Here is a 45,334-nt window from a genome sequence, read left to right on the forward strand (position 1 = left end):
AACCCCACCCCACCATCAAAACCCCCCCCCCAAACCCCCCCCCCAACCCCCCCCCGCTTCAGTGCCGCCAGGCGGCGAGAGACTTCGTTGCGCGTGGCCCGCTCGTGCTCGGTGCCGAAGTGGCGACCTTCCACCGTCAACGAGATCACGCGGCCGCGTGCCGTACCGCCGTGACCTGCCATGGCCCGGTCCCTGGCGTCCGCCGGCGGGTACTAGGCCGCGCCCGTGGACGGCGCACCCAGGTAGTCGCGCACGTCACAGGGCCGGGTGCCGGCGTCGGCGACGGCGCGGCGAAGTGCTTCTTCCGTCACGCCGAGCGTGTTCATCCAGTAGCGGACTTCGTCGTCCTCGGTCACTGTCACTTCGTCGTGAAGCCGCACGTCGGCCTGTCTGTCGGGCATCTGAATCTCCTTGAGGTGCGCGCGGAAAGTTACCGGTGCCGGGGGGCGCCGAATGTAGGAAGCGGCCCCGGGTGTGGCGTCGTGCTGTCCGGCGTCTCAGGCGTCGCGTTCCTCGAGCCAGTGCGTCGTGAGGCCGAACAGGCGCTGTCCTTCGGCAACGGACAGGAGGAGCAGCAGCCGGTTGTATTCGGTGTCCGGATGCCAGAGGCCGCCGCTGCACGGCGAGCCGTCGCCGCCCGTGAGCAGGCCTTCGCACCAGCCGATGCGGATCTCGCGCGCATGGAGGTACGGCCGCACGGTCCAGCTCGGCGGATCGGCCGACGGTGAGATGTTGTCGAAGCCCCCCCGGCCCTTGGGGCGGACTTCGCAGGCCGCGGCCGACGACTTCATCGCCGTCAGCGCGCGTTCCAGGAAGGTCTGCGGATCTCTGCGGGTCATGGGGTGGCTCGGCGAGTGGGGGCTCGATGGCGGATGGCCGATTCGGAAACGCGAACCTTCTGCCTGGGTGCCCCATGGCGACGTAGGAATCTTTCTCGCGCAGGTGGCGGAAGACGGCTGTTTCAGGGCAGTTTCATATCCGGCAAGAGAAGGCTTACAGCCGCCGGCTGTGCGGGACGACATGGCGCGCGAGCCGGCGCGCGAACATGGGGCCACCCTGTGTTCAACCCTGTCTTTCTGGAGTCCACATGCAGACTGCTACTTCTTCCACATCTGTTTCGAACAAGAACGTCGTCGACGTGCTCAACGACCTGCTGGAGACCTCGCGCGACGGCGAATACGGCTTCCGTGCCTGCGCCGACGAGGTCGATTCGCAGCAGCTCAAGACCGTGTTCCGCGAGCGCGCGGCAAGCTGTGCAACGGCCGCGAACGAACTCATGGAAGCGATCCGCGCTTGCGGCGGCAAGGCCGACGAGGGCGGCTCGGTGGCCGGCGCGCTCCATCGCGGCTGGGTGCACGTCAAGGGCTCGCTCGGTGCCGACAGTGCCTTGTCGATGCTGGAGGAGTGCGAGCGCGGCGAGGACACCGCGGTCGCCAGCTATCGGAAGGCGCTGAAGCAGGACCTTCCTGCGCAGGTGCGGGAACTGGTCCAGCGCCAGGCCGACGGCGCGCAGAGAAACCACGATCAGATCAAGGCGCTGCGCGACGAGATGCGCAGCCGCAAGTCCTGAGGCACCCGTGCGGTCAGTGCAATCCACAGCAAGTCCGGCGTGAAGACTCGCGCAGCGCTCACGGCGCTGGAAGCCCGCCTCAAGCGCACCCTGCGCGATGCGTTCGGGCTGCAAGCGCTGCGTCCGGGCCAGCAGCAGGTGATCGAGCGGGTGCTCGGCGGCCGCTCCGTGCTCGCGGTGATGCCGACCGGCGCGGGCAAGTCGCTGTGCTATCAGCTTCCGGCGCTGATGCTGCCGGGTCGCACCGTCGTGATCTCGCCGCTCATCGCGCTGATGAAGGACCAGCAGGAAAAGCTCGAAGCCCTCGGCATTCAGGCGGTGCAGTTCAACAGCCACGTGCCGGCCGACGAGATCCGCGCCGGCGAGGCGGCGCTGCGCGACGGCACCGCGCGAGTCGTCTTCACCACGCCCGAGCGCCTGTCGGACGCCGGCTTCCTCGATCTGCTCACCGAGCGGCCCACGTCGCTGCTGGTGGTCGACGAAGCGCATTGCATCTCGCAGTGGGGGCACGACTTCCGTCCGGCTTTCCTCGACATCGACATGGCGCTGGAGAAGCTCGGCCGGCCGCCGGTGCTCGCGCTCACCGCGACCGCCAGCGAAGAGGTCGCAGCGGACATCATGAAGCGGCTTCGCATCGCGAAGAGCGGCTGGATCGACACCGGCACCTACCGGCCCAACCTGCACTATGCGGTGGAGCAACTCACGCACGAGGACGAGAAGCTGCGCCGTGCGATCGAACTGGTACGTGGCACCGAAGGCAGCGGCATCGTCTACGCCGCGACGGTCAGGGCCGCGGTGGCGGTGCACGACGCGCTGCGCGATGCGGGCGAATCGGTGGGGCTCTATCACGGGCGCCGCGCGGCGGCCGACAGGCGGCAGGCGCAGGATGTCTTCATGGCCGGCGAAACGCGCGTGATGATCGCGACCAATGCCTTCGGCATGGGCATCGACAAGCCGGACATCCGCTTCGTGCTGCACTACCAGATGCCACCGGCGCTGGATGCCTACTACCAGGAATCCGGCCGCGCGGGTCGCGACGGCGCGCCGTCGTCGTGCACGCTGCTCTTCCGGCGGCGGGACAAGGCGGTGCAGCAGTTCTTCCTCGGCGGGCGCTATCCGGCGGAAGAAGAGCTCGACGCGGTGTATCGCGCCATGCAGGCGCATGCGGACGATGCCTCGGAAATGACGCTCGCACAATTGCGCGAGGGGCTGCCGATTCCGCGCAACAAGCTGCGCGTCGCGCTGAGCCTGCTGCGTGGCAGCCGTGTATTCACGACCCTGCTGGACGGGCGCATCCGCCTGCAGCGCCGCGACCTGACGGCCGAGACGCTGCATGAGCTCGCTGCCGGCTATCGGCAGAAGCGGGTGCAGGACCACGAGGCGCTCGACCGCATGGTGTTCTACGCGCAGACCGGCCAGTGCCGTTGGCAGGTGCTGCTGGCCTACCTCGAAGGCGAGGCGCCCGCCCAGCGGTGCGGCACCTGCGACAACTGCCTGCGCATCGCGCACCACCAGGCAGCGCTTGCCGCTGCGTCGGCGGCCCGTATCGAACGTGCGCCACTGCGGCGCCCGGCGACGCGCCGCATGCGCGCCCCCGCCTTCGCGCTGCAGCAGCCGGTGAAGGTGGGACGGTTTGGAGAAGGCCAGGTGGTGAGCGCCGATACGGCGTCGATCACCGTCGAGTTCGCGGACGGAAGCCGGCGCTGCTTCCTGCCGGCCTATGTCGAGGCGATCCGCAGCCCTACTGCGCGAACGCCTTGACCATGCGGTACATGAACTCGCGGCCGTCATAGAGGCGCGGGATCGCCACGCGCTCGTCGAGACCGTGCGCACGCGCATCGCTGGGTTCCGAGAAGATGCCCGAGACGCCGTACATCGGGATGCCGAGGTTGCGCATGAAGCGGCTGTCGGTCGCGCCGGTGCTCATCGTCGGCACCACCGGGATGCCCGGCCACATCTGCTGCGTGAGCGACTCCACCACCTGCACCACGTCGGGACGCAGCGGCGAGGGCGGGCTCTTCAGCGGCGGGTTGCTCTGCTCGATCTTCATGCGCGGGGTCTCGAGCACCTTGCGCAGCGCGGCATCGACTTCGGCCGGGTCGTCGTGCGGCAGGATGCGGCAGTTGACCGTGGCCTTCGCCGATTGCGGCAGCGCGTTCTCCGCATGGCCGGCGGTGACCTGCGTGGCGACGCAGGTGGTGCGCAGCGTCGCGTTGTAGAGCGCCGACTTCGACAGCCGGTCGGTCGCTGCTTCGTCGGGCTTGCCGGAAGCGACCGCGCGCATGTCCTCGGCCATCTGGCCGGTCTCGAACTGCGCGCTGCGCTCGAAGTACTTCTGCGTGACTTCGGCGAGCTTCACCGGGAAGCGGTATTTGCCCAGGCGGTCCAGCGCGGTGCCGAGCTCGTAGACGGGATTGTTCGGCGTCGGCAGCGAACTGTGGCCGCCGACGTCACGCACCTCCAGCTTGTAGGTGGTGTACATCTTCTCGGCCACCTGCACGCGGTGCAGCACCGGCTTGCCGTTGTTGAGCTGGCCGCCGCCGCCTTCGTTGATGCCGAACTCGGCATCGAGCAGCGCGCGCTGGTTGTTCACCAGCCAGAAGGCGCCGTTGGTGGGCACGTCGCCGAGTTCCTCGTCGGCCGTGAGCGCGAGCACGATGTCGCGGTTCGGCTTGAAGCCTTCGCGCTTGAGCTGCGACAGGATCGAGACGAACGAGGCGGCCATGGCCTTGTCGTCCGACGAGCCGCGCGCGGTGAAGTAGCCGTCGTCTTCCTTCAGCTTGAAGGGGTCGGTCTTCCAGTCGGAGCGCCGGGCCTCGACCACGTCGATGTGCGCCAGCAGCAGGAGCGGCTTCTTCGCGCCCGTGCCCTTGTAGCGCACGACGAGGTTGCCCTTGTTCGGGTACGGCTCGAAGAGCTGGATCTCGTCGGCCTTGAAGCCTGCGTCGAGCAGGTGCTTGCGCATGGCCTGCGCGGCCTCGGTGTTGTTGCCGCTCAGGTGCGTGGTGTTGATCTCGACCAGCTCCTTGTAGATGTCATGGAAGCGTTGCTGCTCGGGCGTGAGCGGCGGCATCGGCGCCGGTGCAGGCTGGGCGCCGGCCCAGGTGGCGGCGCATAGCAGGGCGGCTGCGGCGGCGCAATGTCGTACCTTGTCATTCATCTGTCTGTGGTCTCCTTTGTTGAATGCTGGACAGGGCCGTGCCTCCTGTCGGCACAGGCCCGGGCCAGTATAGGAGCGAGACTGCGCGGCCCTCGTTCAGAGTGGCGCAGAGGCGACTGCGAAGCGGCGTGTCGGCTTCACGCCCGGTGCAGCGTCGCCTGCCTGGAGCAGCTTCTCGTAGTTGCGCCGCAGGATGATCCCGGCGTAGTACACATGCTCGCGCATCAGTTGCTCGGCGCGGATGCTGTCGCGCGCGATGACGGCTTCGACGATGCGGTGATGGTCGCCGTGCGAACGCAGGATGATCGCGTGGTCGTCCCACAGCACGATGCGGTCCGATGCGAAAGGGATGTTCTGCGCCTGCTCGGCGAACCGTGTGACCCACGGGTTGCCCGAAGCCGTCAGCAGCGTGTCGTGGATGGTCACGTTCATGAGCTGGTAGGGCTCGTGGTCCTCCGGCCGCAGCACGCCGGACGAGAGGATGCGGTCGCCGTCCGCCAGGCTTGCCCTGAGCCGGCGGGTCTGGTCTTCGGTGAGGCCGCGCGTCGCTGCATTGCGGCATGCCAGCCCTTCGAGCACCGATCGCACCTCGTACGCCGCGACGATCTCTTCCATATCGAAGCCGCGCACCAGGTATCCGCGCTTGGGCTGGTGGTCGATCAGCCCCTCGGTGGCGAGCGTGCCGAGCGCCGCGCGCACGGGCGTGCGCGACACGCCCAGTTGCTCCGCCAGGGGCACCTCCTCCAACCGCGCACCGGGTCGCACCTGGCCATGAAGGATCCAGTCGCGAAGGGTGTCGGTGACGTTCTGAGCCAGCGTTTTCATAGGCCGTTTCCGCCTTTCGGATTTCCGCGTCAAGTATACGTATTCGCTTTCACGTATACATGATGAGTTGAAAATACGCTGATTCGGGGAAAACCCTCGCATTCAGTCCATTTCATGTATACATAATGCTCTGAATTCATTTGATATCGGCGAACTAGGAGCTTGGGTATGACGCGCGTGGTCAAGGACTTCGGAACCAGTTGGCTGGGACTCGGCGAACGGGTCTGCGTGGTGACGGGAGCGGGCGGCGGCATCGGCGCGGAGATTGCGCGCCAGCTCCTGGATGCCGGGGCGCGTGTGGCGCTACTCGACCGCAACACCGACACGCTGCGCGATGTCGTCGAGAGCGTCGGCGATGCCGGCGGGCGCGTGATGCAGCTCGCCTGTGACGTGACCCGCACGGAAAGCGTGCAGGCTGCCGCCGACCAGGTCCGGGCGGCGTGGGGCCCCGCGACGCTGCTGGTCAACAACGCTGCCGCGCTGTATGCGGATGCCGTCATGGACATCGCGCTGGACAAGTGGAACCAGCTGCTGTCGGTCAACCTCTCGGGCTACCTGCTGTGCGCGCAGGTGTTCGGCCGCCAGATGATGGCGGCGGGCGGCGGCTCGATGGTGCACATCGCCTCCATCTCCGGAAGCATCCCGCAGCCTTACAGCGGCGCCTACAGCGTGAGCAAGGCGGGCGTGAAGATGCTGTCGCAACTGCTGGCCGTCGAGCTGGGCGAAAAGGGCATCCGCAGCAATGTGGTCAGCCCCGCGATGATCCGCACTCCGATGAGCGACGGGATCTACCAGAACCCCGAGGTCCGCCAGCGCCGCGAGCAGATCGTCCCGGCCGGCCGCATCAGCACGCCGGACGACATCGCGGCGGCGGTCCTGTTCCTGGCCAGCGAGCGTGCGAGCTACATCAGCGGCCAGGAGATCCTGGTCGACGGCGGCCTCACGCAGGCCTGGCTGGGCCTCATCCCGCGTCCGGGCTTCGAGAAGGCCGACGCGGCGCGTTCCATGGCCTGAGGCGATCGGTCGCCCGCCAACCCCTCACCCCAAACTCCACAGGAGACAAGCATGAAGTTGAGCAAGTCCTTTGTCGTGGCGCTCGCGGCCACGGTCGTCGCCTTCGGCGCCAGCGCGCAGAGCGAGCCCGGTCTGACGGACAAGACCATCAAGATCGGCATGTTCGGCCCGCTGTCGGGCAACTCGATGGCCTACGGTTTCGACGTCATCAACGCGGCGAAGATGTACTACGACAAGGTCAACAAGGAAGGCGGCATCAACGGCCGCAAGATCGAGCTGGTCGTCGAGGACGACCGCTGCAACGCCAACGACCTGCTCGCCGCGGTGAAGAAACTGACGGAGCAGGACAAGGTCTTCCTGCTGAACGGCGGCTCGTGCTCGGGCCCGGTCGTCGGCGCTCGCGAATACGTCGAGCGCGTGCAGGTGCCGCTGGTGATGCTCAACGCCTCCGGCGACGGCGCGCTGTATCCGCCGTCGAAGTACATCTACGGCGCGTTCTCGATCTCGCAGCGCGCGGTCGGCGGTTCGATGGTGCAGTTCGCCGTCGAGCACCTCAAGGCCAAGAAGATCGGCTACATCAACCACGACGACGCCTACGGCGGCTGGAACCTCGAGGCGGCCGAGTTCCAGGCCAAGAAGGTCGGCGCGGACCTGCAGGTGCAGTCGATCAATCCGAACATCACCGACGTGACCGCGCCGATGCTCAAGATCCGAGCGGCCAACCCCGACGTGCTGGTCATCACCACCTATGCGCGGCCGGTGAGCCTGCTGGTGAAGAAGGCGCAGGAGCTCGGGTGGAACAAGCCGATCGTGATCGCGGTCAACGGCACGGCCGACCTGAAGCAGCTGGTGGAGAACGTCGGCAACAAGGACGCGTTCAAGAGCGTGTACCTGCAGGAAGTGATGCTCGACGTGCCCGGTGGCGCCAAGCTGCAGTGGGTGTACGACATGTACAAGGACTACTACCCCGAACTGGCCGCCAAGCCCGGCTATCCGCAGACCTACATGCCCTACGGCATTCCGTCGGCGATGGCAGTGGTCAACGCGCTCAAGGCCGCGGGCCCGCAATTGACCCGCGAGAAGTTCCTCGATGCGATGTCGAAGACCAAGTTCGACTCCAAGGTGATGGCCGGCCCCATCGAGCTGACGCCGACGGACCATGCAGGCCAGAAGTCCGCCATCTACCTGAAGTTCGATGGCGAGAACAAGACGACGGTGCCGGGCTCGTACCGCAGCGCCTGGGTCTACCAGCCCAAGTGACGTTCTCCGCGCCGGCTCCAGACCATGACTTTCAGTGACTTCTGGCTGTTCCTGCAGCAAGGCCTGTTGTCCGGCCTCGTGACGGGCAGCGTGTATGCCTTGCTGGCACTGGCCGTCGTGGCGGTGTTCAAGACGACCGACGTGCCCAACTTCGCGCAGGGCGAGATGATGATGATCGGCGGCTACGTGGCGCTGAGCCTGCTGCTGCTCGCGAAGCTGCCCTACGCCGCGGTGATTCCGCTGACGCTGGTCATCGTGGCGCTGGGCGGTGCGCTGTTCCAGCGCGTCGTGATGGAGCGGGTCACGGGCTCGCGCGGGGTCGGCGTGCAACTGGTCATCGCCACGCTGGGGCTCGCCTACCTGCTCAAGGGGCTGGTGCGGCAGACCGGGCTGGGCGACACGCCGCGCTCGTTGCCCGCGCTGGTCTCCAGCGACGCGGTGCTGATCGGCGATGCGGCGCTGACGCGGCTGGACATTGCGATCTTCGTCGTGGCGGTGGTCGTGATGGTGCTGATCTACCTCATGTTCACCTACACCCGCATCGGCAAGGCGATGCGCGCGGTCGGCATGAACCCGCGCGCGGCGCAGATCGTCGGCATCCGGCTGTCGCGCATCCGCATGCTGGTGTGGGCGATGTCGGGGCTGATCTCCGCGATCGCGGCATTGCTCATCACGCCCAAGGTGTTGGTGACGCCGGACATCGCGCACATCGCGATCCTCGCGTACGCCGCGGCCATCGTCGGCGGCTTCACCAGCCTGCCGGGCGCGGTGCTGGGCGGACTCATCATCGGCGTGGTGGAGAACCTCGTCGGACTGTTCGTGTCGACGAACGCCATCGTCGTCGCGCCGTTCCTGGCGATCCTCGTCACGCTGATCGTGCGGCCGCAGGGCCTGCTCGGCGGCAAGGTACAGGTGAAGAAGGTATGAAGAAACCGAACCTCGATCACGCGGCGCTGCTGGTGCTGCTCGCGGTGATCTGCGCGCTCCCCTTCGTGGCCACCGGCTATGTGCTGTATGTGGTGAACCTGCTGATGGTGTTCGTGGTGCTGGCCCTCGGCATGCACGTCGTCATCGGCGAGGCCGGGCAGTTCGCGCTGTCGCACACCGCGTTCTACGGCATCGGCATCTACACGGCCGGCATCATCAATGCGACCTGGCATCCGCCCTTCGTGGTGTCGATCCTCGCGGGCGGCTTGCTCTCGGCGGTGCTCGGCTACCTGATCGGCTTCCTGGCGCTGCGGATGCGGGACATCTATCTGGCGCTGGCGACCTTCGCGTTCGGCGAAGCGATGCAGTGGGTCTTCCTCAACTGGGACGGCGTCACGGGCGGATCCAACGGCATGCGCCTGCAGCCCGCGGAGCTGTTCGGCCTCAAGCTCACCAACGACCTGCAGGCCTATCCCTTCGTGATCGGCCTCACGGCGCTCATGCTGTGGGCGACGGTGGCGATCTCCCGCTCGCAGTTCGGCTCCGCGCTGCGCGCGGTGCGCGAGAGCGATGTGGCCGCGACGGCGATGGGCATCAATGCGCGCGCCATGAAGCAGTCCGCGTTCGCGATCTCGGGCGCCTTCGCAGGGGTCGCCGGCGGGATGTACACGCTGTTCGTGTCGTTCATCCATCCGGAAAGCCTGGGCTTCCAGACCACCATCCTGGTGCTGACGATGGTGGTCGTCGGCGGCATCGGCTCGGTGCGCGGCGCGGTCGCCGGTGCGATCACCTTCGGGATCATCTCGGAACTGCTGCGGCAGGCACTGTCGGTGCAGGAGATCATCTACGGCGCGATCCTGATGGGCTTCATGATGTTCAAGCCGCGCGGCCTGTTCGCCGACCGCAAGAGCCGCGCGGCGCGTCCCGCCGCGCAGGACGGCCTGGGCGGCAGCGCGGTGCGTCCGGGCGTCGCCGAAAGGAGCCACGCATGAGCGCCGTTCCGTTCCTCGACGTGCAGGGCATCACCGTGCGCTTCGGTGGCCTGACGGCGGTCAACGACCTGTCGTTCCAGGTGCAGAAGGGCACGATCCACGCGCTGATCGGCCCGAACGGCGCGGGCAAGTCCACGACTTTCAACTGCATCTCGCGCTACTACCAGCCGACCGCCGGCCGCATCGTGCTCGATGGCCAGGACGTGAGCCACGCGCGCGCCGACCGCATGGCGGGCTTTGGCGTCGCACGCACCTTCCAGAACCTGGAGCTGTTCGGTGAACTGAGCGTGTACGAGAACGTGCTGCTGGGCTGCTATTCGCACAGCGCCAGCACCGTGCGGCGCCTGCTGCGCCGGCCCGACGGCGAGACGCGCGACCTGGTGGACAGCCTGATCGAGCGCGTGGGCCTCACGCACGACCGCAACACCACGGCGCGCGAGCTGGACTTCGGGCACCAGAAGCTGCTCGAACTGGCGCGGGCGCTGGCGCTCAAGCCGCAACTGCTCCTGCTCGACGAACCGGCGGCCGGGCTGCGCAACAGGGACATCGAAAGCCTCGACCAACTGCTGAGCGAGCTTGCATCGCGCGACGGCATCACCGTGTTGCTGGTGGAGCATGTCATGCAACTGGTGATGTCGATCTCCGATCGGATCACCGTGATGTCCTTCGGCGAGAAGATCGCCGAAGGCACGCCCGCCGAAGTGGGGCAGGACCCGCGCGTCATCGAAGCCTATCTCGGCAAGGGAGCCGCCAATGACTGACATGATGCTGGAACTGCGCGGCGTCAGCGCTTCCTATGGCGCGATCCAGGCGCTGCAGAACGTTTCGCTGCAGGTGCCACGGGGTTCGATCGTGGCGCTGCTGGGCAGCAACGGCGCGGGCAAGAGCACGACGCTCAACGCCATCTCGCACCTGATCGAGCCTTCGGCGGGAGAGATCCGCTTCGACGGGCAGTCGATCGGGCGCCTCCATTCCGACGAGATCGTGCGGCGCGGGCTGGTGCAGGTGCCGGAGGGCCGCGAGGTCTTCAAGGACATGAGCGTGCGCGAGAACCTCGAACTCGGTGCCTTCCTGCGCAAGTCCTCGCGCAAGGAGATCGCCGAGGACTTCGAGCGCGTCTACCAGATGTTCCCGCGCCTCAAGGAACGCATCGAGCAGCGCGCCTCGACGCTGTCGGGCGGTGAGCAGCAGATGCTGGCGATCGGGCGCGCGCTCATGGCGCGGCCGCGGATGATCCTGCTGGACGAGCCTTCCATGGGCCTTTCGCCGCTGCTGGTGGAACAGATCTTCGAGATCATCCAGCGCCTCAATCGCGAGCAGGGCCTGACCATCCTCGTGGTGGAGCAGGACGTGCGGCTTGCGCTGCGCATTTCGAGCTACGCCTACATCCTCGAGAACGGGGAGCTGAATCTCCACGGCCCGTCGAAGCAGCTACTCAACGACCCGGCCGTGCGCCGGGCGTATCTCGGCGTCTGAATGACGCCCAACGCAAGGAGACTTCCCGATGAATCTGGTGAAGGACAAGCTGGTCCTCGTGACGGGCGGCGGCGGCGGACTGGGCGCGGCGATGGCCCACGGCTTCGTGAAGGAAGGCGCCCGCGTGATCGTGCTCGACGTGCAGCGCGACAAGGCGGAAGCCGTTGTCAGCGCCATCCGCGAGCAGGGCGGCGAGGCCTGGGCGGAAGCGCTGGACGTGACCGATCGCGAAGCGACGCAGAAGATGGCGCAGTCGCTGACCGAGCGGCTCGGGCCAATCGACGTGCTGGTGAACAACGCCGGCATTTCCGGCAAGGCGCGCATCGACGATCCGAACGCGGCGGAAGTGTGGGACCGGCTGATCCAGGTGAACCTGCAAGGGCTCTTCAATGTCACGCATGCGTTCGTTCCGGCCTTGAAGGCGTCCAAGGGCTGCATCATCAACCTGTCGTCCATCGTCGCCTTCGTGAGCGGCATCTCGTCCGCGGGCTACATCGCATCGAAGGGCGCGGTGCGCTCCTTCACGCAGGCGCTGGCACGCGACCTTGCGCCCTTCGGCGTCCGCGCGAATGCGGTCGCGCCCGGCCTGATGCTCACCGAGATGGTGACGCCGCAGTTGCAGGTGCCCGGCGGCACCGACTGGTACATGAACCGCGTGCCGGTCAAGCGCGGCGGCAAGCCGGAGGAAATCGTCGGACCGGTCGTGTTCCTCGCCTCCGAGATGGCCAGCTATGTCAACGGTGTCGTGCTGCCCGTGGATGGCGGCTTTCTTTCTGCTTGAAATGAAACACCCCCCAAGCCGCTTCGCGGCTCCCCCCTCTCTCGCCTTCGGCGGGAGGGGGTCGCACCCGGCGGCCCGGCAAAGCCGGTTCCGCGGGTGCCCTGGACTGGGCCACGCCAGTTTCATGTGTCAGGGGCGACCTGATCGCGCGGTGGAAAACTGAGGTGCATATGGAAATGAACAAACCCCTCGCGCTCGTCACCGGTGGTGCGAGCGGCATGGGTCTCGCGACGGTGGAGCGCCTCGCGCGCGACGGTTTCGCGGTCGTGATGGTCGACCGCGTCGAAGCGCTGGCCGTCGAGGAGACCGGGCGTCTGCAAGGACTGGGCCTGGACGTGCAGTCGCGCATCGTCGATCTCACCGACGAGGCGGCGGTCCGCAGGATGGTGCAGGAGCTGCCGCCCATCACGGCGCTGGTCAACAACGCCGGCGTGTTCGACGAACGAAAGTTCATGGAAGTGACCAGCGACGACTTCCGCCGTGCCTACGAGATCAACATGATCGCGGCCGCGACGCTCACGCAGGAGGCGGTTCGCCGCATGCCCGATGGCGGCCGCATCGTGAACATCGCCTCTCGTGCCTACGTCGGCGCGCGCAATCATCCGCACTACGTGGCTTCGAAGGCGGCGATCGTCGGCTACACGCGGGCCAGCGCCATGGAACTGGCCCCGCGCGGCATCCTGGTCAACGCGATCGCACCGGGGCTGATCGACACGCCGCTCCTGCGCGCCCTCACGCCCGAGCGGATGGCGGCCCAGCTGGCGCTGCAGCCCACGGGCAAGGCCGGCCGGCCGGAGGACATCGCGCGGGCCGTGTCGTTCCTCGTGTCGCCGGACATGGGCTTCATCACCGGCCAGGTGCTGTTCGTCGATGGCGGAAAGTCGCTCGGAGGTACCACCTCATGAAGGCGCCGCAGTGGGACAAGGAAGTCGATGTGCTGGTCGTCGGCGCTGGCGCCGGTGGCATGGCGGCGGCGATCACCGCGCATTTCCACGGCAGTTCGGTGCTGCTGGTGGAGAAGACGGACCGCATCGGCGGCTCGACCGCGATTTCGGGCGGTGCCGTCTGGGCGCCGCTCAATTCGCAGAGCGCCGCGGTGGGGCACCCCGACACCTTCGAGAACGCGTGGACCTACATGCGCAACACGGTGGGCGATGCCGCGCCGGAGGCCATGCAGCGCGCCTTCCTGAATTCGAGCGCCGAAGCGGTGGACTTCCTGGAGAAGAACACCGAGGTCAAGCTGGCCGCGCGCAAGTACTCGCCGGACTACTACCCCGACCGCGAAGGCGCCGCGTTCGGCGGGCGTTCGCTGGACCCGGTCATGTTCGACGGCCGCCTGCTCGGCGAGCATTTCCGAGAACTGCGTGATCCGCTCCCGGAGTTCATGGTGCTCGGCGGGATGATGATCACGATGACCGACGCGAATCACCTGCTCGCGGTCACGCGTTCCTTCACCTCATGGAAGGAGGGCATGAAGCTGGTGCTGCGCTTCTTCGGCGACCGCCTTCGCGGCTACCACCGCGGCACGCGGCTGGTGCTCGGCAATGCGCTCGCTGCGCGACTCTTCAAGACCGTGCTGGATCGGCGCATCGAGTATTGGCTCGGCGCACCGCTCAAGTCGCTGATCACCGAAGAAGGCAGCGTGATGGGTGCCGAGATCGAGCGCGATGGCCGGGTGCAGCGGATTCGTGCGAAGCGCGGCGTGGTGGTCGCGACGGGTGGCTTCCCCTGGAGCCCGGAGATGCGCGGCAGGCTCTATCCGCAACCCACCGGCCCCTGGTCGATGTCGCCGCAGGGCAATGCAGGCGAGGGCATCGAGATCGCGCGCGCGGCGGGGGCGTCGATGGGCAGCGGCTACTTCTCGCCGGCCTTCTGGGCGCCGGTCTCCATCCTCGAGAAGCCGGACGGCTCGTACGTGCGCTATCCGCATCTCGTGTGGGACCGCGCCAAGCCCGGGCTGATGGCGGTCAACGCGGCCGGCAAGCGCTTCGTCAACGAATCGACCTCCTACCACGAGTTCGTGATCGGCATGTATCGATCGCACCAGACGGTGCCGACGCTGCCCGCCTTCCTCATCTGCGACAGCGACTTCATGGAACGCTGGGGCCTGGGCCTCGCGCTGCCAGGCGGCCGTCCGCGCGAGCATCTGGTGCGCGCGGGCTACCTGTATCGCGCCAGCTCGCTGGACGAACTCGCCGCCAGGCTGGGCGTCGATGCGAAGGGGCTCGGCGAATCGGCGGAGCGATTCAATCGCCACGCACGGGCGGGCGAGGATGCGGAGTTCGGAAAAGGCAGCACCGCGTACAACCGCTATCTGGGCGACGCGGGCCACAAGCCGAACGAATGCCTGGGCCCGTTGCAGAAGGGGCCGTTCTACGCAGTGAAAGTCTATGCAGGCGACATCGGCACCGCCTGCGGCATCCGCTGCAACGAGAATGCGCAGGCGCTCGACACCGATGGCCGTCCGATCCCGGGCCTGTACGCCGCGGGCAACGACATGCAGTCCGTCATGGGCGGGCAGTACCCGGCACCGGGCATCACGCTGGGCCCTGCGCTCACCTTCGGGTGGATCGCGGGCCGGCATGTCGCGCAGAACACTACGCATTCACAAGCCGAACTGGAGACCGCGTGAAGATCCTTTTTTCTCCCTTTTCACCCTATGTGCGCAAGTGCCTCGTGACGGCGCATGAACTGGGGCTCGACCAGCGCATTCAGTTGCTGCCCTCGAACGCGAACCCGGTGCAGCGCGACCAGCAGATCATTCGCGACAACCCGCTGGGCAAGGTGCCGACCTTCTACACCGACGACGGGCAGGTGCTGTACGACAGCCGCGTGATCTGCGAATACCTCAACGATCTCGCCGGCGGGACGCTGTTCCCCGCGTCGGGCGCGAAGCGGTGGGAGACGCTCACGCTCCAGTCCTTGGGAGACGGCATCCTGGACGGGGCGCTCATCGCGCGCTACGAAGACGTGGCGCGACCCGAGCCGCTGCGCTGGCCCGAATGGCGCGCCGCGCAGCTGGACAAGGCGGAAACCTCGCTGGCGCACCTGAACGCGCGCCCCGAACTGCTCGAAGGACGGGTGGACATCGGCGCGATCGCGGTCGGCTGCGCGCTCTGGTATCTGGACCTGCGGTTCGCGGATTTTGGATGGCGCGATCGGCATCCTGCAGTGGCCCGTTGGTTCGCCGCCTTCGGCGAACGTCCCAGCATGCAGGCGAACTGGTCCCTCTGACTCAGCCGGCGAGCAACGGACTGCGCGTCGCGCTGTACTTCGACGCGAGTTCGTACGCATGGCCGATCTGCAGCACCGCGAGATCGGCCTGCGCGCGGCCGATCACCTGCATCCCGATCGGCAGGCCGCCGGGCCCGAAGCCGGCCGGCACGTTGAGCACCGGCAAGCCTGAAAGCGTGCCACCGACCACCACCTCCATCCAGCGGTGGTAGGTGTCCATCGGCTTGCCGTTGACGCTCTTGGGCCAGTCCAGCTTCGCATCGAAGGGGAAGATCTGCGCCGATGGCAGCACGAGATAGTCGTAGCGCTGGAACAGCGCGTTGAGCGCCTGATACCACGCGCTGCGGTCGATGGACGCGCGATAGACATCACCGCCCGTGACCTTGAGGCCGTTCTCGACTTCCCACACCGCCTCGGGCTTCATCATGGCGCGCGTCTTCGGATCGGCATAGAGGCCGCCCGCGATGCCCGCGACGATGAAGCCGCGCATCGTGAGCCAGGTCTTCCACAGCCGCTCCATCGAGAAGTCGGGCTGCACCGCGTCGACCGTGCAGCCGATGGTCTCGAAGTGCTTCAGCGCTTTCGTGCAGGTGTCGAGCACGCCGGCCTCCATCGGGAGGTAGCCGTTGTAGTCGCCCATCCAGCCGATGCGCGCGCCCTTGAAGTCCTTGTCGAGCGGCCGGGTGAAGATCGCCGGGTCCTGGTCGATCGACAGCGGCACGCGCGCATCGAAGCCGGCCTGCACCGACAGCAGCATCGCGACGTCCGGCACGCTGCGGCCCATCGGGCCTTCGTAGCCGAGCTGCTGGATGAAGACCTCGTTGGTCGGCCCGTACGGCACGCGGCCGAAAGAGGGCCGGAAGCCGAAGACGTTGTTCCACGCGGCCGGGTTGCGCAGCGATCCCATCATGTCGCTGCCGTCGGCCACCGGCAGCATGTCGAGCGCCAGCGCGACCGCGGCGCCGCCGCTGCTGCCGCCCGCGCTCTTCGTCGGATCGAAGGCATTCACCGTGGTGCCGAACACCGTGTTGTAGGTGTGCGAGCCGAGGCCGAACTCCGGCGTGTTGGTCTTCCCGATCAGGACCGCGCCGGACTTGCGCGCGCGCTCGACCACGATCGCATCGGTCTTCGGCACGTAGCTCTTCATGATCGGCGAGCCCTGCGTGGTGACGATGCCCGCAGTGGCCGCGAGGTCCTTCGGCGCCTGCGGAAAGCCGTGCATCCAGCCGACCGCGCGGCCGGCGCTCTTCGCGGCAGCGAGTTGCGCGTCGCGCTCTTTCGCCTGCGCCAGAAGCCCATCGCGCGGCTGCAGTGAAACGATCGCATTGACCTTGGGGTTGAGCTTGTCCACCTGCGCGAGGTACGCGTTCATCACCTCCACGCACGAGACGCTGCGCGACTGGATCGCGCGGGACAGCTCGATCGCCGACCAGCCGGTGATCTCGCTCGCGGCCCTGGCCGACGCGCCCTGCGCAAGCGCACCCAACGGTGCCGCGGCGAGCAGCGCGGCGCCGGTCTTGAGGAATTCGCGGCGGCCGGTGTCCGTGCCGTGAGCGGAAGTCGAAGTGTCGATGTCAGTCATGGTGGATGCTCTCGTGGTCTTGCGTGTTGGAATTCGAGGCGGGGCCGGTCAGTTGCCGGGGTTGGCCGCATTGGCCGCACTGGCGGCACTGGCGGCACTGGCCGGACGGTTCAGCCCCAGCGTGGGCGTTTCGTCGAAGTAGTTCCAGGGCTTCAGCAGTGCGTGCACCCATTCGGTGGGCATGATCGGCCACTCCTCGGCGCGCGCGACGTGCGTGGTGCCGGTGGTCAGCCACACCACGTTGTCGGTGTTGACGATCGGCTGGTCGTCGGCTGTGAACTGGCCGAGGCCGGTGTCCTTGCCCGAGCGGTTCGGATACTTGCCTTCGGGGAACTTCTCTTCCGGGTCGTAGCGCGTGACCCAGATCTGGCGGTCCATGAAGCTCAGGCGGTGGTTGATCCACTCGTCCTTCGCGAAGTTGGCGCCCTTGGCGATCGGGTGCGTGCCGCCCGCATACGGAATGAGCTGGTAGGAGACCGGGTTGCCGACCTTGTTGAGCTTGTTCGCGTTGCTCAGGAGGCGGATCGTCGATGCGTCGAACTTCTGCGCCGCGGCCTTCTCGGTTGCGACGGTGCGCTGCACCGTCTGCATGGTGCTGGTGCGCGGGCCGCCGCGCGTGTTCTTCTCCACGACCGGGTCGATCTCGGTGAGCGAGTTGGCCTCGCCGTCCACGTCGAGATCGAGCCGGAAGTTGTAGATGTGCTGGTGCGTGGTGCCGACGATGTTGTGGTCGAGCAGCGTGCCGTAGCGCGTGTCCTCGGCGGCCGTCGCGTCCTGCATGGTGCGCGAGCGCACGCCCTTGACCGCCTCGATGCCGGTCGCGCCGGCGTTGATGCCGATGGTGCCGTTCTCGGCGAAGACCCAGTCGAACATGTAGTCGTAGTTGCCCACGGTGCTGATCCAGCGCACCACCAGCTCGCGCCGCTCGGTGCTGACGTTGGGCTTGCCCATTTCCTGGTGCTTGAACTCGGGGTCCGCGTAGCGCTCGAAGACCGCGATCGCGTTCGGCACCTTGGCCGGCGCGCCGGTGTAGTCGGCGAGCGTGGCGTCGAGCAGCACAGCGTTCTGCGGCGCATCGGTGCCGCGCTCGATCGGCGAGGTGAGCGTGCCCATGCCGTACTCGCCTGAATCGAGGTAGGCCTTGAAGTACCAGCCCACGTCCGGGTCGCCGTAGGGCACGATCATCCCGCCGAGCGAGCCTTCGTACATCACCTTGCGGCGCGTGCCGCGGTCGTTGTAAGTGACTGTCGAGAGCACGAGCCCCACGCGCGAGTCGAGCCGCACATGGAAGTCCCAGTTGCGCCAGTGCAGCGTGTTGCCGCTGATGGTGTAGTTCTTGCCCTCGGGCTCGATGATCTCCAGCGGCTTCGGCGGCGGCGTGAGCTTGCGGTCGCGGCCGTCGTAGGCGGTCGGCTTGAGCGGCACCGGGATCACGCCCTCGTCCTCGATCTTCACGACCTGCTTCTTTTCGAGGTCGACCACCGCGACGAGGTTCTCGATCGGGTGCGCCCAGTAGTTGCCGTCGCCCACGTCGAGGTAGCTCACCACCTTGAGCAGCCGGTCTTCCTGCTTCAGCGAATCCTTGCCGTCGAAGTAGCCGACGGTCAGCGGCGTCGCGACCACCTTCTTCACGTCCTGGATGTCGCGCTTCTTCAGCGCCTGGGCGTACTCGGGGCTGGCCTCGATGGCCGCCTGCACGGTCGCGAAGTCGTCGATCAGAACCATGCCGTGTGCGCCTTCGACGGGCTCCCAGCGCGTCACGCTGCGGGCCGCGAGGTCGACCGTACCCTCGATCAGCTTCTTGCCGTCGAGCACCACCACCGAGGCCCGGCGCGGCGCCCGCGCCGCCTGTCCGCTGAGGGCGAAGTTCCACACCTCGTCCTTGGGCGGCGTCTTCAGCGTGATCTCGGTGAAGCGGTAGCCCGGCTGGTAGCGGCCCGAGGCCTTGAGGATCGAGACGACCGCGTTGATTTCATCGGCGGTCAGCGGGTTGAGCGGGCTCGGCGTGCGCTCGATCGCGAAGGTCTTGTCCAGGCCCGACTGGAACACCTGGTTGATGAATTCGTGCGAGACGAAAGCCGTGTTGCCGCGCATCGTCACCGGCACGTCGAGCTTCACCTCCTGGCCGTTCACCAGCGCGGTGCGCGAACCCGCCTTGACCCGCACCAGCGTGCTGTTTCGTGCGATGGTGAAGACGTTGGCGAAGCTGTCGTAGCGCACGGTCGCGCCGAAGTCCTCGAGCGTCTTCTTCAGCGGCACCATGTGCGCCGCACCGCCATGTGCGTGCGCAGGGGCGGTGAAGGTCGATAGGGCTGCGCATGCGGTGATCGCTGCGATGGCGGTCAGCGCGGCTGCGCGCTGGCGAAGGGGCCGGGAGGCCGTGGGCTTGGATTGCATCGTCGTCCTGCGTCGCTGTAGGAGTGGTTTCGACGAAGCGTACGAGCCGGTGCCATCGGGCCGTTATCCCGATTTGGCAAGACTTGGCGGGAAAGGCGAATCAGTGCGCGAGCGACACCAGCCGCGCCGCGCCGCGCGCGCGGGTCGCCGAGGGCAGCTCGCCGAAGTGCTGCCGGTAGTCGGCTGCGAAGCGCGAAAGATGCCAGAAGCCCCAGCGCGCCGCGATGTCGCCCACGGTGTCTTCGCAGCGCGCGATCAGTTCGCCGCGCACATGGTTGAGCCGCATCACGCGCAGGTAGGTCACGGGGCTCAGGTGCAGGATCTCTTCGAAGGCGTATTGCAAGGCGCGGCGCGACGCGCAGGTCGCCTGGCAGAGGTCGGGCACGCTGATCGGTTCGTCGGCATGCGCGCGCATGTAGTCGCGCGCGGCGTTGAGGATTCTCCGGCGCGCCGCGGCGCTGGGCCGCACGCTGGCCTCGCGCCGATCGCCGGCGATGCCTTCCAGTACGGCCTCGGAGAGCGACAGCGCCAGCATGCGCTGCGCCGCCGGCTGCTGCAGCATGGCCGGCTGCTGGCGCGCAAGGGCGAGCGCGGTGTCGACGAGGCTCCTGAGGCCGGCCTGCACCGCATCGGAGGCATCGAGCACGCACGGCCCACGTGCCGGGAACACCGCATGCTCGCCGCCGCGAAGCTGCGTGGCCAGCGCGGCCAGGTGTGCGGTGTCGATCGAGATGCCGGTCACGCACATGCCGGCGCCGGCGGTCAGGTCGAACTCGGAGTCCGACGCGATCATGATCATGTTCTCGGCATCCAGCCGATGACCGCAGAACCAGCCGCCTTCTTCCTTGGACTGCATGAGCCCGATCGTGTGCGAGCCCGCGCGCGGCATGCCGCACTGGAACACGGCACGGCTCGCGGTCTCGACGAAGATCTGCACCGGCCCGACGCGCAGGTCTTCGACATGGCCGTCGAAGCGGCCGGCGGAGATCTGTTCGTAGCGCTGGTCCCAGGCGCTCAGGCCCGCAGCATGTTCATCCGCGTCGCGGGTTTCCTGAGTGGTGTAGCAGACGTCTTCCATGGGCGAAACCTTCGGCGTGTTCGCGCAAGAAGCGTGCCCCCAATAGACCGTACGCGCAATCCAAGAAACCCCGCGGAACCGGCTTTGCCGGGCCGCTGCAGGTGTTACTTCTTGACGCTGATGACCTGCGGCTGCGTCACGGATTTGAGGCCGTCGACGCCGAACTCCACGCCCCAGCCCGAGCTCTTCACGCCGCCGAACGGCACCATCGGGTGGATGGTGCCGTGCTGGTTGATCCACACCGTGCCGGCCTGGATGCGCGAGGCGATCGCCCGGGCCTTGCCGATGTCGGCGGACCAGACCGAAGCGCCGAGCCCCACGTCGAGCCGGTTCGCGCTCGCGATCGCGGACTCCACGTCGCGATAGCGGATGATCGGCAGCACCGGGCCGAACTGCTCCTCGTCGACCAGCCGGCTGCCGTCCGCGATGCCGGTGACCAGCGTCACCGGATAGAAATTGCCGGGGCCGCCAGTTTCCTTGCCGCCGCACACGACGGTCGCGCCGTGCGCCTTCGCGTCCTCCACCAGCGACACCACCTTGTCGAACTGCATGCGGTTCTGGATGGGGCCGATCGCGATGCCGGGCTCCATGCCGTTGCCCATCGGCATCGCCTCCGCGAGCGCCTTGAGTTCGGCGACCACCGCGTCGTGCAGGTTGTCGGGCACGTAGAGCCGCTTCGCGGCGGCGCAGGTCTGGCCCATGTTGAGGAAGGCGCCCCAGAAGAGGCCCATCGCGATCGCCTTCGGGTCGGCGTCGGGCAGCACGATCGCCGCGTCGTTGCCGCCGAGTTCCATCGTGGTCGGCGTGAGATTGCGCGCGGCGGCAGCCGCGATGCGTGCGCCGGTCGCGGTCGAGCCGGTGAACATGATCTTGTCGATGCCGGTGTTCTCCACCAGCGCGGCCCCCACGTCGCCGCCGCCGCTCACCGTGTTGAGCACGCCCGGCGGCAGCACCTCGGCAATGATGCGGACCATCTCCAGGGTGCCGATGCTGGTGTATTCGGACGGCTTGAGCACCACCGTGTTGCCCGCGCGCAGCGACGGGACGATCTGCCAGATGGCGATCAGCAGCGGCCAGTTCCAGGGCGCGATCGCGGCCACCACGCCGAAGGGCTTGCGGTGCACTTCGTCGCGGCGGGTGTCGTCCTCGAAGGCCACTTCCACCGGCAGTTCGAGGCTCGCGGGCACCTGCGTCCAGACCTCGCAGCCCCAGATCTCGAAGCGCGCGCCGGGCACCTGGTCGGGGCCGACGCCGCCGAGCGGCTTGCCCTGCTCGCGCGTGACCCATTCGGCGAGGTATTCGTCGTTGGCCTTGATGGCCTCGGCCACTGTCATGAGCAGAGCCTGGCGCTCGGCGTCGGGGCGCGCGGCCCAGGCGGGCTGCGCGGCGCGCGCGGCGGCAACGGCCTCCGCGACCTGTTCGGGTGTGGAATGCGGGACGAGGCCGAGCGTCTCGCCGGTGGCGGGGTTCTTCGATTCGAAGCTGCGCGCAGAGCCGACGCGGCGGCCGTTCACGGTGTTCTCAAAGGTCTTCACGGGATGTCTCCGGACTGTGGATTTGGGGCCGGAGTCTAGGGAGCGTGCGCGCGCGGCTCCATCGCGAAGATTCGCGATAGGGTTCGCCCGGGGTGGGCCAATCAGTGATGCGGATGGGCGGCCAGCACCCGCGCGAGCCGTGCGGTGGAGCTCACGCCCAGCTTGTCGCGCACGCTGCGCAGCTGGTGGTCGACGGTGGAAAACGAACGGTCCAGTTCACGCGCGATTTCCTTGTAGCTCATGCCGGTCGCGGCCATGCGCGCGACCTTCAGTTCGGCCGGCGTCAGCCCCGCGATGGCGGTTTGCGCCGGCGCATCGTCGTGGACTTCGACGAGGGAACGCGCGGCGGTGAGCACAGGCGTCAGCACCGAACGCGCAAGCAGCGGCAGATGCTCGCGGGCCTCCGAATGCCAGTGGGCGCGGGGCTCCATCCAGTCCGCGCACAGAAGGCCCAGCGGCCGGTTGCCGTCGTGCAGCGCGACAGCGAGCTTGGTGCGCGTACCGATGGAGGAAAGCTGCGCACGCATCGACGCGCCGAAGCGCGCATCGTTCGCGACGTCGCCGAACATCACCACGTCGTGGGTGGACCAGACCTCGGCGAGGCTCGAATCGCGCGCATCCATCATGGCGCCGACCACCGAAGGCACTGCGCGATCGGGCCGCAGCGATTCGACCAGCGGCGAATAGAGCGCCTGCCCGGGTTGTGCGAAGCCGCCGTCGACGCGATCGGCGTCGAGCAGCTCGCGCAGGCACTCCACGCCGATGCGCCAGCACTGGAGCGGATCCTCGACGTAGAGCAGCATCTGCGCCGCGAACTCGCGCGCCGGCCGCCACGGCAGCGCGCAGCGGTCGTCGAGCAGGCTGCCGCGCAGCCTGCGTTGGGCCTGGAGCACGTCGTCGCTGTGGGTCATGTCGGGGTTCCAGCGTGGGGCATGCCGCGCATGCCGGAAGCGCATTTTCCACGCGTGCGGGCCCACGTGGCTCAGCGCGTGCGCGGCCGGACGTAGGCGACGTCGGTGAATTCGTCGAAGCTCGGCAGCTTCCAGTCGACGTCGCGGGCGAAGCGATAGCTGTCCAGCCAGGCGCGCCAGCATTCGAACTGCGGGGGCGAGGGCGACACCTGCGGACGCTGCCGTTTCAGGAGCTTCAGCGCCTCCAGCGGCGGCATGCCGCGATGCACGAGCACGCACAGCGCGAGCGTGGCCGAGCGGCCGATGCCGTATTCGCAATGGATGAGCACGCGCCGGTCCGCGTCGAGGAACTCGTTGGCGAAGCGGATGCCGTATTCGAGGTCCGGTGTTTCCACCGCGCACATGTCGGCGGTCGGAAGATGAAGCAGCGAGATGCCGTGACGGCGCATCACCACCGCGTCGGGCTTGGCCTCGCCGCGCAGATCGACCACCGCGGCGACGCGATGTTCGCGCGCAAGCGCATCCACCCGTTCGGGCGGAAAGCTTCCGCCCACGGCGAGCTGATCGGTGATCCAGCTGAGGTTCGGCTGCCAGAGACTCATTCGAAAACTCTATGTCCTTTCCTGGGTGGAGGCGTGCATCGGCCCCGCCGACGACGGGGAAAAGCGTGTCTGCTTGCGACCCCGGAATCAGATGTGTCCGGATGCGCGATGCGCCTCGTAAAGGCGCTGGCAGGGCACGCAGCGCTCGCTGGAGGGCTGCACCTCCAGTCTCTCGCGCGGGATCTGTGCGTCGCAGTCGATACACCGGCCGTAACGCCCGTTACGCATGCGTTCGCGGGCATCGGCGATCCGGCGCAGTTCGAGTGCATCGCGCTGCGCCTCGCCGTCGCGGACCGTCTCGTGGGTGCGCGCTTCGGCCAGGTCGACGGTGTCGCCGGGCTCCAGCGGCGGCAGCCGCGACGAATCCTCCATCGCTTCGTTGTTGATGGTCGCAAGTTCGGCCGCGAGCTCGGCCTCCCGCCTGTCGAGCTTCTTCCGCAAGGAAGCCAGTTGCTTTTCGCTGAGCCCGGTCATGCCGCCCTCCGTGTTTCGAGTCCGCCATGAGGCCCGAAGCGTGGGGGCGCCGCCTTCGGAGGGGTTCCCGAGCGCGGGTCAGTCCAAGCCGACAGAAAATCCCCGGATTCCGCCGGCTCCGTTGCGTCCCTGCAAAATCGGTCCATGACGACTCCGCTCGATTTCCACAACCCGTACCGCCACGGCTTTGCCCGCGTCGCGGTCGCGGTGCCGCGCAATCGCGTCGCCGATCCCGTGTTCAACGCCGCCGAGACGGTGCGGATGTACCGCGAAGCCGCCGCCAACGGGGCGGTGCTGGTGGCATTCCCGGAACTGGGACTCTCCGCTTACACCTGTGACGACCTGTTCCACCAGGCCGCATTGCTCGATGCCTGCGAGACGGCCCTGCAGACGGTGGTCGAGGCCTCGCGGGAGGTGAATGCGGTGGCGGTGGTTGGATTGCCGCTGCGGGTCGACCACCGGCTCTTCAACTGCGCGGCCGCGGTCGCCGGCGGGCGCGTGCTCGGGGTGTTCCCGAAGACCTACCTGCCGAACTACGGCGAGTTCTACGAGGCCCGCCAGTTCGCGGCCGCCGACTCGGCGCTCGCGACGGAGATCGAGCTTTTCGGCCAGCACGTGCCCTTCGGCACCGACCTGATGCTGCGCGCGCGGCAGCTGCCGCTGCTGAAGCTGCATGTGGAGATCTGCGAGGACGTGTGGGTGCCGATCCCGCCGTCGAGCCTGGCCGCGCTCGCGGGGGCGACGGTGCTGGTCAACCTGTCGGCGTCGAACATCACGATCGGCAAGTCGGCCTACCGGCACCAGCTCGTGAGCCTGCATTCGGCGCGCTGCCTCGCGGCTTATCTCTATTCGTCGGCGGGCATCGGCGAATCGACCACCGACCTCGCGTGGGACGGACAGGCGCTGATCTACGAAAGCGGCGAGATGCTGGCCGAGAGCGAGCGCTTCAGCAACAGCTCGCACATGATCTGCGCGGACGTCGACCTCGAGCACCTGTCGCGCGAGCGCATGCGGCAGAACTCCTTCGGCGTTTCGGCGCAGAAGCACCGCGCGGCGCTGCAGGCGTGGCGCACGGTGGACTTCGATCTGGAGATTCCGCGGCCCGCATCGCGCACGCTGCTGCGCAAGGTCGAGCGCTTTCCGTACGTGCCGGCGGATGCCGCTCACCGCGACGAGCGCTGCCACGAGGTGTTCAACATCCAGGTGCAGTCGCTGGTGCAGCGCATGGAGGCGGCAGGTATCCGGAAGCTCATCATCGGCGTCTCGGGCGGGCTGGATTCGACGCATGCACTGCTGGTGTGCGCGAAGGCGGTGGACCGGCTGGGCATCCCGCGCGCGAACATCCTCGGCTACACGATGCCGGGCTTCGCGACCAGCGACCGCACGCTGGGCCAGGCGCATGCGCTGATGCGCGCAGTCGGCTGCACCGCGCAGGAAATCGACATCCGCCCGAGCTGCATCCAGATGCTGAACGACCTCGGCCATCCCTTCAAGGACGGGGTGCCGCAGTACGACATCACCTTCGAGAACGTGCAGGCGGGCGAGCGCACCAGCCACCTGTTCCGCCTTGCGAACCATCATGGCGGCATCGTCGTCGGCACCGGCGACCTCAGCGAACTCGCACTCGGCTGGTCCACCTACGGCGTGGGCGACCACATGTCGCACTACAACGTGAACGCCAGCGTGCCCAAGACGCTCATCAAGCATCTGGTGCGGTGGGTGGCCGAGAAGAACGAGATCGGCGCGCAAGGCAGCCGCGTGCTCGAAGCGATCGTCGATACCGAAGTGAGCCCCGAGCTGGTGCCCGTCACCGCCGGGACCGGCTCGGATGCGCACACGCAGCCGGGCCAGCGCACCGAGGACACCATCGGCCCCTACGAGCTGCAGGACTTCCATCTCTACTACACCCTGCGCTTCGGTTTCCGGCCGACGAAGGTCGCCTATCTCGCCTACCAGGCATGGCACGACCGGGCGCTCGGCGCATGGCCCGACGCACTGCAAACCGAGCGCAACGAGTACGGGCTCGCAGCGATCCGGCGCCATCTCGGCACCTTTCTCTACCGCTTCTTCAAGACCAGCCAGTTCAAGCGCAGCTGCGTGCCGAACTCGCCGAAGGTCGGCTCCGGCGGATCGCTGTCACCGCGCGGCGACTGGCGTGCGCCGAGCGATTCGGAAGCGGCGGTGTGGATGGCCGATCTGGAAGGCATTCCGGTCGAGGCACCCTCCGCGAAGGACTGACCGGAACCGCCGGCAGGGCCCGCGCGCTCAACTCGCCGGGAACTGCTCGGGCATCGGCTCGCCTTCGGCCGGCGCGGGCGGATCCTGCTCGCCTTTGCGGCGCCGCTTCTCCTGGCCGAGTTCCTGGATCATTCGCTCTCCCTCGGGATCGGGCCCGTCCAGCGGCACCGACTCCTCGAAGGCGAGTTCCGGCTCTTCGTTGAGTTCGTGGGGATCCAGCGGAGGCGGGCGGGTCGGGGTCTTCATCGGGGTCTCCATGGCAAAGCCCAACAGTTGCACGTCGGCGCCTGGCCAAAGCGGGCCGAAGGCTTCAGCCACTGTCGGCGGATTCCTGCGTCCGGTCTGTCCCCGCGCCTGTGCCTTCGCGGGACCGGCTGGCGCAACGTCGGATGTTCCTGGCCAGTCGGTGTGCGGCGAGGGCGCGGTGCACGCGCGGATCATGGTCGTGGGCGAGCAACCCGGCGACCGCGAGGATCTTGAGGGGGGCCTTTCGTCGGGCCGGCCGGAAAGCTGTTCGATCGCGCGCTGGCAGAGCTCGGGTGGGAGCGCGGGGATCTCTACGTCACCAACGCGGTGAAGCGCGGCGATCCCGCCGAGCGGGAAACGGCGTGGGCTGCATGGCTGAAGGACTTGCGGGTGGCCCTGCCGCGCCGGTAGAAAGTGCTCATTGGGGTCTTGGCCTACGCCGGATCGTGGCTTGCGACTCGCGCGGGCCGCGCCGAACACGCGCTAGCTTGAGGGCATGACCAGCGTACGAAAAGGCCAGGCGCCGGAACCGATGTCGCGCGAGGCATTTCATGCGCGCTTCATGCAGCCGTTTCTCGATCCGGCTTTCGCGGCGGAAAAAGAGGTGCTGGCCCGGCTGGAAGACATCGCGTGGACGGCCTACAAGGACGGCCGCAAGGCGCCCGTGACCCGCAAGGCGGGCGAAGGCTTCGCGGACCCCGAATACGAACTGTCGGTGGAATGGCTCGAAACGAGATCGCGGCTGCGCAAGGCGCAGGACGCCTGGAGCGACGCCGCCACGCCGTCGCGGGTGCTGCTCATCAATGCCTCGCCGCGCAACGACGGGAGTTGCCCTGGCGAGATATCGAAGACGTGGCGCATGCTGCAGATCGCCAAGTCCCAACTCGATGCACCGGGGCTCGAATGCGACGTGCTGGACCTGAGCCTGCTCACCTCGGACTACGCGCGCAGGATTCATCCGTGCAAGGCCTGTGTTTCCACGGCCATGCCGCTGTGCCACTGGCCGTGCAGCTGCTATCCCAACCATTCCCTGAACCAGACGGGCGACTGGATGAACGAGATCTACGAGCGGTGGGTCGCCGCGCACGGCATCATCATTCTCACACCCACGCACTGGTACCAGGCCGCGAGTCCGCTCAAGTTGATGATGGACCGGCTGGTCTGCGCGGACGGCGGCAATCCCGATCCGACGACCACCCACGGCAAGCATCCCGAAGAAGCCAAGGCCATCGAGATGAAGGGGTGGGACTATCCCAAGCATCTCGCCGGCCGCGTCTACGGCCTCGTGGTGCATGGCGACGTGGCCGGTGCGGAAGACCTGCGCCGCAATCTCAGCGACTGGCTGGACTGGATGGGCCTCGTCGATGCCGGTGCGCGAGCGAGGCTCGATCGGTACGTGGGCTACTACGCGCCCTACGCAACCAGCCACGAGGCGCTCGATGCCGACACGGCCGTGCAAACCGAAATCCGCAATGTCGCGCGGGCGGTCGCGGATTCGGTGGCCCTGCTGCGCGCCGGCAAGCTCGAGATGCCGGACCGGAAGCTCAGGGCGCCCCGACCCAAATGAGGTGAATTGCTTCCGAAGGGGAGGGGCTTCAGTCAATCGTCAGGTCGTTCACCACCGAGCGCACGCCGGGCGCCGACCAGGCCGCGCCCTGCACCGCATTCAGTTCGGCCCATGAATGGACCTTGCCCTTCAGGTGCACCTCGGCGCCCACCACGGTGACCTGGATGCGGTCGGCTTCGCGCGTCGCTTGCCGCGACAGTGCGTCGTGAAGCCGCTTCTCTATGTCGATCGTCTTCACCTTAGGGATGAGCTTGATGGCGTTCGTGACGCCGGTGACGCCCATCAGGTTGCGCACCGCACGCTCGGCCGCCCTGCGCTGGTAGTCCCATTCGACTTCGCCGTCGAGGGTGACCCAGCCGTTCTCGACCATGGGCTTGATCTTGCCGGTCGGCACGAGCACCGACCATTCGAGGCCGCGTTCGGCCGCCATGGCGATGTCGGCGTCGGACCGCGCATCGGAGGGCGACAGCTTGACGGTCATCTCGACGGCAAGTGCCTTGACGCCCTTGACGCGCCGGGCGGCGGCCTCGGCGGCGTATTTCTCCGCGTGGCTGGCGACATGGCCGGTCAAGGTGACGATGCCGTCCGCTGCGATCACGCCGATGTGCGCAGGGTCCACCGCCGGTTCCCAGTCCAGCTCGGCCTGGACGTCGCTTCTGAGTTGTGCATCGGATCGCATGTGACTTTCCTTTCATTGAATGATCGGTCGAAGCGTTCTGCACACGGAAGGGGCGATACGCTTCTGATCCCACTCTAGGCAGCTTCGGGGCGCATCGGCTTGCGTTCGATCAACCGGATGCGACTGCGTCGACGAAGCCGGTTCAATCGGGCAGGATCGGCCAGTAGAGCGTCGAGGCGCTCGTGCCTTTTGCGATCCTGACGTCGACCGTGCGAGCGATGCCGCGGTAGGTTGCGCGCACCCGGTAGGCGCCTGGAGCCAGGGCCACGTGGAGCAGGGGGCCGCAGTCCTTGTAGGGCCCGAACGCGCGCCCCCGACCGAGGGGTTCGATGAACACGTCGACGCCTGTGAGATATGCGCCGGTGCCGGCCTCCGCGAAAGTGAGCCGCAGGTTGTAGAGGTTCTGGCTCAGTCGCATGCGCTCCTGGTCTTCCTCTCCGATGCCGCCGCTGCGATGGGCTCCGGGAGCGAGAAGAGGCGAAGCAGCCGATGCGCCCGCGCTCAGCGCGCTCAGGAGCACGGCCAAGGCGAGATGGAATGCGGGTATTCGCATGATGCGTGCGTCCTGATCAGCGCCGGTCATCGGGCAGGAAGGTGCGCACGAAGTCGAGCGACGACACGACGCCGGCGATGCCGTTGCGATCGGTGACGATCACGTGATGAATCCCGCGCTCCACCATCAGAGCCGCGACCATGGCAATCGGCGTCTCGGCATCCACCACGACCGGCTTGTAGGTGCACATTTGCCATGCGCGCGTCGCCGCGGCGTCACGGCCTTGCGAGTGGAAGGCGACGAGGTCAGAGGCGCTGATGACGCCAGCCGCTTCGCGCTTCGTAGGTTCGAGGACCGGGACCCAGTTCAGGCGCCGGTCGGAGAGCAGGGCCTCCACCTGCGCCACCGTGTCATCCATGCCGGCGCTGCAGACGGGTCGTTGCATCAAGGAGGAGATGGGTTGATTCATGAGGGCTCCTTTGGGTGGGACGGTCAAGACGGAGCTGTCGAGGTACGCAGGCCTTTCAGTGAATGCGCCGATACGTGGGAACGGTCCGCCGGTCGAGAGACCCATGCTAGGGATGCAATGCGCCGCGTGCCTTGATCTTCGCCAAACACTTCATTGACGCGCATCAAGTTTCGACCGACTCGCACGAAGCCAGCCGCCATCTGGATTGCGATGAATCAATCGGCGCCCGGCCGCGCCTTCATACGATCTGCCGTAAACGCTGCGCGCTGCACGCAGGTCGGATCGAGAGAAACAACGACATTGGAAAGGTCGATCATGAAGACAGATGCGCAACTCAAGAAGGACGTCGAGAGCGAGCTCGAGTGGGACCCGGCGATCAACGCAGCCCATGTCGGGGTCATGGTGGAGAACGGTGTGGTCACGCTCACCGGGCACCTTCACACCTACAGCGAAAAGGCGCTCGTCGAACATGCGGTGCAGCATGTTCAAGGCGTCAAGGCTCTTGCTGTCGAACTGGATGTCAAGCTCGATCCCAGCCACAAGCGAAGTGATACCGAGATCGCGGCCGCTGCGGAAGACGCGCTGACGTGGAATGCGCAGGTACCGGCCGGCATCGGACTGAAGGTCGAGCAGGGATGGCTCACGCTGAAGGGCGATGTGGAGTGGGAGTATCAGCGCCGGGCAGCAGTGCGCGCCGTGCGGTCGCTCACGGGAGTGGTCGGCGTCAGCAACAACATCATGCTCAAGCAGCGGCCCGCCCATTCCAATGTGGCGGCGAAGATTCGCGACGCCCTGGTTCGCCAGGCCGAGAAGGATGCGCAGCACATCGATGTGGTGATCGATGGAACCGAGGCGAAATTGCGTGGCACCGTCCACTCGTGGGCGGAGCGTGCCGCGGCGCAAGGTGCCGCATGGTCCGCCGTGGGAATCACAAGCGTGGTGAATGAACTGAAAGTGTCGAGCTGAGCTCCGGCGCGCCAAGGGGCTTCAGGGCATGTACTTGCCGCCGTTGATCGACAACGTGATGCCGGTGATGAAGCCGGCGTCTTCCGATGCGAGAAAAACCACGGCGCGCGCGATCTCGGCTGGCGTTGCGAGACGGCCGACCGGCACCGTCTTGAGGATTCCCGTGAGCACCTCGGGCGGCACTGCGCCCACCATCGCGGTGTCCGTATAGCCGGGCGCGATCACGTTGACCGTGATGTTGCGCGAGGCGCCCTCCAGTGCGAGGGATTTCGTGAAGCCGATCAGCCCCGCCTTGGTCGCCGCGTAGTTGCATTGGCCGGCCTGGCCCGAGAGGCCGTTGACCGAACTCATGTTGACGATGCGTCCGTACCGGCGCTCGCGCATGCCTTCGATGACCGCGCGGCACATGTTGAAGCATCCGCCCAGGTTGATGTCGATCACCTCCCGCCAGTGCGCGTCCGACATCTTGTGCAGCATGGCGTCGCGGGTGATGCCGGCGTTGTTGACCAGCACGTCCACGGGCCCGAGTTCGGCTTCCACGCGTGCCACGCCCTCGCGGCAAGCGGCAAGGTCTGCCACATTCCACGCGAAAGCGGGAATGCCCGTGCGTTCGGAGAAGCGATTGGCGGCCTCGCTGTTGGAGCCGTAGTTGGCGGCCACGCGATAGCCGGCTTCCGCCAGCGCTTGCGCGGTGGCCGCGCCGATGCCGGCCGTTCCGCCGGTGACGAGTGCGACGCGCATTCAGGGCTCCCTCGGGCGGCTGCGGGAAATGGCTTGCATGGCTTTTCCTTTCGAAGGTGGTCGGGCGGGCAAGTCGCCCCGCGCCAGCGACTCCAGGCAGGGCAGACATTGGCGATTTTGCGCTCGATCAACGCCGCACCGTCACGCGCGGCAGCCAGTTCGCTTGACGTGGCGCAAGCCCTGGATCGACAAGACGGCCAATGATGTCGGCAGGAGGTCGATCAAGATGTCTGCCAAGAAACTTCTGTTTCGCGAGGAGGCTCGCGACAAGATCCGGCGGGGAGTCGATACGCTGGCCGAGGCCGTCAAGGTCACGTTGGGTCCCAGAGGGCGCACCGTGGTGCTCGATCGCGAATTCGGCGCGCCCCAGATCGTCAATTCGGGCGTGGTCGTCGCGAAATCGATCGAACTCGAAGACCGCTTCGAGAACATGGGCGCGCAACTGATGCGCGAAGTCGCCGCCCGTACCAGCGAGATGGCCGGCGACGGCACCACGACGGCGACCGTGCTTGCGCACACCCTGGTGCAGGAAGGTTTGAAATACCTGGCGGCCGGGATGAACCCCATGGAGCTCAAGCATGGCATCGAGCAGGCCGTCGAGATCATCGTGGCCGAGCTCAAGAAGATGTCCCAGCCCTGCGCCACATCGCAGGAGATTGCGCACGTCGCGGCGATCTCGGCCAACAACGACCGCTCCATCGGCGAACTGGTCGCGCAGGCGATCGACAAGGTGGGCCGCGATGGCGCGGTCTCCATCGAGGACGGATCCGGCATCGCGAGCGAACTCGAAACCGTCGAGGGACTGCAGTTCGACCGCGGCTATCTCTCGGCCTACTTCATCAACAACCCGGAACGGCAGACCTGCGTCCTGGAGGACGTCGCGGTGCTGCTCTATGACCAGAAGCTGTCCGGGCTGCAGGAACTGGTGCCGCTGCTCGAATCCGCAGCGAAGGCGGGAATGCCCTTGCTGGTCATTGCGGAGGAGGTCGATGCGGATGCACTGGCAACGCTGGTCGTGAACAGCATCCGGGGCGTGCTCAAGACCTGCGCCGTGAAGGCGCCGGGCTTCGGCGATCGTCGCAAGGCGATGCTGCAGGACATCGCGCTGGTCACGGGCGGACAGGTTGTTTCCGCGGAGTTGGGCCTGACGCTCGAGAAGGCGAAACTGGAGCATCTGGGTCGAGCCCGGCGAGTCATCGTCGACAAGGAGAACACGACCATCGTCGGCGGCACCGGCGATGCATCGGCCATCCGCGACCGCATCGCGACGCTGAAGAAGGAGCGCGAGAAGCTCGGGAGCGACTACGACCGCGAGAAACTGGATGAACGCATCGCCAAGCTCTCGGGCGGCGTGGCGGTGATCAAGGTCGGCGCGGCCACCGAGACTGAACTGAAGGAGCGAAAGCTGCGCGTGGAGGATGCCCTGCACGCCACCCGCGCGGCGATCGAGGAGGGCATCGTGCCCGGCGGCGGGGTCGCGTTGCTGCGCGCGCGCAAGGCGCTGCTGGGTGTGACGCTGCCGACGCTCGACGAGGACTCGGGATTGAAGATCGTGGTCCGTGCGCTGGAGGAGCCGATGCGCCGCATCGTGCAGAACGCTGCGCAGGAACCCTCCATCGTTCTGGACCGCGTGGATGCCGCCGGACAGCCGAGCTTCGGCTATAACGCCGCCCGCCGCGAATATGGCGACATGCTCGCGATGGGGGTCATCGACCCGGCCAAGGTGACCCGTCTTGCGCTGCAGAACGCCGGTTCGATCGCCGGCCTGATCCTCACGATCGACTGCATGGTGGCCGATGCGCCCCGCAAGGAGCCTTCATCGCCTGCTGTGCCTTCCCCCGACATGTACTGAGGCGTTCGCGCGATCGAGGACGTCTTGCCAAGGATCCTCGGTCGGCGCTTCTCCGGACTCATTGGATGAGCCCTGTCCGGCCAATGCTCTGTGCCAGGGCGATGCGCTGCGTCGGCTTCAGATCGAGCGCCTGCGCAAGGCTTCGCCGGTCGATCAATGCGCGGACGACAGTTCCCAGGCCGGCACCCGCGCAGTAGAGGTAGACGTTTTCGACAATACAGCCCGAGTCGACGCCCGCTAGGAAGACGCGGTCTTCCTCGCGCACATCGTGCATGCGTTCGAAGTCGGCCACGTACACCAGGTTCAGGGGCGCAGAGCCCGCAAACTCCTGCACCCCGGTGACTGCGCGCAAGTCTCCGGCCTTCACCAGTTCCAGCCGATGGGCCTGCGCGTCATAGCGCCATGTGCCGTCGGCCATCACGGCGTATATCAGTATTTCCTCCCATCCACGTGCCGACGGGGCGGTTCGGCCGCCGGTTTCCGGGCGGTTCACGCCGAATGCGGCCCACAGCACGGCAGATACTTCGTCCAGCGACAGGGGCTCCGGCAGGAAGGTGCGTGTGCTGCGGCGCTGCTGCAGAGCCACCTCCAAGGTCGCCGCCTGAAGCCGGGGCATCGGCAGCGTGAGCATGTCGGAGTCGAGATTGAGAGGCAGGGGCGACATCGGGGTCTCCTGGTAGGCGGTGCCCTCAACAATGCGGCATCGGGACAGCGGCCCGCTTGAGCTAGCGCAACATCGGGCGCTGCGTGCGTGCCGCAGCCACTGAGATGGGTGCGGTCGCGACTGTCGCTCGGTTTGATCCCCGCGAGTTTCGATTCGTCCTGCGCCGGACGGCATTCGTCGGATCGGGCTGGTCGTGCGAGATGGGCTGACGTACCTTGAATCTCGGGACATCTCGGGAGAGTCACCATGACACGCAACGGGCTCCTCGCCATCCTGCGAATTGCCATCCTCTGCTTCGCGCCCTTCGGCGCGCACGCACAGGACGCCGTGGCAGGGGTGCCGGACGCGGAACTCGCAGGTGCCGCGCGCCAATCCTTCGTGCAGCGTCGCCTCATGGAGACGGCGTCGAGCGGCTTCTTCTGCAACGCCGGAACCGCGTAGCCTCAGAACTCGCGAGTCAGGCGGAGATCGATCGAATACTTGAAGTCGAAGACGAACTGTCCCCAGACGAGCCGTTGCACTGTCGTGGACAGCGTGTACTTCTCGTCGATGCGGTAGTCGAAGCCGACACCGACATTGGCGTAGTTGTGCATGGCGCGCTGATCGTGGTGGTACCAGAGCTCGGTGGTCCGGTCATAGTCGCCGGTATAGCCATTGCCTTTCCTGCCGACAGCGAACGCCTTGACCGTCCATGTGTCGTTGAGAAAGTAGCCCAGTTCCAGGTCCAGCCGGTTGTGGTCGATGCTCTGGCCCAGCGTCTTTTCGGCGAAGACGTGACCCAGGCGCATTCGGTAGTAGAGATTGCTCAATTCGAACTGATGTGCCAGATCCACCGCGATTTCCAGTTTCCGCAGATCCTGGCCGGGCGCGGCTTGCGCGAAGAAGGTATAGCGGTGGCTGGGTATGTACGCCGTGACGGACGGCGTGATCAGATAGTCGTTGAGGTTGGCGTGATAGGCCAGCCCGATATTCCAGTCCTGCCACGCCCCGTGGTAGTGGCCGTCGTCGAGGAATTTCGATTCGGGGTGTGGCTGCGCGGGCACCACCGCACCCCGGCATTGCGGCGGCGCCTGCGAGACGCAGTGCGGCGAGTCGCCACCGTAGCGGCTCTCGATGAACGGGATCCCCAGGTGCCCTGACCAGCGATCGGTGATGAAGTAGTCCGCGTCGAACGAGATGCTTTGCACACGCACGGCACCGATCGGCGCCTTTCCGCCCGGTATCGGCACGAAGAAACCGTCGATGTAGGTGTTCTGGTAGCCGATGGACACCCAGCCGTGACCTTTGGCGCTGCTCTCTTCTTCGGTCAACTCGAGCGGGGGTACGACGAAGGCACTGCCGATGGCGCGTGACGGCACGCTCTGCGCGGCGCACGGCATTGCGCAGACCGCGCCGAGGGTGGCCAGCAAGCCTGACAGCAAGCCCCCCGCCAGAGGCAGCCTCGCGCGCCGCGAGGGATGCGCTCGTTCGTGCTTCGAGCACACGGTGGTCTTGCTAGGCGGTCATCGCCTGCTCGATGGCCTTGAGCAGGTCTTTGAAATTCCCGGTCACCAGTCGCGGATAGCGCTCGCGCATTTCCCGCTCGTTCGATGCGTTGTCGAGCACTGGAATCAGCTTTGGCTCCGGCGTGGCCTTCGCGATCTCGTCGGTCACCGCCCGCATGTCGTCGGCATAGGCGACGATCACGTCGTAGCGATTGCCGGCAAGCGCATGCCCCAGCTCGTTTGCACCTCGCGCCATGCCGACCTTGTGTCCCACCTTCTCCAGGTTGTCATGGAGCCTGGGATCGGTGGCCGCAGGGCGCTTGGCGTTGCCTGCCGGGTCGTCCGAGTACAGCAGGATGGTCGCCGGGTTGCGGGTCACGAAGGCGTGATAGCGCATCGTCCCGAGCGCACGCAGCATGACTTCGCCACAGGCGTGGGCCTGCGATGCGGCGGCGCAGAGGGTGACGACCAAGGCTGCCGATGTCTTCCTTCTGGAGGCATTCATCGTTGTTCTCCTAGTCCATACGGGCCGCAGACCGCTGACGGGCGGGTAGGGCACTCTACACCTTGCGTCGAGGCTCGTCGACCGTCCGCCGAGCCAGACGCGCAGTCCCAGCATAGGCATTTCCTCCCAGCGCCGCGGTCCCTTCCGACGAACCCCCTGAAAGCCGGGACGAAAGGCCAAAGGTCCTGACGAATGCAGCTACATGTGCTTGAACAGATGGGCGTATGCCGCGCTGACCCGCAGCGTCTCTGAACGCTGCTTCAGGCGCAGTTCCAGATGGCCCGCCAGCGCCCGCCGTACGCTCTTGATCGCGTTGATGTTGACGATCACGCCCCGGTGGATCTGCCAGAACATCCCCGGGTCCAGGCGCTCGGCCAGCTCTTTCAGTGGCGTCGTGATCAGCGATTCGCTCTCGGCCGTGACGACGGCGATGTACTTGTTGTCGGCCCGGAAGTAGCAGACGTCTTCCACGGTGATCAGGTGGATGTCGGCGCCGCGCAGGACGGTGATCCAGCGCAGCCGATCGTTGGCGGCCCGACGCTGCAGTTGCTCGAGCAGGCCGCTCATGTCGGCGGGCGGGGTGGCCAGGCGCTCCCTGACTCGGCGCAGCGCCAGCGCCAGCCGTGCCGGGTCGAGAGGCTTGAGCAGATAGTCGATGGCCCCTTCCTCAAAGGCCTGCACCGCATACTGGTCGAAGGCTGTGATGAAGACCACGTGGGCGCGCGAACCCATCGCACGGGCGACCTCGATCCCGTTGAGGCCCGGCATCTTGACGTCCAGGAAAAGCACCTCCGGGCGATGTTTCTCGATCTCGCGCAACGCCTCGTTGCCATCGTGCACCGTGGCGCAGATGACCAGCCCGGGCCACAGGCGCTCCAGTTCTTCGCGGATTTCCGCGGCCAGTACCGGTTCGTCTTCAGCGATCAGTGCCGTGGTCATCGTGGTCTCCGAGCAGAAGAGGCAGATCGAGTGTGAGGCGCGGCGGCGATGCCGAGACCGCCAGGCGGGCAGTCTGTCCGAACAACCGTGCGAGTTGCTCGTGCAGGGGTGCGAGGTTGGCCCCCACCAGAACGCCGGGGGCATCGGTCTCGTCAACGGCATCCGGCTGCAGCTTGACAAGCAGGCGCTCTCGGTCGAGTTCGGCGCTCAGGCGCCACTCGACCTGCATGGCGCGTGGCATGGCCAGTACTTCGCGCAGCATCGGCAGGACCAGCATGGGTGCAATGCCGACCTTGGCGCTGCCGAGCGCCATGTGCAGCCGGATTCGGACACACGCGCGCCCCGCACTCCTCGACACGCGCAGCCATGCCTCCGCGAGCGCGAACTCTCTCTCGACGGTGGAGGTGTCCGCCCTCTCGTGGGGCTGCATGGAGCGCAGCAGGGTAATCAGTTCGGCCAACAAGGCGTCTGCCGCCTGGGGTTCGCGATCGTGCAGGTCGCCAACCCGCCTGAGCGCATCGAACAGCAGTTGCGGCTCGACTCGCGCCTGAAGCGCGAGCAATCGAGCCGTCTGCACCCGCTGCTCGCTGCGAACGCGTTCGGATTCGGCAGCCTGGGCCCGGCGCATCGCCCGTTGGGTCACGCGCCAGTGGGCGTAGATCGTCATGCCGAAGCCGCATTCGTACAGGGCGACCAGCATCCACCACACGAGTTGTGCCGCGCCGTCCTCGACCCCCGTGATCGGCTGGCCCGGACCTCCTTCAGCGGATCGCAAGCGGGAAGCGATGACAAGCCCGTACACCCGTGTGGTAGCCGGAAGAACAGAGACCATCGCGATGACGGCCCATCCGTATGCACGCAGGGGCGATACGCCATCGTCGAAAGCCTCGTCGGCCACCAGCACGGCGAATACGAGTGGAATATTGCCGACCGCCCAGGAACCGTCCAGGAAGGGAACGACGGGACTGAGAAGCGCCACCGGCGGGAAGAAAATCCCTCCGAGCGGATTGATTGCATCACGGACGATGGCGATCAGCAGTGCCAGCAGCACGTGTCGCCAACCCATCCGACGCCAGGCTCGCGCCGCCCACGCCCCGAGGCGCCAGCGCGGCGTCGCAAGAACCTTGTGTGCGAGCACGTTCACGCCACTTGCACCGGCAGGAGAATTTGCGCCACAACACCGTGTGGCTCGTTGTGTCGCAGCGACAAGCCCGCCGCCGGACCGTACATCGCCCTCAGCCGGGCACGGATGTTGGCCAAGCCAGTGCCACCGCCCGATCCCGCCACCAGACCGCGACCCGTATCGGACACCTGGAGCACGAGCTTGTCGTCCGCTTCGGTGGCCACGACGCTGATCGAGCCGCCCTCGGGGAGCGGACCCAGTCCGTGCTTCAGCGCGTTCTCGATCAGGGTCAACAGCATCATCGGCGGCACGACGCGTCGGCCGAGACCGTCGGGTACGTCGACGCGGAACTGCAGCCTCCCGCCCATGCGTACCTGGTGCACAGCGAGGAACGCCCGGATCAGTTCGGCCTCGCGCGCGAGCGTCGAGCTGTCGTCGCGCATTCGGGGCAGCGCGCTTTCGAGGTAGAGCATCAGGTCGACCAGCATTGCACGGCCAGCGTTGCCGTCGGTACGCAGCAGCCGGCGAATGTTGGCGAGCGAATTGAAGAGAAAGTGCGGCTCGATCTGCGCCTGCAGCACCTGCAGGCGGCCCGCCGCCAGCTCGCCCTCCAAGCGGACTCGATTCAGCTCGGCTTCGTGCAGCAGCGCCGCAGCGCGAAGGCTTGCCCAACGGTACTCACCGAGCACGCCCACCAGCAGCGCCAGCACGAACATGGTGTGGAGCATGTAGGGTCGCTCGCCGTCCGAGATGTGCTCGCCGCTCAGAATGAACGTCAGGCCGTCCTCGGCGAACCAGCCCAGCGCGGCGGCGGCGACGATGACCAACGCCAACGCCGGCCAGCGCAGCGCCCGGCGTTCGGGCAACCATGCGGTGCCAACCCCCAGGACGAAAAACAATGCGGCCACCGCAACGAGGGCCCGAAGAAAGCACCAGGCGAACTCGCGCCACGCATCCCAAAAAGAATCGGTGAAAAAGAACCACAGGCTCTCGAACGACGCGAGCATCAGCGCGCAGGCGACGCATGCCGCCAGCCAGATCGCGACGTTCTCGAACCATGCGCGATGGCGTTGGAACTGGACAACCGCCATGAGAATTGTTCCTCTGGTTATCGACCGATCTTGCGTGGGAGCATCGACCCCCGGAGTCCTTGGGAGCGTTGGTCTTCCGCGCTGCCTGCGCGCAGTTGCGGCCCACGCGCGGTTTGACACCGTGGACGCCCACTGTCAAGGGCAGGGTTCATCCGAGCAGGCTAAGCGGGTCTGAGCGGCAGTTCCAGCAGCATCCGACGAAGCGGCTGCTTTAGGGTGCTAATCCCCGGCGAATCAGGATGGCCGAACACCTGCGTGTCGCCCTTGGGTGAGTCCCGCCCCAAGTCGGATTCACCCCTTCTTTCGCTGCCTTCGTACCGCGATTCCGGCGCTTGGTCGCATTGTCTGCCGCTCTGCCGAGCAGCAGCCCATAGTTCCCTCCAGCGAATTTCCAACGTCAAGGCCGCGCCGCCTTGTGAGGAGCCCTGAATGGAATTGCCATGTTGTCGAGTTGGGGCTACAGCGTTCACCCTGGCCGTCTGCGCCTGCGTTTCCGCAAGCGCCACACCCCAGAGCGGCATCGCTGAGTTCAGAGTGCCGACAACGACCAGGGGCACGGAGATGGCTCTCGTCCCGCTGGCCACGCGAAGCGGCGAGACGGCGTCAGGGACCGAGGCTGAAGTCCCCGGATCGGCGATCTACAGCCCGTACTCAAACGGTGCATCCGTCAAGCAACAACGTCCATCGCCCGTATCCAAACCCCGGAGTGAACGCGCTGCCGATCTGACGATGACACTCGCAGCGAGCGCAGGCGGCGTTCTCGTTCTCGTCTGGCTCCTGGGCCGGCTCTGACGGGGAGTGATGAATGTCGCGTTTCCTGACTCTTCCGGCGCATGCCTTGATGGCAGTCCCGCGATTTCCGCCGCCGGCCTGGGTGTTCGCCAAGCCGGCTCCTACCTGTCCTTTCATGCAAGGAGTTCACCATGAACGAAAGAGCAGCCCTTCGGCGTGCACTCGGTGGTTACTTGATCGTGCTTGGTCTGGGCGTCGCGGGCGCGACAGCGACTGGCCGGGCCGCTGCGGGCTGCGGCATGTTCCCCGGGCACGGCGCGGCACCAGAGAGTTGGATGCAGCAGGAGAAGAACCAGACGCACCCATCAAAGCGCACCAGCATCGTTGGAATGTGGAAAGTCAATCTCGTGTCCGACGGCACGGCCTACCCGATGCCCATCCCGGCCGGGGTTCCACTTGATTTCGGAACGGCGCAATGGCACAGCGACGGGACCGAATTCCTGATCTCCGGCGGTCGTGCGCCGAGTACGGGCGACGTCTGCATGGGAGTGTGGGAGCAGACCGGAAGCGCGACCTACAAGCTCAAGCATCTGGCCCTCGCGTATGCCAGCAGCGACTCGAACCCGCCTGTCGTACCCGCCGCATTCGCGGGCCCCGGGGTCTTGCGGGAGACGGTGACGCTCAGCCCATCAGGCGAGAGCTACGAAGGCACTTTCACCATTGACCAGTACGCGACTGACGGAGTCACTTTGATCGAGCACATCGGAGGCACGGTGACCGGCATTCGTTTCACGGCGGATTGAGTCGAAGGGCGACTGACCAGGAGGCGTTCCATGTTCCCGGGCAACGGCTGGTTCATGACCGTCGGCATGGCTGTCGCTGGCGTTGTGCTCACCGGAGTGGCAGTCTGGATTGGGTTGCACGGTTGGCGTCAAGCAAGCCGCAGGTCGTCTCTCACGCCAGCCGGCAAGGTCCGGGAAGGGCGGCCCATAGGGTCCAATGGCCTACCCCTCTCGCAGATGATGCAAAAGGGGTGCGAACTCCAGCACGCCGGCCAGCACCGAGAGGCAATCAGCCTGTTCGAGGCGGCGCTCGCGCAGGGGGGCGGCGTGACAGAAACGCTGCGGTTGTTGAACCTCAGCGCGCAGAGCCACAACCGCGTCGGGGAATACGCGCAGGCGCAAACCAAGGGTGTTGCTGCCTTGGAGTTCGCTCGCGCTACGGGGTCCGCGGCCGAGGCCGGATCGACCCACTGCATCCTGGGAGAGGTGGCACTCAAGCTGGGAGAATGGGATGCTGCGGCCGAACACTTCAATGAAGCAGTCGACTCTTTCTCGCAAGCGGGAAATGAAAAGGCGGCCCGGGAGGCGCTGGGTCGCTTGACAGAGATCCTGGGGCAGCCTGCCGATCCGGAAAGCGCGGAGTTCTATCGCAGTCTGGCCATTGAGCTTCGAAGCAGGGGATCGCTCCTGACCGTGAACGGTCGAGCGCTGACCCGAATCGGAATCCAGTAATCAGGAGTGAGCTTCCGGGATTGCCGGGGGCTGCGCCAGGGCGCGCGTCAGCTCCCCGATGCCGCATGCAGGCTCGAAGGACAACGCAAGACTGACGGGGGAGACCGTGGAGGTGGTGGTCGTCGCGGATGCATGCACGGACGACACGCTCATCCTTGCCGCGGGTGCCGGTGCAACGGTCATCAGTTGGCCCCCGCAGCACGGGCAGTGCCGACGTTGCGAGCGCTGGCCTCGACGACTGCGGACGGAACGCCGGGTGCGATCCCAGCCGGCATCGCGTTCGTTCGCGCCGGTGCTGAAGCAATCTGTCGCTGTCGGCGGCACCGGTCAGCCCGATGTAGGCGGTCGCTGATTGCGCCGCCTGTGGCTGAGGTGATCATTCGATCAGATCCAACGATCGGAGATCTCCATGAGCCACCTCACCGTCGACCTCTACCAAAGCGCGACCAACCCCGAGAAATTCCTCGCGCTGCCCGCCGGGACCGACCCCACTGAGCTCACTGGGCCGATGGTCTTCGACCGGGACTACGGGGAAGTCGTGCGGTACCGCGAGGGATTCGAGTTCGACGCGGAACAGACCTACGCCGGGGTCGATGCGGCCAAGATCGCGGCGGACATCCTGACGGTGCGCTGGTCGATGTTCAGGCGCGGCCACTGAAGGCGGCCGGGTCCCGCGTCAGCGCGCCGGCCACGCGCTGCCGGAAGCGGAGTCGTCTTGTGAGGCACCAGGGGCACGTGGCACCGCAGCCTCCTCCAATGTTGGTATGTGGCGTTGCATCTCCGATGCGATGATGCCGACGACGCGCAGAAGTACCCTGCTCTATCGGTCGCGCGAAGACTCTGGAGGGACCCGCCATGGCAAACGTATTCTGGGGCGTCCACACGGCCCTGACGAAGCTTCAATTCGCATCTGTGCTGGCCATCGGGGATTCATGGCTCTGGTATCCCGTCGACAACCTGGCCACTGAACTGGGGTCACTTTTTCCGAGCGAGACCTTTGTGGTGATCGGGAAGAATGGCTCCGAGGCAGCGGACTGGTCTCGAGGAACCCGCAAGGCCATCGATTTCGGGTTCGACATGTTCGCCTCCAGTTGCAAGGCGCTGATCTTGAGTGGCGGCGGCAATGACGTTGCCGGTCAGGATGACTTCCTCCGGCTCCTGCAGCCGGACTGCTCGAGCTTCACGACCGTGTCGGAATGCTGGCGCCAGACGCAGCCGGCCGCCGTCATCACGGGCATCATCAATGCCTATCGTGAGGTGATCGTCCGCTTCCGTGCTTACAACCCACATGCCCCGATCGTGCTTCACAACTATGACAACGCGTGGCCGACCGGCAAGGGATTCTTCGGCCCCGCGGATTGGCTGAAGGTGCCGATGGACATGGCCAAGGTGCAAGTGCAACTTCGGCGTGACCTCTTCAAATCGCTCATAAGAGCGCTGGGGGATGCACAGGACGACCTGGCTTTGAACGGCGGCCTTGGCCCGATCATTGCCGTCGAGACAGCTGGAGAATTGCCCGAGACCGGGCCCCAGGGGTGGTGGGCAAATGAGCTGCATCCCACTCCGAAGGGCTTCCGGAGGATCGCTGAGAATCGATTGATGCCCGCGTTGGAGTTGGTCCTTTCGTAAGTCCTGGCTACACAGGCTGGTACAAGGCTCGGGTCACTCGCACCATCCAAGACTTCGGGCTCGGAGACGAAGACCGGCCCGTGTTGCCTACGGCACCAGCACGAGCTTTCCGAGACCTGCTGAAACGTCCAGCAACTCGTGCGCGTGTCTTGCCTCGGTGAGCGGCAGTCGCTCGGCCACCACCGGATGAATCCAGCCCCGCCGAAGCAGGTCGAGCAACGCGCGAAAGTCCTCGCGAAACCACTCCGGCTGGCGCGGGCCGCCGCCCACCGGAAGCGCTCTGCGATGGGCCGCCACGGGAAACCATTGACGACCCTCGCGCAACTTCTGGATGCGGTACGCGAGAACCTTCCGATGAGGCGAGAGCAAGCTCCACAAAGCAACGGCCGTGGTCGCGACATACCATTCGATCCATCCCCGCCAGCTCTTGTGCCCTTGGGCAAGCGCGGCATAGTGACCGAATACGACGAGCCGCCCTCCGGGTCTGAGCGCGCGAAAGGATCGAAGCGACAGCGCGCCGCCGATGCCGTCCAGAACCACGTCGACGCCCCTGTCGGGAAGCTGGCGCAGCCGGGCGAGGAAATCGTCGTTCTGATAGTCGATCGCCACGGCCCCGAGCCGTTCGACCGCAGCGCGGTCGCGGGCCGAACAGGTTCCGAAGAGGCGCAAGCCGGCCGCAGCACCCAACTCGAGGACGGCGGTGCCCACCCGGCCCGCCGCGCCATGGACGAGCACCGCCTCACCGCGCTTCACGCGTGCAGTGCGGTGCAGCAGCTGGAATGCCGTCATGTAGGTGAAGACGAGGCTGAGCACCTCCGCCGGGTCGAGGTCCTCCGGCACCTCCACGGCGTTCACTTCCGGTACGCAGACCTGTTCTGCGTCGGCGCCCCAGACGGTCAGCGCGCCGACGCGGTCCCCGATGCGCAGGCGCGAGCAGCCCGATCCCAGCTCCTCGACGATGCCCACGAGTTCGTAGCCGGGCGTGAAGGGTGGCCTCGGCACGCCAAGGTACGTTCCCGCACGCAGTTGGGCGTCGGTGAAAGACACGCCGGCGGCCAGAACGCGGATGCGGATCTCACCGGGTCCCGGCATGGGAGGCTCGTCTTCGACGACTCTCAAGACTTCGGGGCCGCCGAAATGATCGACGACGACGCGCTTCATGAACGACCCCCTTTCATCCTGCCGCCAACTGGCAATGATGGAACCCCACTCGTGCCTTAAGATAAACCTTTCAAGTCGAGTCGCATTGACGTCGGTCAGAGAACCGGCACTTCGCGTCCCACGCATCAGCGCTCATGTTCGCGTACTGCACAAAGCGCCGGACGCGAGGCGAGAAGACGCTATCGTCCTTGGTCCAACCGCTGCAATCCGACGATGGTCAGGTAGGCACAGCCTCTGTCGTCCATCGCCACAAGTCCGTGAGAGGTCAGGCGACCCACTGCTGTGACGCGTGCATGCGCACTCGTGTTTCCCGCGCACCCGGCCAGGGCCTGCAGCGTTTGCCATTGCACCGTGTTGAGCCGCAGCTTGCTGACCCGTGGGCCCGAGTCGCAAGATGGACTTGACTTTGAGCTCATCGATGGCCGGCTAGGTAATCAGGCCCGCGAACCGCAGGAACGACACGGCTAGAACAAGCATGATGGTGACGACAACGGCGGCTTTCGTCCAAGTCGGCTCATCTTTGCCTGTCGGCTCACCGAACCTCTTGATGACCTCTTGATTGGGGTTGCCGATCGCCTCGCCGGGAATGGCTTCGTTGTCTCTCTCCATGTCACGATTCTGTGATCCTGGCTAATACTTTGGTATGTCTTTTGACATGCGCTGACCCTGGGGGTCGGCGCTGCGTGAACTACTTCACGTAAGGGCCGCGCCGCTGCTGTGCGCGGCCTCGCGATCTCGGACCGCAGGTGCTTGCAGCCGTCTGCAATCACCTCAAGCGGGCGTGCAATTGCTTCAGATGGTTCGAATGCTTCAATGCGCATTCGAGCAGTTTGATCGCGCGGGACGTGGTGTTGTGCGGCGATCTTCCGTTGTCAGCGAGAGCAGCCGAAGGGAAGGGGCGGGCGGAACTGCGGGTCAGTGCCTGAAGCAGCCGTCCCGAGGCGACGACTTGCCCGCGCGTAGGAAATGCTCGCTCTCGGTCACCCGGCGGGCCCTGGCCATCAGCGGTGCAAAAGTGCAAAGCCGAAGTCGGCGGTCGTGTCGGTCAGTACATCGGGTGCATTGGTGGCCAGCACCTTTTTGCGCCGCATGGCGTCGACGTCGAAGTTGTTGCATCCAACGGCCATGTTGGCGCAGATCTTGAGCTTGCGCAGCTGCAGTTCACGAGGCCAAGCTTCATCGGCCTGTTTGTGCTCGACGTCGAAATGATGTTCGAGCCAAGTGATGACTTCAGGAGAGATCGCGCGCTCTACCAGAACGCCGGGTTTGCTGCTCATGCAGACGAACTACTGAACGCCGAGCGCCAGGTTGTTAAGAACCTATCCGTAAATAGGTAAACTATCGATCCGAGCCGCGTTGTGATCGCGGCGCTGGATCGATACCTTGGCGAAGAAGCGAGTTGAGTCGTGGGTGGTGACCGATG

45 protein-coding genes and 2 pseudogenes are annotated in these 45,334 nt (G+C 66.4%); 22 read left to right on the forward strand and 25 right to left on the reverse strand.

Going from position 1 to position 45,334, the window contains the following annotated elements:
* Window positions 1–212 precede the first annotated feature (212 nt).
* Together WKW77_RS33395 and WKW77_RS33400 are read right to left on the reverse strand one after the other, a co-directional pair.
* Window positions 213–401, reverse strand: coding sequence for a DUF3606 domain-containing protein (locus WKW77_RS33395; RefSeq protein ID WP_340361190.1), 189 nt, complete (start codon window positions 399–401; stop codon window positions 213–215).
* Window positions 402–497: 96 nt separating this feature from the next.
* Window positions 498–839: a hypothetical protein gene (locus WKW77_RS33400; protein ID WP_340361191.1), complete on the reverse strand. Its 342-nt coding sequence runs from the start codon at window positions 837–839 to the stop codon at window positions 498–500.
* 248 nt (window positions 840–1,087) lie between these two features.
* On the opposite strand from WKW77_RS33400, the gene WKW77_RS33405 reads away from it, so the two are divergent.
* Window positions 1,088–1,570 (forward strand): PA2169 family four-helix-bundle protein, encoded by a 483-nt coding sequence (locus WKW77_RS33405; RefSeq protein WP_340361192.1) that lies wholly within the window; start codon window positions 1,088–1,090, stop codon window positions 1,568–1,570.
* Window positions 1,571–1,609: 39 nt separating this feature from the next.
* Window positions 1,610–3,331, forward strand: coding sequence for a RecQ family ATP-dependent DNA helicase (locus WKW77_RS33410; RefSeq protein WP_340361193.1), 1,722 nt, complete (start codon window positions 1,610–1,612; stop codon window positions 3,329–3,331).
* Here WKW77_RS33410 and WKW77_RS33415 read toward each other — a convergent pair.
* Both WKW77_RS33415 and WKW77_RS33420 read right to left on the reverse strand, forming a co-directional pair.
* Complete coding sequence (locus WKW77_RS33415) at window positions 3,312–4,730, reverse strand: M20/M25/M40 family metallo-hydrolase (protein WP_340361194.1); 1,419 nt, start codon at window positions 4,728–4,730, stop codon at window positions 3,312–3,314. The genes WKW77_RS33410 and WKW77_RS33415 overlap by 20 nt on opposite strands.
* 96 nt (window positions 4,731–4,826) lie before the next feature.
* Entirely contained in the window at window positions 4,827–5,555 is a 729-nt protein-coding gene (locus WKW77_RS33420; RefSeq protein ID WP_340361195.1) for a GntR family transcriptional regulator, read from the reverse strand.
* A 168-nt stretch (window positions 5,556–5,723) separates the two neighbouring features.
* On the opposite strand from WKW77_RS33420, the gene WKW77_RS33425 reads away from it, so the two are divergent.
* The 10 genes from WKW77_RS33425 (at window position 5,724) to WKW77_RS33470 (ending at window position 15,239) form a co-directional block, all read left to right on the forward strand.
* Complete coding sequence (locus WKW77_RS33425) at window positions 5,724–6,569, forward strand: SDR family NAD(P)-dependent oxidoreductase (protein WP_340361196.1); 846 nt, start codon at window positions 5,724–5,726, stop codon at window positions 6,567–6,569.
* A 51-nt stretch (window positions 6,570–6,620) separates the two neighbouring features.
* Entirely contained in the window at window positions 6,621–7,829 is a 1,209-nt protein-coding gene (locus WKW77_RS33430) for an ABC transporter substrate-binding protein (protein WP_340361197.1), read from the forward strand.
* A gap of 24 nt (window positions 7,830–7,853) precedes the next feature.
* Complete coding sequence (locus tag WKW77_RS33435; RefSeq protein ID WP_340361198.1) at window positions 7,854–8,756, forward strand: branched-chain amino acid ABC transporter permease; 903 nt, start codon at window positions 7,854–7,856, stop codon at window positions 8,754–8,756.
* Window positions 8,753–9,748 carry a branched-chain amino acid ABC transporter permease gene (locus WKW77_RS33440; RefSeq protein WP_340361199.1) on the forward strand — a complete coding sequence of 332 codons (996 nt, stop codon included), beginning with the start codon at window positions 8,753–8,755 and terminating at the stop codon, window positions 9,746–9,748. The genes WKW77_RS33435 and WKW77_RS33440 overlap by 4 nt, the downstream gene beginning before the upstream one ends.
* Entirely contained in the window at window positions 9,745–10,509 is a 765-nt protein-coding gene (locus WKW77_RS33445) for an ABC transporter ATP-binding protein (RefSeq protein WP_340361200.1), read from the forward strand. Before WKW77_RS33440 ends, WKW77_RS33445 begins: the two co-directional genes overlap by 4 nt.
* Window positions 10,502–11,224 carry an ABC transporter ATP-binding protein gene (locus WKW77_RS33450; RefSeq protein ID WP_340361201.1) on the forward strand — a complete coding sequence of 241 codons (723 nt, stop codon included), beginning with the start codon at window positions 10,502–10,504 and terminating at the stop codon, window positions 11,222–11,224. The genes WKW77_RS33445 and WKW77_RS33450 overlap by 8 nt, the downstream gene beginning before the upstream one ends.
* A gap of 28 nt (window positions 11,225–11,252) precedes the next feature.
* Complete coding sequence (locus tag WKW77_RS33455) at window positions 11,253–12,005, forward strand: SDR family NAD(P)-dependent oxidoreductase (RefSeq protein WP_340361202.1); 753 nt, start codon at window positions 11,253–11,255, stop codon at window positions 12,003–12,005.
* Between the two features lie 170 nt (window positions 12,006–12,175).
* Window positions 12,176–12,910, forward strand: coding sequence for an SDR family NAD(P)-dependent oxidoreductase (locus tag WKW77_RS33460; RefSeq protein ID WP_340361203.1), 735 nt, complete (start codon window positions 12,176–12,178; stop codon window positions 12,908–12,910).
* Window positions 12,907–14,637 carry an FAD-dependent oxidoreductase gene (locus WKW77_RS33465; protein ID WP_340361204.1) on the forward strand — a complete coding sequence of 577 codons (1,731 nt, stop codon included), beginning with the start codon at window positions 12,907–12,909 and terminating at the stop codon, window positions 14,635–14,637. The genes WKW77_RS33460 and WKW77_RS33465 overlap by 4 nt, the downstream gene beginning before the upstream one ends.
* Window positions 14,634–15,239 carry a glutathione S-transferase gene (locus WKW77_RS33470; protein WP_340361205.1) on the forward strand — a complete coding sequence of 202 codons (606 nt, stop codon included), beginning with the start codon at window positions 14,634–14,636 and terminating at the stop codon, window positions 15,237–15,239. Before WKW77_RS33465 ends, WKW77_RS33470 begins: the two co-directional genes overlap by 4 nt.
* 1 nt (window position 15,240) lies before the next feature.
* Here WKW77_RS33470 and WKW77_RS33475 read toward each other — a convergent pair whose 3' ends face one another.
* The 7 genes from WKW77_RS33475 to WKW77_RS33505 form a co-directional block, all read right to left on the reverse strand.
* A complete protein-coding gene (locus WKW77_RS33475) occupies window positions 15,241–16,821 on the reverse strand; it encodes an amidase (protein WP_340361206.1) in 1,581 nt (526 codons plus the stop codon).
* Between the two features lie 48 nt (window positions 16,822–16,869).
* A complete protein-coding gene (gene tynA, locus WKW77_RS33480) occupies window positions 16,870–19,218 on the reverse strand; it encodes a primary-amine oxidase (protein ID WP_340361207.1) in 2,349 nt (782 codons plus the stop codon).
* Window positions 19,219–19,318: 100 nt separating this feature from the next.
* A complete protein-coding gene (locus WKW77_RS33485) occupies window positions 19,319–20,296 on the reverse strand; it encodes a helix-turn-helix domain-containing protein (RefSeq protein ID WP_340361208.1) in 978 nt (325 codons plus the stop codon).
* 104 nt (window positions 20,297–20,400) lie between these two features.
* A complete protein-coding gene (locus tag WKW77_RS33490) occupies window positions 20,401–21,831 on the reverse strand; it encodes an aldehyde dehydrogenase family protein (protein ID WP_340361209.1) in 1,431 nt (476 codons plus the stop codon).
* A 101-nt stretch (window positions 21,832–21,932) separates the two neighbouring features.
* Window positions 21,933–22,742: a LuxR C-terminal-related transcriptional regulator gene (locus WKW77_RS33495; protein WP_340361210.1), complete on the reverse strand. Its 810-nt coding sequence runs from the start codon at window positions 22,740–22,742 to the stop codon at window positions 21,933–21,935.
* 71 nt (window positions 22,743–22,813) lie between these two features.
* The gene (locus tag WKW77_RS33500) at window positions 22,814–23,344 is read right to left on the reverse strand and encodes a protein-tyrosine phosphatase family protein (protein WP_340361211.1); all 531 of its coding nucleotides are present in this window, start codon (window positions 23,342–23,344) and stop codon (window positions 22,814–22,816) included.
* Window positions 23,345–23,431: 87 nt separating this feature from the next.
* On the reverse strand, window positions 23,432–23,818 hold the full coding sequence (locus tag WKW77_RS33505) for a TraR/DksA family transcriptional regulator (RefSeq protein WP_340361212.1): 387 nt from the start codon (window positions 23,816–23,818) through the stop codon (window positions 23,432–23,434).
* A gap of 144 nt (window positions 23,819–23,962) precedes the next feature.
* On the opposite strand from WKW77_RS33505, the gene WKW77_RS33510 reads away from it, so the two are divergent.
* The gene (locus WKW77_RS33510; protein ID WP_340361213.1) at window positions 23,963–26,056 is read left to right on the forward strand and encodes an NAD(+) synthase; all 2,094 of its coding nucleotides are present in this window, start codon (window positions 23,963–23,965) and stop codon (window positions 26,054–26,056) included.
* 27 nt (window positions 26,057–26,083) lie between these two features.
* On the opposite strand, the gene WKW77_RS33515 is transcribed toward WKW77_RS33510, so the two are convergent.
* The gene (locus WKW77_RS33515) at window positions 26,084–26,302 is read right to left on the reverse strand and encodes a hypothetical protein (protein WP_340361214.1); all 219 of its coding nucleotides are present in this window, start codon (window positions 26,300–26,302) and stop codon (window positions 26,084–26,086) included.
* A gap of 85 nt (window positions 26,303–26,387) precedes the next feature.
* Between WKW77_RS33515 and WKW77_RS35110 the strand changes: the two are divergent.
* Both WKW77_RS35110 and WKW77_RS33525 read left to right on the forward strand, forming a co-directional pair.
* Window positions 26,388–26,683 (forward strand): annotated as a pseudogene (locus WKW77_RS35110) (uracil-DNA glycosylase family protein); the annotation flags it as partial.
* Between the two features lie 115 nt (window positions 26,684–26,798).
* Complete coding sequence (locus tag WKW77_RS33525) at window positions 26,799–27,869, forward strand: flavodoxin family protein (RefSeq protein WP_340361215.1); 1,071 nt, start codon at window positions 26,799–26,801, stop codon at window positions 27,867–27,869.
* 28 nt (window positions 27,870–27,897) lie between these two features.
* On the opposite strand, the gene WKW77_RS33530 is transcribed toward WKW77_RS33525, so the two are convergent.
* From WKW77_RS33530 to WKW77_RS33540, 3 genes are all read right to left on the reverse strand, one after another.
* Window positions 27,898–28,548, reverse strand: coding sequence for a BON domain-containing protein (locus WKW77_RS33530; RefSeq protein WP_340361216.1), 651 nt, complete (start codon window positions 28,546–28,548; stop codon window positions 27,898–27,900).
* A 142-nt stretch (window positions 28,549–28,690) separates the two neighbouring features.
* On the reverse strand, window positions 28,691–29,101 hold the full coding sequence (locus WKW77_RS33535; protein ID WP_340361217.1) for a hypothetical protein: 411 nt from the start codon (window positions 29,099–29,101) through the stop codon (window positions 28,691–28,693).
* Between the two features lie 16 nt (window positions 29,102–29,117).
* Window positions 29,118–29,510, reverse strand: coding sequence for a CBS domain-containing protein (locus WKW77_RS33540; protein WP_340361218.1), 393 nt, complete (start codon window positions 29,508–29,510; stop codon window positions 29,118–29,120).
* A 315-nt stretch (window positions 29,511–29,825) separates the two neighbouring features.
* On the opposite strand from WKW77_RS33540, the gene WKW77_RS33545 reads away from it, so the two are divergent.
* On the forward strand, window positions 29,826–30,476 hold the full coding sequence (locus WKW77_RS33545; protein ID WP_340361219.1) for a BON domain-containing protein: 651 nt from the start codon (window positions 29,826–29,828) through the stop codon (window positions 30,474–30,476).
* A 21-nt stretch (window positions 30,477–30,497) separates the two neighbouring features.
* Here the strand turns inward: WKW77_RS33545 and phbB are convergent, their stop codons facing one another.
* On the reverse strand, window positions 30,498–31,217 hold the full coding sequence (gene phbB, locus WKW77_RS33550; RefSeq protein WP_340361220.1) for an acetoacetyl-CoA reductase: 720 nt from the start codon (window positions 31,215–31,217) through the stop codon (window positions 30,498–30,500).
* Between the two features lie 226 nt (window positions 31,218–31,443).
* Between phbB and groL the strand changes: the two genes are divergently transcribed.
* Window positions 31,444–33,069 carry a chaperonin GroEL gene (groL, locus tag WKW77_RS33555; protein WP_340361221.1) on the forward strand — a complete coding sequence of 542 codons (1,626 nt, stop codon included), beginning with the start codon at window positions 31,444–31,446 and terminating at the stop codon, window positions 33,067–33,069.
* Window positions 33,070–33,127: 58 nt separating this feature from the next.
* On the opposite strand, the gene WKW77_RS33560 is transcribed toward groL, so the two are convergent.
* The gene (locus tag WKW77_RS33560; protein WP_340361222.1) at window positions 33,128–33,733 is read right to left on the reverse strand and encodes a SagB/ThcOx family dehydrogenase; all 606 of its coding nucleotides are present in this window, start codon (window positions 33,731–33,733) and stop codon (window positions 33,128–33,130) included.
* 246 nt (window positions 33,734–33,979) lie between these two features.
* Here WKW77_RS33560 and WKW77_RS33565 point away from each other — a divergent pair, with 246 nt between their 5' ends.
* On the forward strand, window positions 33,980–34,174 hold the full coding sequence (locus WKW77_RS33565) for a hypothetical protein (protein WP_340361223.1): 195 nt from the start codon (window positions 33,980–33,982) through the stop codon (window positions 34,172–34,174).
* A 2-nt stretch (window positions 34,175–34,176) separates the two neighbouring features.
* Here the strand turns inward: WKW77_RS33565 and WKW77_RS33570 are convergent, their stop codons facing one another.
* From WKW77_RS33570 to WKW77_RS33590, 5 genes are all read right to left on the reverse strand, one after another.
* Entirely contained in the window at window positions 34,177–35,142 is a 966-nt protein-coding gene (locus tag WKW77_RS33570; RefSeq protein WP_340361224.1) for a hypothetical protein, read from the reverse strand.
* A gap of 85 nt (window positions 35,143–35,227) precedes the next feature.
* The gene (locus tag WKW77_RS33575) at window positions 35,228–35,722 is read right to left on the reverse strand and encodes a hypothetical protein (protein WP_340361225.1); all 495 of its coding nucleotides are present in this window, start codon (window positions 35,720–35,722) and stop codon (window positions 35,228–35,230) included.
* 198 nt (window positions 35,723–35,920) lie between these two features.
* Entirely contained in the window at window positions 35,921–36,661 is a 741-nt protein-coding gene (locus tag WKW77_RS33580) for a LytR/AlgR family response regulator transcription factor (protein WP_340361226.1), read from the reverse strand.
* Window positions 36,639–37,712, reverse strand: coding sequence for a histidine kinase (locus WKW77_RS33585; protein ID WP_340361227.1), 1,074 nt, complete (start codon window positions 37,710–37,712; stop codon window positions 36,639–36,641). Before WKW77_RS33585 ends, WKW77_RS33580 begins: the two co-directional genes overlap by 23 nt.
* A gap of 89 nt (window positions 37,713–37,801) precedes the next feature.
* Entirely contained in the window at window positions 37,802–38,875 is a 1,074-nt protein-coding gene (locus WKW77_RS33590) for a sensor histidine kinase (protein ID WP_340361228.1), read from the reverse strand.
* A gap of 923 nt (window positions 38,876–39,798) precedes the next feature.
* Between WKW77_RS33590 and WKW77_RS33595 the strand changes: the two genes are divergently transcribed.
* The 4 genes from WKW77_RS33595 to WKW77_RS33610 all read left to right on the forward strand — a co-directional run bounded on the left by WKW77_RS33595 (window position 39,799) and on the right by WKW77_RS33610 (window position 42,750).
* A complete protein-coding gene (locus tag WKW77_RS33595; protein ID WP_340361229.1) occupies window positions 39,799–40,410 on the forward strand; it encodes a hypothetical protein in 612 nt (203 codons plus the stop codon).
* A gap of 30 nt (window positions 40,411–40,440) precedes the next feature.
* Window positions 40,441–41,121 carry a tetratricopeptide repeat protein gene (locus WKW77_RS33600; protein ID WP_340361230.1) on the forward strand — a complete coding sequence of 227 codons (681 nt, stop codon included), beginning with the start codon at window positions 40,441–40,443 and terminating at the stop codon, window positions 41,119–41,121.
* A 409-nt stretch (window positions 41,122–41,530) separates the two neighbouring features.
* Complete coding sequence (locus WKW77_RS33605; RefSeq protein ID WP_340361231.1) at window positions 41,531–41,779, forward strand: hypothetical protein; 249 nt, start codon at window positions 41,531–41,533, stop codon at window positions 41,777–41,779.
* Window positions 41,780–41,976: 197 nt separating this feature from the next.
* Window positions 41,977–42,750: an SGNH/GDSL hydrolase family protein gene (locus tag WKW77_RS33610; RefSeq protein ID WP_340361232.1), complete on the forward strand. Its 774-nt coding sequence runs from the start codon at window positions 41,977–41,979 to the stop codon at window positions 42,748–42,750.
* Window positions 42,751–42,837: 87 nt separating this feature from the next.
* On the opposite strand, the gene WKW77_RS33615 is transcribed toward WKW77_RS33610, so the two are convergent.
* From WKW77_RS33615 to WKW77_RS33625, 3 genes and pseudogenes are all read right to left on the reverse strand, one after another.
* Complete coding sequence (locus WKW77_RS33615) at window positions 42,838–43,911, reverse strand: medium chain dehydrogenase/reductase family protein (protein WP_340361233.1); 1,074 nt, start codon at window positions 43,909–43,911, stop codon at window positions 42,838–42,840.
* Window positions 43,912–44,337: 426 nt separating this feature from the next.
* Window positions 44,338–44,520 carry a hypothetical protein gene (locus tag WKW77_RS33620; protein ID WP_340361234.1) on the reverse strand — a complete coding sequence of 61 codons (183 nt, stop codon included), beginning with the start codon at window positions 44,518–44,520 and terminating at the stop codon, window positions 44,338–44,340.
* Between the two features lie 339 nt (window positions 44,521–44,859).
* Window positions 44,860–45,188, reverse strand: a pseudogene (locus WKW77_RS33625) (D-glycerate dehydrogenase); the annotation flags it as partial.
* Between the last annotated feature and the right edge of the window lie 146 nt (window positions 45,189–45,334).

Origin of the sequence: Variovorax ureilyticus, assembly GCF_037889935.1 — a bacterium.
Classification (GTDB): Bacteria; Pseudomonadota; Gammaproteobacteria; order Burkholderiales; family Burkholderiaceae_C; genus Variovorax; species Variovorax ureilyticus.

Coding starts and splice junctions, on each gene's coding strand:
- WKW77_RS33395 (WP_340361190.1), bottom strand. CDS start 401: ATGCCCGACAGACAGGCCGACGTGCGGCTTCACGACGAAGTGACAGTG.
- WKW77_RS33400 (WP_340361191.1), bottom strand. CDS start 839: ATGACCCGCAGAGATCCGCAGACCTTCCTGGAACGCGCGCTGACGGCG.
- WKW77_RS33405 (WP_340361192.1), top strand. CDS start 1,088: ATGCAGACTGCTACTTCTTCCACATCTGTTTCGAACAAGAACGTCGTC.
- WKW77_RS33415 (WP_340361194.1), bottom strand. CDS start 4,730: ATGAATGACAAGGTACGACATTGCGCCGCCGCAGCCGCCCTGCTATGC.
- WKW77_RS33420 (WP_340361195.1), bottom strand. CDS start 5,555: ATGAAAACGCTGGCTCAGAACGTCACCGACACCCTTCGCGACTGGATC.
- WKW77_RS33425 (WP_340361196.1), top strand. CDS start 5,724: ATGACGCGCGTGGTCAAGGACTTCGGAACCAGTTGGCTGGGACTCGGC.
- WKW77_RS33430 (WP_340361197.1), top strand. CDS start 6,621: ATGAAGTTGAGCAAGTCCTTTGTCGTGGCGCTCGCGGCCACGGTCGTC.
- WKW77_RS33435 (WP_340361198.1), top strand. CDS start 7,854: ATGACTTTCAGTGACTTCTGGCTGTTCCTGCAGCAAGGCCTGTTGTCC.
- WKW77_RS33440 (WP_340361199.1), top strand. CDS start 8,753: ATGAAGAAACCGAACCTCGATCACGCGGCGCTGCTGGTGCTGCTCGCG.
- WKW77_RS33445 (WP_340361200.1), top strand. CDS start 9,745: ATGAGCGCCGTTCCGTTCCTCGACGTGCAGGGCATCACCGTGCGCTTC.
- WKW77_RS33450 (WP_340361201.1), top strand. CDS start 10,502: ATGACTGACATGATGCTGGAACTGCGCGGCGTCAGCGCTTCCTATGGC.
- WKW77_RS33455 (WP_340361202.1), top strand. CDS start 11,253: ATGAATCTGGTGAAGGACAAGCTGGTCCTCGTGACGGGCGGCGGCGGC.
- WKW77_RS33460 (WP_340361203.1), top strand. CDS start 12,176: ATGGAAATGAACAAACCCCTCGCGCTCGTCACCGGTGGTGCGAGCGGC.
- WKW77_RS33465 (WP_340361204.1), top strand. CDS start 12,907: ATGAAGGCGCCGCAGTGGGACAAGGAAGTCGATGTGCTGGTCGTCGGC.
- WKW77_RS33475 (WP_340361206.1), bottom strand. CDS start 16,821: ATGACTGACATCGACACTTCGACTTCCGCTCACGGCACGGACACCGGC.
- tynA (WP_340361207.1), bottom strand. CDS start 19,218: ATGCAATCCAAGCCCACGGCCTCCCGGCCCCTTCGCCAGCGCGCAGCC.
- WKW77_RS33485 (WP_340361208.1), bottom strand. CDS start 20,296: ATGGAAGACGTCTGCTACACCACTCAGGAAACCCGCGACGCGGATGAA.
- WKW77_RS33495 (WP_340361210.1), bottom strand. CDS start 22,742: ATGACCCACAGCGACGACGTGCTCCAGGCCCAACGCAGGCTGCGCGGC.
- WKW77_RS33500 (WP_340361211.1), bottom strand. CDS start 23,344: ATGAGTCTCTGGCAGCCGAACCTCAGCTGGATCACCGATCAGCTCGCC.
- WKW77_RS33505 (WP_340361212.1), bottom strand. CDS start 23,818: ATGACCGGGCTCAGCGAAAAGCAACTGGCTTCCTTGCGGAAGAAGCTC.
- WKW77_RS33510 (WP_340361213.1), top strand. CDS start 23,963: ATGACGACTCCGCTCGATTTCCACAACCCGTACCGCCACGGCTTTGCC.
- WKW77_RS33515 (WP_340361214.1), bottom strand. CDS start 26,302: ATGAAGACCCCGACCCGCCCGCCTCCGCTGGATCCCCACGAACTCAAC.
- WKW77_RS33525 (WP_340361215.1), top strand. CDS start 26,799: ATGACCAGCGTACGAAAAGGCCAGGCGCCGGAACCGATGTCGCGCGAG.
- WKW77_RS33530 (WP_340361216.1), bottom strand. CDS start 28,548: ATGCGATCCGATGCACAACTCAGAAGCGACGTCCAGGCCGAGCTGGAC.
- WKW77_RS33535 (WP_340361217.1), bottom strand. CDS start 29,101: ATGCGAATACCCGCATTCCATCTCGCCTTGGCCGTGCTCCTGAGCGCG.
- WKW77_RS33540 (WP_340361218.1), bottom strand. CDS start 29,510: ATGAATCAACCCATCTCCTCCTTGATGCAACGACCCGTCTGCAGCGCC.
- WKW77_RS33545 (WP_340361219.1), top strand. CDS start 29,826: ATGAAGACAGATGCGCAACTCAAGAAGGACGTCGAGAGCGAGCTCGAG.
- phbB (WP_340361220.1), bottom strand. CDS start 31,217: ATGCGCGTCGCACTCGTCACCGGCGGAACGGCCGGCATCGGCGCGGCC.
- groL (WP_340361221.1), top strand. CDS start 31,444: ATGTCTGCCAAGAAACTTCTGTTTCGCGAGGAGGCTCGCGACAAGATC.
- WKW77_RS33560 (WP_340361222.1), bottom strand. CDS start 33,733: ATGTCGCCCCTGCCTCTCAATCTCGACTCCGACATGCTCACGCTGCCG.
- WKW77_RS33565 (WP_340361223.1), top strand. CDS start 33,980: ATGACACGCAACGGGCTCCTCGCCATCCTGCGAATTGCCATCCTCTGC.
- WKW77_RS33575 (WP_340361225.1), bottom strand. CDS start 35,722: ATGAATGCCTCCAGAAGGAAGACATCGGCAGCCTTGGTCGTCACCCTC.
- WKW77_RS33580 (WP_340361226.1), bottom strand. CDS start 36,661: ATGACCACGGCACTGATCGCTGAAGACGAACCGGTACTGGCCGCGGAA.
- WKW77_RS33590 (WP_340361228.1), bottom strand. CDS start 38,875: ATGGCGGTTGTCCAGTTCCAACGCCATCGCGCATGGTTCGAGAACGTC.
- WKW77_RS33595 (WP_340361229.1), top strand. CDS start 39,799: ATGAACGAAAGAGCAGCCCTTCGGCGTGCACTCGGTGGTTACTTGATC.
- WKW77_RS33600 (WP_340361230.1), top strand. CDS start 40,441: ATGTTCCCGGGCAACGGCTGGTTCATGACCGTCGGCATGGCTGTCGCT.
- WKW77_RS33605 (WP_340361231.1), top strand. CDS start 41,531: ATGAGCCACCTCACCGTCGACCTCTACCAAAGCGCGACCAACCCCGAG.
- WKW77_RS33610 (WP_340361232.1), top strand. CDS start 41,977: ATGGCAAACGTATTCTGGGGCGTCCACACGGCCCTGACGAAGCTTCAA.
- WKW77_RS33615 (WP_340361233.1), bottom strand. CDS start 43,911: ATGAAGCGCGTCGTCGTCGATCATTTCGGCGGCCCCGAAGTCTTGAGA.
- WKW77_RS33620 (WP_340361234.1), bottom strand. CDS start 44,520: ATGGAGAGAGACAACGAAGCCATTCCCGGCGAGGCGATCGGCAACCCC.